At 34.4% G+C, this 57,671-nt stretch carries 46 protein-coding genes (2 of these 46 running past the window's edge); 23 read left to right on the forward strand and 23 right to left on the reverse strand.

What is annotated here, in order from left to right:
- From ABTV69_RS19585 to ABTV69_RS19610, 6 genes are all read right to left on the reverse strand, one after another.
- Positions 1 to 444 carry the start of a glycoside hydrolase family 88/105 protein gene (locus ABTV69_RS19585; protein ID WP_433831802.1) on the reverse strand. Its footprint begins 762 nt before the window's first position, so the window shows 444 of its 1,206 coding nt (coding positions 1–444); its start codon is at positions 442 to 444; its stop codon lies off the left edge, out of view.
- Positions 445 to 478: 34 nt separating this feature from the next.
- On the reverse strand, positions 479 to 1,444 hold the full coding sequence (locus ABTV69_RS19590; protein ID WP_433831804.1) for a DUF4861 family protein: 966 nt from the start codon (positions 1,442 to 1,444) through the stop codon (positions 479 to 481).
- A gap of 12 nt (positions 1,445 to 1,456) precedes the next feature.
- On the reverse strand, positions 1,457 to 2,395 hold the full coding sequence (locus ABTV69_RS19595) for an alpha/beta hydrolase fold domain-containing protein (protein WP_433831806.1): 939 nt from the start codon (positions 2,393 to 2,395) through the stop codon (positions 1,457 to 1,459).
- A gap of 101 nt (positions 2,396 to 2,496) precedes the next feature.
- Positions 2,497 to 4,170, reverse strand: coding sequence for a RagB/SusD family nutrient uptake outer membrane protein (locus ABTV69_RS19600; protein ID WP_433831808.1), 1,674 nt, complete (start codon positions 4,168 to 4,170; stop codon positions 2,497 to 2,499).
- 12 nt (positions 4,171 to 4,182) lie between these two features.
- Positions 4,183 to 7,311 carry a SusC/RagA family TonB-linked outer membrane protein gene (locus tag ABTV69_RS19605; RefSeq protein WP_433831810.1) on the reverse strand — a complete coding sequence of 1,043 codons (3,129 nt, stop codon included), beginning with the start codon at positions 7,309 to 7,311 and terminating at the stop codon, positions 4,183 to 4,185.
- A 30-nt stretch (positions 7,312 to 7,341) separates the two neighbouring features.
- Positions 7,342 to 8,781: a glycoside hydrolase family 28 protein gene (locus tag ABTV69_RS19610; RefSeq protein WP_433831812.1), complete on the reverse strand. Its 1,440-nt coding sequence runs from the start codon at positions 8,779 to 8,781 to the stop codon at positions 7,342 to 7,344.
- Between the two features lie 287 nt (positions 8,782 to 9,068).
- On the opposite strand from ABTV69_RS19610, the gene ABTV69_RS19615 reads away from it, so the two are divergent.
- Positions 9,069 to 10,097, forward strand: coding sequence for a LacI family DNA-binding transcriptional regulator (locus tag ABTV69_RS19615; RefSeq protein WP_433831814.1), 1,029 nt, complete (start codon positions 9,069 to 9,071; stop codon positions 10,095 to 10,097).
- A gap of 269 nt (positions 10,098 to 10,366) precedes the next feature.
- On the opposite strand, the gene ABTV69_RS19620 is transcribed toward ABTV69_RS19615, so the two are convergent.
- The 8 genes from ABTV69_RS19620 to ABTV69_RS19655 form a co-directional block, all read right to left on the reverse strand.
- Complete coding sequence (locus ABTV69_RS19620) at positions 10,367 to 11,989, reverse strand: UxaA family hydrolase (RefSeq protein WP_331136914.1); 1,623 nt, start codon at positions 11,987 to 11,989, stop codon at positions 10,367 to 10,369.
- A 203-nt stretch (positions 11,990 to 12,192) separates the two neighbouring features.
- Positions 12,193 to 13,638 carry a tagaturonate reductase gene (locus tag ABTV69_RS19625; RefSeq protein WP_433831816.1) on the reverse strand — a complete coding sequence of 482 codons (1,446 nt, stop codon included), beginning with the start codon at positions 13,636 to 13,638 and terminating at the stop codon, positions 12,193 to 12,195.
- Positions 13,639 to 13,857: 219 nt separating this feature from the next.
- Positions 13,858 to 14,526: a bifunctional 4-hydroxy-2-oxoglutarate aldolase/2-dehydro-3-deoxy-phosphogluconate aldolase gene (locus ABTV69_RS19630; protein WP_433831818.1), complete on the reverse strand. Its 669-nt coding sequence runs from the start codon at positions 14,524 to 14,526 to the stop codon at positions 13,858 to 13,860.
- 11 nt (positions 14,527 to 14,537) lie between these two features.
- Complete coding sequence (locus ABTV69_RS19635; RefSeq protein WP_379701070.1) at positions 14,538 to 15,560, reverse strand: PfkB family carbohydrate kinase; 1,023 nt, start codon at positions 15,558 to 15,560, stop codon at positions 14,538 to 14,540.
- Positions 15,561 to 15,737: 177 nt separating this feature from the next.
- Positions 15,738 to 17,138: a glucuronate isomerase gene (uxaC, locus tag ABTV69_RS19640; RefSeq protein WP_433831821.1), complete on the reverse strand. Its 1,401-nt coding sequence runs from the start codon at positions 17,136 to 17,138 to the stop codon at positions 15,738 to 15,740.
- Positions 17,139 to 17,162: 24 nt separating this feature from the next.
- Positions 17,163 to 17,954 (reverse strand): gluconate 5-dehydrogenase, encoded by a 792-nt coding sequence (locus tag ABTV69_RS19645; RefSeq protein WP_433831823.1) that lies wholly within the window; start codon positions 17,952 to 17,954, stop codon positions 17,163 to 17,165.
- A gap of 1 nt (position 17,955) precedes the next feature.
- On the reverse strand, positions 17,956 to 18,795 hold the full coding sequence (gene kduI / locus ABTV69_RS19650) for a 5-dehydro-4-deoxy-D-glucuronate isomerase (protein WP_433831825.1): 840 nt from the start codon (positions 18,793 to 18,795) through the stop codon (positions 17,956 to 17,958).
- A gap of 99 nt (positions 18,796 to 18,894) precedes the next feature.
- Entirely contained in the window at positions 18,895 to 20,361 is a 1,467-nt protein-coding gene (locus ABTV69_RS19655) for an MFS transporter (protein ID WP_433831827.1), read from the reverse strand.
- A gap of 406 nt (positions 20,362 to 20,767) precedes the next feature.
- Here ABTV69_RS19655 and ABTV69_RS19660 point away from each other — a divergent pair, with 406 nt between their 5' ends.
- Complete coding sequence (locus tag ABTV69_RS19660; RefSeq protein WP_433831829.1) at positions 20,768 to 21,706, forward strand: alpha/beta hydrolase; 939 nt, start codon at positions 20,768 to 20,770, stop codon at positions 21,704 to 21,706.
- A 98-nt stretch (positions 21,707 to 21,804) separates the two neighbouring features.
- On the opposite strand, the gene ABTV69_RS19665 is transcribed toward ABTV69_RS19660, so the two are convergent.
- From ABTV69_RS19665 to ABTV69_RS19675, 3 genes are all read right to left on the reverse strand, one after another.
- Positions 21,805 to 23,244 (reverse strand): PepSY-associated TM helix domain-containing protein, encoded by a 1,440-nt coding sequence (locus ABTV69_RS19665; RefSeq protein WP_433831831.1) that lies wholly within the window; start codon positions 23,242 to 23,244, stop codon positions 21,805 to 21,807.
- A gap of 72 nt (positions 23,245 to 23,316) precedes the next feature.
- Complete coding sequence (locus tag ABTV69_RS19670) at positions 23,317 to 24,549, reverse strand: DUF4374 domain-containing protein (RefSeq protein WP_433831833.1); 1,233 nt, start codon at positions 24,547 to 24,549, stop codon at positions 23,317 to 23,319.
- Between the two features lie 26 nt (positions 24,550 to 24,575).
- A complete protein-coding gene (locus ABTV69_RS19675; RefSeq protein ID WP_433831835.1) occupies positions 24,576 to 26,969 on the reverse strand; it encodes a TonB-dependent receptor in 2,394 nt (797 codons plus the stop codon).
- A 107-nt stretch (positions 26,970 to 27,076) separates the two neighbouring features.
- Between ABTV69_RS19675 and ABTV69_RS19680 the strand changes: the two genes are divergently transcribed.
- The 6 genes from ABTV69_RS19680 (at position 27,077) to ABTV69_RS19705 (ending at position 32,777) form a co-directional block, all read left to right on the forward strand.
- Positions 27,077 to 28,108 (forward strand): helix-turn-helix domain-containing protein, encoded by a 1,032-nt coding sequence (locus tag ABTV69_RS19680; RefSeq protein ID WP_433831837.1) that lies wholly within the window; start codon positions 27,077 to 27,079, stop codon positions 28,106 to 28,108.
- Positions 28,109 to 28,683: 575 nt separating this feature from the next.
- Positions 28,684 to 28,998 (forward strand): hypothetical protein, encoded by a 315-nt coding sequence (locus ABTV69_RS19685; RefSeq protein WP_433831839.1) that lies wholly within the window; start codon positions 28,684 to 28,686, stop codon positions 28,996 to 28,998.
- A 23-nt stretch (positions 28,999 to 29,021) separates the two neighbouring features.
- Positions 29,022 to 29,588: a 2'-5' RNA ligase family protein gene (locus ABTV69_RS19690; RefSeq protein WP_433831841.1), complete on the forward strand. Its 567-nt coding sequence runs from the start codon at positions 29,022 to 29,024 to the stop codon at positions 29,586 to 29,588.
- Positions 29,589 to 29,849: 261 nt separating this feature from the next.
- A complete protein-coding gene (locus tag ABTV69_RS19695; protein WP_433831843.1) occupies positions 29,850 to 30,773 on the forward strand; it encodes a helix-turn-helix domain-containing protein in 924 nt (307 codons plus the stop codon).
- 377 nt (positions 30,774 to 31,150) lie between these two features.
- On the forward strand, positions 31,151 to 31,873 hold the full coding sequence (locus tag ABTV69_RS19700; protein ID WP_433831845.1) for an SDR family oxidoreductase: 723 nt from the start codon (positions 31,151 to 31,153) through the stop codon (positions 31,871 to 31,873).
- Positions 31,874 to 32,012: 139 nt separating this feature from the next.
- Positions 32,013 to 32,777: an SDR family NAD(P)-dependent oxidoreductase gene (locus ABTV69_RS19705; protein WP_433831847.1), complete on the forward strand. Its 765-nt coding sequence runs from the start codon at positions 32,013 to 32,015 to the stop codon at positions 32,775 to 32,777.
- A gap of 291 nt (positions 32,778 to 33,068) precedes the next feature.
- Here ABTV69_RS19705 and ABTV69_RS19710 read toward each other — a convergent pair whose 3' ends face one another.
- The 3 genes from ABTV69_RS19710 to ABTV69_RS19720 form a co-directional block, all read right to left on the reverse strand.
- A complete protein-coding gene (locus ABTV69_RS19710) occupies positions 33,069 to 33,542 on the reverse strand; it encodes a hypothetical protein (RefSeq protein ID WP_433831849.1) in 474 nt (157 codons plus the stop codon).
- Between the two features lie 132 nt (positions 33,543 to 33,674).
- A complete protein-coding gene (locus ABTV69_RS19715) occupies positions 33,675 to 34,379 on the reverse strand; it encodes a LytR/AlgR family response regulator transcription factor (RefSeq protein ID WP_433831851.1) in 705 nt (234 codons plus the stop codon).
- The gene (locus ABTV69_RS19720) at positions 34,376 to 35,413 is read right to left on the reverse strand and encodes a sensor histidine kinase (protein WP_433831853.1); all 1,038 of its coding nucleotides are present in this window, start codon (positions 35,411 to 35,413) and stop codon (positions 34,376 to 34,378) included. Before ABTV69_RS19720 ends, ABTV69_RS19715 begins: the two co-directional genes overlap by 4 nt.
- A gap of 176 nt (positions 35,414 to 35,589) precedes the next feature.
- Here ABTV69_RS19720 and ABTV69_RS19725 point away from each other — a divergent pair, with 176 nt between their 5' ends.
- From ABTV69_RS19725 to ABTV69_RS19745, 5 genes are all read left to right on the forward strand, one after another.
- Entirely contained in the window at positions 35,590 to 36,975 is a 1,386-nt protein-coding gene (locus tag ABTV69_RS19725) for a TolC family protein (RefSeq protein ID WP_433831855.1), read from the forward strand.
- A 12-nt stretch (positions 36,976 to 36,987) separates the two neighbouring features.
- Complete coding sequence (locus tag ABTV69_RS19730) at positions 36,988 to 40,278, forward strand: efflux RND transporter permease subunit (RefSeq protein WP_433831857.1); 3,291 nt, start codon at positions 36,988 to 36,990, stop codon at positions 40,276 to 40,278.
- Between the two features lie 167 nt (positions 40,279 to 40,445).
- A complete protein-coding gene (locus ABTV69_RS19735) occupies positions 40,446 to 41,534 on the forward strand; it encodes an efflux RND transporter periplasmic adaptor subunit (RefSeq protein ID WP_433831859.1) in 1,089 nt (362 codons plus the stop codon).
- 283 nt (positions 41,535 to 41,817) lie between these two features.
- Positions 41,818 to 42,480, forward strand: a complete 663-nt coding sequence (locus ABTV69_RS19740; RefSeq protein ID WP_433831861.1) for a DUF4240 domain-containing protein — start codon at positions 41,818 to 41,820, stop codon at positions 42,478 to 42,480.
- Positions 42,481 to 42,609: 129 nt separating this feature from the next.
- Complete coding sequence (locus tag ABTV69_RS19745; protein WP_433831863.1) at positions 42,610 to 43,218, forward strand: hypothetical protein; 609 nt, start codon at positions 42,610 to 42,612, stop codon at positions 43,216 to 43,218.
- An 81-nt stretch (positions 43,219 to 43,299) separates the two neighbouring features.
- Here the strand turns inward: ABTV69_RS19745 and ABTV69_RS19750 are convergent, their stop codons facing one another.
- The 3 genes from ABTV69_RS19750 to ABTV69_RS19760 form a co-directional block, all read right to left on the reverse strand.
- On the reverse strand, positions 43,300 to 43,533 hold the full coding sequence (locus ABTV69_RS19750) for a hypothetical protein (RefSeq protein ID WP_433831865.1): 234 nt from the start codon (positions 43,531 to 43,533) through the stop codon (positions 43,300 to 43,302).
- Between the two features lie 804 nt (positions 43,534 to 44,337).
- On the reverse strand, positions 44,338 to 44,886 hold the full coding sequence (locus tag ABTV69_RS19755; RefSeq protein ID WP_433831867.1) for a type 1 glutamine amidotransferase domain-containing protein: 549 nt from the start codon (positions 44,884 to 44,886) through the stop codon (positions 44,338 to 44,340).
- 481 nt (positions 44,887 to 45,367) lie between these two features.
- Positions 45,368 to 45,805: a cupin domain-containing protein gene (locus ABTV69_RS19760; RefSeq protein ID WP_433831869.1), complete on the reverse strand. Its 438-nt coding sequence runs from the start codon at positions 45,803 to 45,805 to the stop codon at positions 45,368 to 45,370.
- Between the two features lie 829 nt (positions 45,806 to 46,634).
- Here ABTV69_RS19760 and ABTV69_RS19765 point away from each other — a divergent pair.
- From ABTV69_RS19765 to ABTV69_RS19810, 10 genes are all read left to right on the forward strand, one after another.
- On the forward strand, positions 46,635 to 47,228 hold the full coding sequence (locus tag ABTV69_RS19765; protein WP_223704702.1) for a TetR/AcrR family transcriptional regulator: 594 nt from the start codon (positions 46,635 to 46,637) through the stop codon (positions 47,226 to 47,228).
- A 247-nt stretch (positions 47,229 to 47,475) separates the two neighbouring features.
- A complete protein-coding gene (locus ABTV69_RS19770) occupies positions 47,476 to 48,693 on the forward strand; it encodes an efflux RND transporter periplasmic adaptor subunit (RefSeq protein ID WP_433831871.1) in 1,218 nt (405 codons plus the stop codon).
- 12 nt (positions 48,694 to 48,705) lie between these two features.
- Complete coding sequence (locus tag ABTV69_RS19775; protein ID WP_433831873.1) at positions 48,706 to 51,870, forward strand: efflux RND transporter permease subunit; 3,165 nt, start codon at positions 48,706 to 48,708, stop codon at positions 51,868 to 51,870.
- Positions 51,871 to 51,997: 127 nt separating this feature from the next.
- Complete coding sequence (locus ABTV69_RS19780; RefSeq protein WP_433831875.1) at positions 51,998 to 53,416, forward strand: TolC family protein; 1,419 nt, start codon at positions 51,998 to 52,000, stop codon at positions 53,414 to 53,416.
- A gap of 259 nt (positions 53,417 to 53,675) precedes the next feature.
- On the forward strand, positions 53,676 to 54,503 hold the full coding sequence (locus tag ABTV69_RS19785; protein WP_433831877.1) for a hypothetical protein: 828 nt from the start codon (positions 53,676 to 53,678) through the stop codon (positions 54,501 to 54,503).
- A 161-nt stretch (positions 54,504 to 54,664) separates the two neighbouring features.
- On the forward strand, positions 54,665 to 55,126 hold the full coding sequence (locus ABTV69_RS19790) for a hypothetical protein (protein ID WP_433831879.1): 462 nt from the start codon (positions 54,665 to 54,667) through the stop codon (positions 55,124 to 55,126).
- Positions 55,127 to 55,361: 235 nt separating this feature from the next.
- Positions 55,362 to 55,967 (forward strand): Crp/Fnr family transcriptional regulator, encoded by a 606-nt coding sequence (locus ABTV69_RS19795; RefSeq protein ID WP_433831881.1) that lies wholly within the window; start codon positions 55,362 to 55,364, stop codon positions 55,965 to 55,967.
- 72 nt (positions 55,968 to 56,039) lie between these two features.
- Complete coding sequence (locus ABTV69_RS19800; protein WP_433831883.1) at positions 56,040 to 56,780, forward strand: GNAT family N-acetyltransferase; 741 nt, start codon at positions 56,040 to 56,042, stop codon at positions 56,778 to 56,780.
- A gap of 401 nt (positions 56,781 to 57,181) precedes the next feature.
- Positions 57,182 to 57,562, forward strand: coding sequence for a DoxX family protein (locus tag ABTV69_RS19805; RefSeq protein WP_433831885.1), 381 nt, complete (start codon positions 57,182 to 57,184; stop codon positions 57,560 to 57,562).
- 13 nt (positions 57,563 to 57,575) lie between these two features.
- Positions 57,576 to 57,671 carry the start of a hypothetical protein gene (locus ABTV69_RS19810; protein ID WP_433831887.1) on the forward strand. Its footprint extends 114 nt past the window's final position, so only the first 96 of its 210 coding nucleotides appear in the window; the start codon lies at positions 57,576 to 57,578; its stop codon lies off the right edge, out of view.

A 57,671-nucleotide genomic window follows, 5' to 3' on the forward strand; every position in this document is an offset into this window, starting at 1 on the left:
TAATTGTTTTCTTAGAACCTGCATGGCTTTAAGATAACGCTCTTCGTTTGTTTGCTTATAAACCTGAAAAAGTCCTTTCCCTGCATTGATGTAATCAATATTATAATCTTCTAATTTATAATTTAGAATATCTCCAGAGCTATTTATAACTGTTTCGTAATACTCTTTAACGTAATTGAAATAAATCGGATTATGTGTTTTACTGTACAGGTTTTCAAAAGCAGTCATTATAAGACCTAACTTATAGTCCCATTTTGGTTTTTCATTATTATCAATCTGCCAAGCTTTTGGATCGCGCTTCATAATAGAAAGAGCCATTCTTTCAGACCACTTCAAATCTTTAGAAATAGTAATTGTCTTTTCCTGAGCTGTTGCATTCAAAAACGAAAATAGCAGACAAACCATTACAATCAGTGAACCAAAATATTTTTTCTTTCTATCCATTATAAACGCTTATTTATTCCGATTGACCTAAAAATTACATTTTACCTTTTTTATTCAGCACTTCTAACTGTTTATCTAAATATTTAGCAAATTCTTCTTTAGTTTTAATTCCGTTTATTTCTTGTTCCCAAGCTCCTAAAAGGTAAAAAGTTACTGCCTTTGTTGTTGGTTTAAAAACTAAAAGATAATCTAAATCTGTATCTTCGATATTTTCGATCGTACTAACTTCATAAAAAAGTGCCATTCCTAATTTATCTGGAACCAAAGATTGTTCTCCGTAAGTTGCCAAATAAGCCCATTTTTTATTTTTACTTTCTTTTTTAAGCAATTCACCCGCTTTTGTTTTTACAATTCCTGTACAAATTCCTTTTATCGCTTGCGAAGCTTTAATGGTATGTTGCGTATAAAGCTGATCTGGTTTAATCGTCAATTCTGAAATAAAATCAATTTTATCAGAAGCTGTTTTCCATCCATAATAATTCACTTTTACTGTAGATTCGTTCGATTTGTTTGCTACAGTAGCAATTGTTGAATCTACTTCACGGAAGTGTAATTTTTCGTTGTTTAAATAACGGTCGATAGAACCAATACCGATTCCTTTACCAGCTTTTAAAATATCAGCTCCCCAATCGCTCATGTTGTGGTATGAATCAAATCCGTCTTGTCCTACAAGCGGAAGAATATTTTCTGATGTCTTTTTTCCGAAGATGTCAATGGCATTTCTCCAGTCTAAATACAAACGGTATCCAATTCTGTTGTTTTCCCACCCAGGTCCTTCATAACGAATGTCAAAAGAGTGATCTGTATGTTCTGGAGCCAGTTTTAATCGGTCCACATTTTTGAAAACAGTACCGCCTTTATACTTTCTTCCTTCCCATTTTCCGTCTGTTTTTGCAGATATTTCGGCGTACGTTTTATTGGTTTTAATGTCATATTTCTGCGCATTTACGGCAGTTAAACCCGCGAAAAATAAAATTGCTGTGGTGATTTTTGCTTTCATTTGTATTCTAAATTATTTAAAAATTTTATCTAAAAATCGTACGCTGTACGAGATTGTCTGTGTAAACCAAGGATCGTAAAACCAAAATGAGTGAGGCGAATCTGGAATTGTCTCCACTTCATTGTAGATTTTGTATTTATTCAAAATTGCAATCATATCATCTCTTCCAGCGTGAAATCTTGGAATACTGCTGCAGATATATAATACAGGTGGCGTATTTTTGTCTGTATGACTCAACGCCGAAGCATTTTTCCAATTTTCAGGGGTTTCATTCGATTTTCCTCCCAACCAAAATGCTGCTACATCCCCTTCTGTCGATTCTGGATGTTTGAATGCCAAAACTCCATCAACATCAATTATAGCATGAACTTCTGCTGAAGAACGGCTTTTAAAATTTTTATCTTCAAAAAGCGGACTATTATTTGTTGTACCAATCAAAGCTGCCATTTGGCCTCCCGCAGAACAGCCTAAAACCGCAATTTTGTTTGGATCTACATTAAACTTTGCCGCGTTATCTTTAATAAATTTTATAGCGTTCTTAACATCAATAACTCCTTCTGGATATTTTGCTTCTAATGACAATCTGTATTCTATAGCAAAGCAAGAATAACCTTTTGCAGCAATTTCTTTTCCAATAAATTGCATCTGATCTTTATTTCCTGATCGCCAACCTCCACCGTGAATCAGAATCACTGCCGGATTTTTTTTCTTTTTGGTATTGACAAAAGCATCAAAATGCAAAACATGATCCTGCTTTTGATTGTAAGCTATATCAAATGTTTCTTTAACATCTGGATTTGCCTTTACTTCTGGAATTGTAATAAACGGATGTTTCTTAATTAATTTAGCATAAGTGCTTTTAATAGTATACGATGTATCTACCTGGTATTGCTGACTTTGCATCACAATGGCATAAAAAAACAACACTAAGATTAATTTAAATTTTCCCATTTTCAATCTTTACTTTTTTAGTTAAGAAAGGAGTTCGACATATAGTCAAACTCCTTTTTAACTACTTCAAAAAACATAGTTCTCAAAAAACTAACAAATTACTAATAACCAGGATTTTGAGGAAAATCTTTATTCTGATTCAAATCTAAAGCTAATTGTGGAATTGGTCTTAAAATTTTAAGTTTACCATCTACACCAACAAAATTTGCTTCTTTAATTTTATAATTATAAGCTGAAGCTCTAGCTACCAATGTTCCTGTACGCTTTAAGTCGAACCAGCGTTTGTATTCGCCTAATAGCTCTCTTCCTCTTTCGTCTAGGATATAATCGATATTAAATTGAGCTGCAGTTGCGTTTGCCACACCCGCTCTTTTTCTTACTTCATTTAAACGAGCTAAACCTGTTCCTGGATTTCCTGCTTTTAAATAAGCTTCAGCAGCTACTAAATAAGTTTCTCCTAATCTTGCAACAATGATATCTCTTGTACTTACAGGTCCTGTACTTGATGGCGTAGTTGGATCTGGATCATCAAATTTCTTAACTGGAATAGTATAACAATCTAAGTTTTTGATTAACGTATGAGCAGCAGAATATTCTCCCCAAGGATGGTACACAAATGTTGAAGCCAATCTAGAAGCATTCGTTGTCATATAAGCCGTTTTATCTGCAGGCGTAAACCATTTTGGTTCATAAAAATGTCTCACTTTTAACGAAGCTGGATTTGAACTTCTGTAATATGGATAATATAAAACCGTTTTTGTAACTCCGTTTGTAGTTTCAGGCCCTTCTAAAATTTCTGTCATAAAAGTAGCATTCCATCTTGCATCTCCTTTTTCGTATAAACCTAGAGCATAGTCTGTAGGACATAAATTGTAACTTCTCAATGGAGCGCCTGTTTCTGCACCTCCTAAATAAGAACTGAAATAATAAAACTGATTGTTACCCAATTTTGTCGGATCTGTACTTGTTGAAGCTTTGTCGTACTGTACAGAGAAAATAGTTTCTGCATTTAAATCGTTTCCAGGTTTAAACAACTGATCGAATGCAATAGCCAGAGTTTGTCCTGCAATTGCAGCATCTGCGTAAGCTGCTGCTTTTGAGAAATCATCTGGTTTTGCAAAACTTTCGTATCCTCTTGTTAAATATACCTTTGCCAACAAATCGTTTACCGCTCTTTTATTTACTTTACCCGTTGTAGCATATGCTCCTGTACCTACATTCGCTAAGGCAAAATCTAAATCTGCTATGATTTGTGTGTACACCTCTTCTGCACTGTTTCTTGTAAAAGATAAAACTGGAGTTGTAATATTATCTAATACAATCGGAACACCGCCATAAGTTTGCACTAATAAGAAATAAGCATTTGCTCTTAAATAAAGCGCTTCACCAACAAGCGTATTAATATTTGGTGTCTGCTCTGTAATTGTAGAATAATATACAGTCTTATTTACCGCTTGAATCTGCTGATAACAAGAATTGTAAAGATCCTCGACATTTGTTGAAGATGGAATTAAAAGCGTATATTGGCTTAATCCTGCTGGTTCTGGAGTTCTTCCTTCAGCATACATATCTGTTCCTGCTTCAAAAAGCCACGGATTTCCTCCGTAAATTCCTTTCAGCCAAGCGTAATTTGTATTTACTAATAACTGGAAACCTGTTGCTGTTTTGTATGTTGCATCTGCCGGCACAAATGAACGGCTATCTTCCTCAATATATTCACTGCAAGAACTTACAGATGCAGCGATTATTCCTAACATTACTATTATTTTTTTCATTTGAATATCTTATTAAAATTTAACACTTAATCCCAATTGTGTAGTTACTGCTGCTGGACGGTTTACTCCAAAAGCAGAACCTGCCCATTCTGGATCGTAACCATCAAAATCTGTAAACACAAATGGATCTAGAACATTTACATAAATTCTGAAATTCGAAATTTTTAGTTTTTTCAATAAATCAGAATTTAAAGTGTAACCTAAAGATATATTTTTGATTTTCACATATGAAACATCTCTGTAGTACCCAAATAAAGAAGTCCAATAAGCACCCGCACCTGTCGCAACTGGTCCTGGTCTTGGGTTTGTAGTATTAGCGTTAGCCTCTATTCCTGCACCGTTGGTTGGAATAAAATAATCCATTGCTAATTTTTGACGTCCACGGTCACTTACATCAGCAAAGTTCTGGTGGAAGGTACTTAATACCGTTTGCCCTTGGCTTGTTAAAACTGAGAAATTAAAATCAAATTGTCCAACAGTTAGCTTTGAGTACAAACTACCTTGCCATTCTGGGTTTGGATTTCCGATAACTGTTCTATCATCTTGATTGAATTTACCGTCACCATTTAAATCTTTTGGTCTTGCTTGTCCTGGAGCCATTCCGTAAGATGCTGCCTGAGCCGCTTCACTTTCTTGCCAAACTCCATCATAAACATAATTGTAATTCGGGTTTAATGGCGCCCCAAGAATTAATTTATTACCAATATCACTTACTTTATCTTGATTGTAAATTGACTCTAATTTATTTACGTTTTTAGTAAAAGTAAAAGTAGTTTCCCAAGTCACCTTTCCAGATTTAATATTTTTCGTAGTCAATAAAGCTTCAATACCTTTATTACTTACAGAACCAACGTTTGCAAATGTATTTTTCCATCCTGATTCTGCTGGTAACTGTTGCTTGTAAATCAAATTATCTGATAATCTGTCATACACATCTACAGTACCGGTAATTCTATTGTTTAAGAATCCGAAGTCAACACCAATATTGTATTCTCTTGTTTTCTCCCACGTTAAATTTGGATTAGCCAGATTCTCTGACTGCCATCCTGGAAGAACATTTGCCCCTTGCGCATAAAATGTCTGTTGGTTTAATAATGCCTGAGAAGTGTAAGGCGCTACGTTATCGTTACCTGTATAACCAATACTAGCACGTAATTTTAAATCTGAAACCACTTTACTGTCTGATAGAAATGATTCTTTACTCAATTTCCATCCCAAAGCTAACGATGGAAAACTCTCCCATTTATTTCCTTCAGATAAAACAGATGAACCATCCCATCTTGTAGAGGCTGTAACCAAATATTTGTCTTTAAACGCATAGTTTAAACGTACAGCATAAGAATTTAATGTGTTTTTTGAAAAAGCAGATTTAACTACATAACTTGTTTGAGCTCCAGACCCCATGTTGTCTGTTCCAACATCAAAAGGTTGATTATTAGAATATAAGTATGAACTTTCATCTGTATTTGAATACAAACTTTGCAATAACAATACGCTTACATCATGAACTTCATTGAAAGTATGTTTCAAATCAATTTGATTATCCCAAGTATAGTTGAAGTTGTTTATATTTTCTAAAGTAGCAGAATTTTTTCCGTTTAATGTTACCCCAGCATTTGTTTGTGCTGTATAAGCTTTAGAATTTTGCGTATCCATAATTCCTGCCGCAAAAGTCGTTTTAAACGAAAGCCATTTTAGAGGCTGATATTGGAAATAAGCGTTACCAACTGTTTGCCATGTTTTTTCTGTTTGAGAAGAATTAGCAATTTCCATTAAAGGATTCACAGTAGACGTTTTATTGATCGCCCAAGAACCATCAGGATAAGTCAATTTCCCTGGCAAGAAAAACAAAGTTCCCACTTTCTCATTTCCTTGTGCATCAACCGCCCATGGAGACATAAGCGGACTTAATCTAAAAGCATCTTGCATAGCCAAATCACTTCCTAATTGATTGTCTAATCTTGCGATTGTAACATTAACTCCGGTAGAAAATTTATCGTTTATTTTATGATTCAATCCTAATTTGAAAGAATATTTATCTGTTGCATCATTTTCAATAAGTCCGCGATCGCTCTGGATTCCAAATCCTAAGTTATAGCTTAAGCCAGAATCCGCACGTCCAGAAATATTTAAATAATTATTTTCAGTCATTCCCGATTGAAGTACAGCATCATACCAGTCAAAATTGTAACCGCTGTTAGCACGAGAAACCAATAATGGACTCTGATTTCCTGCCAAAGCTGCCAATTGCGCTGGTGTTTGCGTAAGAGGCGTTGCGCTCATATAAGCCACTTGATGAAATTTCCACCACTCTTCTCCAGTCATCATTTTTGGCAATCTAGTTGCTATTTTATTTCCGTATGACGTATCAAAAGTTACGCTGATACCTGCCTTTGCGCTAGTACCACTTTTTGTTGTAACGATAATAACCCCGTTTGATCCTCTAGAACCATAAATAGCAGCAGATGAGGCATCTTTTAAAACGTCCATTCTAGCAATATCCTGCGGATTTAAGAAATCGATTCCATCCATAGGAACACCGTCTACAACATATAATGGTGAAGAACCTACCACACTTGGATTACTTGAATCTGCAATTAAAGAGTTGTTTCCTCTAATTACCACTTTGAAACCGTCTCCCGCACGTCCTGATGAAGACGAAATCTGAACCCCTGGCGTACTACCTTGAATCGCTTCTAAAGGATTGATTGTATTTCTTTCTGTGATTGTTGCTGCACTAATTGTACTAACAGATCCTGTAAGATCGGTCTTTTTTACAGAACCATATCCTACTACTACAACTTCTGTTAATGCATTTGATTGCTCTGCTAAACTAACATTGATTTTTGTTTTTCCAGCAACACTTACTTCTTGTGTCTGGAATCCTAGATAGCTAATTATTAAAGTAGCTTTACTGTTTGTTACATTAATTTTAAAACTTCCTTCAAAATCTGTCGAAGTTCCGTTTTTAGTTCCCTTTTCATTAATGTTTACCCCTGGTAGTGACATACCAGTCGCGTCGGTAATCTTCCCTTCAATTGTGGTTGACTGTGCATTTATAGAACTGCACAGTAGAAAATTTAGGAAAAAGAAAAATACAAAGTACTTATCTCTTTTCTTAGATAATTGTTTAATACTCATGTGGTTTAAAGTTTGGTTAATTGATAGTGTTTAATTTTTAATTGATTCTACTTTTTTCTCATTGATATAGGTATTTATAAAATTTATGTTTTTTACGTTTTTTAATTTATAGATAGAATCTACTTTCTCGATTTTAACATTTTTCAATGTAATATTCTCTACTGGAGATTCCGCATAACCTTCTGCCCAAACGCTGTATTTTCCACCGTTTTTGACAGTTACATTCTCTAAACTTACATTTCTGATAACTGGAATAAAGTTTCCCGTCTGAGAACCGTATACATTGTAAAACATGTTCAGTTTTAAAACACATTCTTTCACCGTTCCCACTTCTAGATTGCGCACATAGATATCTTCAATGATTCCACCTCTTTTAGAATTGGTTTTAATACGAATGGCACGATCTAAGTGCGGACTATCCATGACACAATTTTCAACAAAAACATTATTTACTCCTGCCGAAATTTCACTTCCGATAACAACGCCACCATGACCATCAATCATTTTGCAGTTTTGCACGATGATGTTTTTACTTGGCATTGCCACTCTTCTTCCGTCACCATCACGACCCGCTTTAATCGCAATGCAATCGTCGCCTGTATTGAAAGTGCAGTTTTTAATTAAAATATTTTGAGAATATTCAGGATCACAACCATCATTATTCGGGCCATGGCTGTTAACCGTTACACCATCAATAATCATGTTATTTGTTTTTATAGGATGCAAAATCCAAAAAGGAGAATTAATGATTGTTACATCTTTTACCAAAGCCGTATTACATCCAAAAAATTCAATAAAGTTGGGTCTTAGATAACGTCCTTCTCCAAAAACTCTTTCAGAAACTGGAATTCCTTTCTCGGCCATATCAACCAAAACTTCACGATTGGTTGGGTCATTTTGAGACGGAATTCCTTTTTTCCAGCCATAGCCTTTTCCGCCCGACCAAATCCACCAATTAGTACTATCTGCTTGACCGTTTAAAGTTCCTTTTCCTGTAATAGCGATATTCGTTTTATCTTTCGCGTAAATAAGTGGAGAAAAATTCATCACTTCTGTTCCTTCCCAAGAAGTATGAACAATAGGATAATCTTTCGCATTTATACTGAAAAGAATCTCTGCCTTATCTTCTAAATGCAGATTGACATTGCTTTCTAAATGAATTGCTCCTGTCAAGTATTTTCCGTTTGGCACCAAAACTCGTCCTCCGCCATTTTTTGCACATTCTTGTATTGCTTTTTGGAAAGCCAAAGTATTTAAGGTCTTACCGTCTGCAACAGCACCAAAATCATTTATGTTGTATATTTTATCTGCGAAATGCGTTTGCGGAATGTTTTTCACAACCAAATCCATCCTCTGCCAAGGATTATTTGAAGAAACAGACGAAGAATGTCTTGCGCACGCTGCGATTAACAGCCCTAAAATGGCAAAAAAAAGAACCTTTTTAAATGTGATCATCTTATTTGTAATCATTTGCACAGATTTTTCTTGTTTCAGTGTTAAAAACGCCACGATTTATGTAATCGATTACACGAAAGTAGAAAAATTGTTCTAAGAGACCAAATTAATTTAGAAAAAAATTATATATTTAATTTTTATTAGAAAATTTAATTACATTTAATGCAAAAAATTTGATAATTTATTATCATTGTATAATCTAAAACGTTTGAGTTTTCAGATATGGTAATCGATAACAATTTCCATTATATAATGAAAAAAAATGTACTTTTGTCTAAAATAATCCGAAAAACTTTTTTTGAATGAGTGAAAAAGTAACTATTTACGATATTGCCGAAAAATTAAACATCACAGCCGCAACTGTTTCCAGAGCGTTAAACAACAATCCTAAAATAAAGGAAGCTACTCGTGAGTTGGTTATCAAAACAGCTGCTGCGATGAACTACAAGCAAAATAAATTGGCGCTTGCATTAAAAAGCGGTCGAAGCAATAATATCGGAGTTATTGTTCCGCGTATCGACAGCAACTTTTTTGCCTCTGTTATTCGAGGAATCGAAGAAGAGCTATATCCTCACGGCTATCAAGTGATTATTTGTCAAACGCATGAAAGCATTAAAAGGGAAAATGAAAATCTCCATACATTAGTAGACGCACAAGTAGACGGCATTATGATGTCGGTTACAGGCATTTCAGATGAGAATGATAGTGCTTTCAGAAATGTATTAGAAAAAAATGTACCGCTAATCTTTTTTGATAGAAGCAAACATATAGATGGTGTAAGTTCTGTTACCATTAATGACTTTAAAGGAGGCTATTTAGCAACTAAACATTTAATTGATGAAGGCTGCCGACACATCGCACATCTTTCTGGAGATCAGTCGTTAGATATTTTTAAAAACAGGTTTCTAGGCTACAAACAAGCGTTACTAGATAACGGACTTCCATTTAACGAAGAATATGTTATTTATGTAAAAAGTAGCGTTGAAGCAGGTAAAGATGCCGCAAATACATTACTAGCTTTAGAAACCCCACCAGATGCCATATTTTCTTCAAGTGATTTCGCCGCTCTTGGCGCAATTCAAGAACTTCAAAATAGAAATATCAGCATTCCAAATGAGTTTTGCGTAGCAGGATTTAGTAATGAGCCTTTTACCAAATTCATGGAATTATCGATCACTTCTGTAGATCAGTCGCCATTAGAAATGGGTAAAATGTCTGCTCGCGTTTTCTTAGAACAAGTGGACAAAACAGACACTATTAAAATCGAGAAAAAGGTTGTTCTTGCACCAGAATTACATATTCGTAAATCTTCTACTAGAACCAATTTCTAGCAAATAAAAAATATTTTTTTAACCATATAAGTTATATAAGCTCATTTAATCGTGAGCTTATTTTTTTTGACCAAAACACAAATATTTCGCTCCTACGGAGCTTTTACCTTGATACAATCTCTTTTCTACCGATATTAAGCTCCCCTGGAGCTTTTATCCTAAATGATAGATTTATAGATTCAAAAAAAAAAAAAAGACGCACTATATATTGTGCGTCTTCTATATAAACCTTTGTCACTTTGTACCTCTGTTCCTTTGCACCTAAAAAATTACAAAGAAACTCCTCTTTTCCAAGGAATAAAATCATTTTGATTTAATATCGCTGCTTTAGTTTTTACCGTACCGCTAGCAATATCGATAATTGTTTCAAGCATTTCATCAGCCATCTCTTCGATAGATTTTTCACCTTTAATGATTCCTCCAGTATCAATATCGATAATATCAGACATTTTTGCTGCCAATTCTGAGTTAGAAGATATTTTTACAACTGGTGCAATTGGATTTCCTGTTGGAGTTCCTAAACCTGTTGTAAACAATACCATATTTGCTCCTGAACCTACCATTGCGGTTGTACACTCAACGTCATTTCCTGGCGTACAAAGTAATGTCAATCCTGGCTCGTTAATATACTCACCGTAATCGTAAACGCCCGCAATTGGAGATGTTCCTCCTTTTTTCGCTGCACCTGCAGATTTCATAGCATCAGTGATCAAACCGTCTTTGATGTTACCTGGAGAAGGATTCATGTCAAATCCTGAACCTGCATCAACAACTGTTTTTTCGTACCATTTCATCAAATCTAAGAAACGTTTTCCATCTTCGTCATCAACGCAACGGTTTACTAATTCTTGCTCTACTCCACATAACTCAGGGAACTCAGAAAGGATTGTTGTTCCTCCTAATGCTGCCAATTTATCAGACAACACCCCTAAAGTTGGATTTGCGGAAATTCCAGAGAATCCGTCAGATCCACCGCACTCTAAACCAATTCTTAATTTAGATAATGGAGCTGGTTCTCTCTTAATTTCGTTTGCTTTTTTAATTGCTTCAAAAGTATCTTTTACAACACTGCTCAACATCGTTTCAATTGTTCCGATAGATTGCTGATCGTAAATCAAAACAGGTTTTTTACTGTTTGGATTAATAGCATCTAAAGCATCTTTGAAAATTGAAATTTGAAGATTTTGACATCCTAAACTCAATACCGTTGCTCCAGCAACGTTTGGATTGTTTACATAACCCGCCAAAAGCTTTGCCAAACTGTGCGAATCTTGACGAATTCCACCGCAACCACCTTGGTGAGTAATGAATTTAACCTCAATATTATTGAATAAGTTAGCATCATTTGAAGCTTCTTGATTTCCTGCTCCACCAGTTTCTGATTTCACTAAAGAACGTAATAACAATTGATAGTCATTTTCTTTAGGTTTCATCAATTCTTTTTCGAAAATATCTTTTAAGATTTCGATGTTTCTGTTTTCACAAAAAACTAATGGAAAAAACAACCATACATTTTCAGTTCCAACTTGCCCATCTTCTCTATGATAGCCCTGCCACGTTCTGTCTTTCCATTTATCAACATTTGGAGCATCCCAGCCAATAGTTTCAGTTTTACCTGTAACTTTATCACTCTCGTGTTTTACATTTTCAGTAGAAAGCAATCCTCCTTTTTCGATTCTTGCGCTCGCTTTTCCAACCAAAACACCATACATAATGATTCTGTCTCCTACATTAAAAGGAACCATTGCAATCTTATGTTTCATTTTCACATCAGACTCAACAGCAATTGATTGTCCTTCAAAATCAATCACTTCGCCAGCTGACAGATTTACTAAAGCTACCGCTACGTTATCAGTAGGATGAACTTTTATTAATTTTTTCTGCGTTGCCATAATTAACCTTTGTTCTTTTTGTTTTTTTTTATTTTAAACAGTTGAGTAAAATTGTATTTTCTCAATTTCACCCAACCTTTAGATTTAAATCTGTGTAAATCTGCGTGAAAAAATCTATGCGCAAAAAATATTTCACACAGACTTCAAAAGATTTTAGCAGATCAAATTAGATTTTAATTGTTGATTCTAATTGCTCAACCTTTTTATTTTATTCTCTCTTGAAACTTAGCAAAACCAGCTTCAATTCCGTTTGAATCTATTTCTTCTAAAGCAATTGTAATTGCTCTTGTTAATCCTGGAATTTCTGTTAAATCTTGATCCCAGAATGTTTTGTTTTGTAATGTCAAACGAGCGATTTTCTCGTAATCATCAGATTTCCAAAGTCCGTTGAAGAATGTTGTAATATCTTCACCATCTTTAACCGGTAAACTTTGACCATTCCAAGCTCCTTTATAAAAACGAATTAAACTTGCAAATGAAAAAGTCAAATTAACAGGCAGTTTTTTATTAGCATTATAATAGCCTAATAAACTAGGTAAAACTCTTACTTTGAATTTCGATACAGAATTTAATGCAATATCTGCAAGTGCATGTTTGATAAATGGATTTTTAAATCGGTCCATTACTTCCTCAGAATAGGCTGTAATTTCATTTTTATCCATATCAAGAGTTTCACTAATTTCACTGATAACACTATTTACAAATTTCCCTGTAAAATCTCCGTTAACAGTTTCCATTACTAGCTTATTGCCATGCAAAAGTGAAAAAGGAACCATTGCTGTATGAGCACCGTTTAAAATACGAACTTTAATCATTTTAAAAGGACGTATATCATCAACGATTTTTACATTCAAATCTGTTTTATGGAAAGGCAATTTTGCTTTTAAATCATCTCCACCTTCAATAGCCCAAAGGAAAAAAGGTTCAGCCGCAACAATTAAATTGTCTTCATAATCTAATTTACTATTGTATTCTTCAATTTCAGCTCTTGGATATCCAGGAACAATTCTGTCAACCAAAGTACTATGATAGGTACAAGCATCTGATACCCAAGTTTTAAATGCATCTTCTAATTTCCATAAATCAACATATTGCAAAATATATTTCTTAAGCGTCTCAGAGTTATAATCAATTAATTCACAAGGAATTATTGTAACTCCCTTAGAAGCATCTCCATTAAAATGTTTAAATCTTTCATATAATAAAACCGTCAATTTTGCAGGAAATGACACTGGTGGCTGCATCTCTGGAGTATCACTTTCAATAAATTCAATTCCAGCTTCTGTAGTATTAGAAACAATAAACTGAAGTTCTTCTTCTTTAGCTAAAGCCAAATAATTTGCAAATTCAGTATATGGGTTTACAGTTTTTACGATATTATCAATTAGCTCAATATCTTGTATCTTTTCACCTTTTTTAATTCCGTTCATAAACAAGGTATAAAGACCGTCCTGATCATTAATCATATTTACCATACCGTCTTTCAAAGGCTGAACTATTGCAATACCGGCATTAAAATCAACTTCTTTATTTAGTCTGTAAAAAGCATAATCAACAAAGGCTCTTAAAAAGTTACCTTCTCCAAACTGAACTACCTTAATTGGCTGTAACTTTTCTAATCCTGTATTTATTCTATTTAATTTTTTCATTTTAAATTTTCTTTAATGCGTTATAAATAACCATTTATAAACCTTATTCTTTTTTCTGCCCTTAAAATTGTAAAAGAAACATCACACTCGATTGGGTAAAATAAAATCTGCTGTGAGGAATGGCAGACCAAATTTTTCAAGCGTAATGTTCAATTACAATCTCTAAAAATCTAAAAAAAACTTATAAAATAAGGAGTTGGCATGATTACTCTCCTTAATCTATTTTCTAATATCTTTTATAATGTCAAGAACCTGTTTCACTTTTGCCGTTAAGCCATCGTAATCTTTATTGTCTAATATATCCTTTGAGATTAATTGCGAACCTAAGCCAACACAAGTTGCTCCAGCATTCAGCCATGAACTCAAACTTTCAACCGTTGGATAAACTCCTCCAGTAGGCATAACGTTTGTCCACGGACACGGACCTTTTATTGCTTTGATAAATTCTGGTCCGTACGTATCAGCTGGAAATAATTTTACAATTTCGCAACCTAATTCTTCTGCTCTTGCAATTTCTGTCAAAGTACCGCAACCAGGTGACCAAAGCACTTTTCTGCGGTTGCAAGCGATAGCGATATCTTCTCTAAAAACGGGTGTTACAATAAAATTTGCCCCTAAACTCATATACACTGAAGCCGAAGCTGCATCCGTAATTGAGCCAACTCCTAGAATCATTCCTGGAAGTTCTGCTAAAGCATATTTGTTTAAAGCTCCAAAAACTTCGTGAGCAAAATCGCCTCTACTTGTAAATTCCATTAATCTGGAACCTCCGTCGTAACACGCTTTTAAAACTTTTTTACTTAACTCAATATCCGAATGAAAAAACAAAGGAACCATTCCGTTATCTTTCATTGTTTGAGCTACTTCAATTCTTGAATATTTTGCCATTTTTATTTTTATTATCTTGATACTAATGCAGAACCATCACCATCAATCATATTCTCAACTTCTTTTAAAGTAACTAAGTTGTAATCTCCAGCAATCGTATGTTTTAAACAACAAGCCGCAACTGCGAAATCTAATGCTCTTTGGTTGTTATTTTGATATTCCAATAAACCATAAATTAATCCGCCCATGAAGGCGTCACCACTTCCTACACGGTCTACAACAGGAGTAACTTCTTTAACAGCTGCACTGTGAATTGCTTTTCCGTCGTATAAAATTCCGCCAATTCTTTGGTGTGAAGCACTAACAGAATAACGAAGTGTTGTTGCTGCAATTTTTAAGTTTGGAATCAATTCAAACAATTTATCGTAAACTGCTGGAAGCGATTTTTCATCCTGATAATTCGGATTTACTTTAGGAATTCCCAACATGAAATAAGCCGTATCGATATCTCCTAAAATCACATTGCTGTATTTAAGCATTTCTGGCATTACTTCGCTTGGCGTTTTTCCGTATTGCCAAAGTTTTGATCTATAGTTTAAATCGCATGAGATTTTAACTCCTAATTTATGAGCGACTTTAATTGCTTCTAAACAAGCTTCTGCTGCACTTTCAGAAATGGCTGGTGTAATTCCGCTCCAGTGAAACCATTCAGCTCCCGCTAAAACTTTCTCCCAATCCACCATTCCTTTTTGGATTGTTGACATGGCACTGTGCGCACGATCGTAAACTACGTTACTTCCGCGAGTTCCTGCACCCGTTTCCAAGAAATAGATTCCTAAACGTTCTCCTCCGTAAACCATGTTTTTAGATTCAACATTCATTTTTCGCATTTCTTTTAACGCAGAAAAACCAATTTCGTTTTCAGGTAATCTGCTTACAAATTCAGCATTGATACCATAATTTGCCAAAGAAACGCACACATTAAATTCTCCACCTCCGTATGTAGCACCAAATGCTGTAGATTGTGAAAAACGTAAGTGTCTCTCCGTCGAAAGACGAAGCATGATTTCTCCAAATGCAACTACTCTACTCATTTCTTTTATTTTTAATTTCACCATTAAGGGCATTAAGAAAATTAAGCTTTACTTTATGTTCTCTTTGCGATTAAAGGTTATGTTTATTAAGCCTGCTTGCTTAATTATCTTTTTATTATTAAGTAACTATTTAAAACCAAAACTTAATTTTCTTAATGCCTTAATGGTTTAAAAAAATTAGAATTTGAAATATTCTTTTGCGTTGTTGTATGAAATATCAGAAACTAATTTTCCAATCCATTCCATATCGTTTGGAAGCTCTCCTCTTTTGATTTCGTCTCCAAGAAGATTACATAAAATACGTCTGAAATATTCGTGTCTTGGGAATGATAAGAAACTTCTTGAATCTGTCAACATTCCAACAAAACAGCTAATTAAGCCCATGTTTGAAAGTGCATTCAATTGTTTTGTCATTCCATCTTTTTGATCTAAAAACCACCATCCTGAACCAAATTGTACTTTTCCGCGAACGCTTCCGTCGTTGAAATTTCCAATCATTGTTGCCATAACTTCGTTATCAGCAGGATTCAAGTTGTAGATAATCGTTTTAGTCAATTTATCTTTACTGTCTAGAGCATTTAAGAAAGCTGATAATTTTTGTGCTTGAGGATAATCTCCAATAGAATCCCATCCTGTATCTGGACCTAAGATTCTGTGCATACGAGCATTGTTATTTCTTAATGCACCTAAGTGAAATTGCTGTACCCATCCAAACTCATGATACGTTTCTGATAAGAAAACTAAAATCGCACTATGGAATTTTAAAACCTCTTCTGGAGACAATTCTCCATTTTCTCTTTTCTTTTTGAAAATAGCATTTACTTCACTTTCTGTAAAATTCTCAAAATCGATTTGATTCAATCCGTGATCACTTAATTTACATCCGTTTGAATTGAAGAATTCAATTCTTTTTCTTAAAGCAGACTTTAAATCAGCATAAGTGTTAATTGCAATACCGGACACATCCCCTAATGTGTCCAGATATGCATTATAACCATCATTAGCAATTAAGATGGCTTTATCAGGTCTGAAAGCCGTACTCATCTTGATTCCAGTTGAATTGTTTGCGAATTTTTGGTGAAATTCTAACGTATCAATTGGATCTTCTGTAGTACAAACCAATTCAGCATTTACTTTTTTAAGAAGATTTTGCGTGCTATACGCTTGAGAATTGATTTTCTCAGATGTTTCTAGATAAATTTTCTCAGCCGATTTTTCATTCAATAAATCATAAATATCGAAATAGCGAGCCAATTCTAAATGCGTCCAGTGGTACAAAGGATTACGCATTGTGTACGGAACTGTTTTTCCCCAGTTTAAGAACTTATCTTTATCAGATCCGTTTCCTGTTACAAACTGCTCGTTGATTCCCAAAGTACGCATTGCACGCCATTTGTAATGATCTCCATTAATCCAAACTTGAGTAATATTTTCAAAGATTTTATCTTCAGCAATAAACTGTGGGTTTAAGTGATTGTGGTAATCTATGATAGGCTGATTTTTAGAGTAATTATGATATAACTCTTCAGCATATTTATTTTCTAATAAAAAATTATCGTTTATGAATGTCTGGCTCATGTCTTTTAAAATATAATTTGAAAATTATTCTTCGTTTGAAGGTTTTCCTATTGTTGCAAGTATTCCACCGTCAACATATAAAATGTGACCGTTTACAAAATCACTTGCTTTTGATGATAAAAATATCGCTGCTCCAGCTAAATCGCTTGGATCTCCCCATTTAGCCGCTGGTGTTCTACTAATGATAAAATCATTAAACGGATGTCCGTCAACTCTAATAGGTTTTGTCTGTTCTGTAGCAAAATATCCTGGACCGATTCCGTTAATCTGAACGTTGTATTTTGCCCATTCTGTTGCCATGTTTTTAGTAAGCATTTTTAAACCGCCTTTTGCAGCAGCATAAGCAGAAACAGTACTTCTACCCAACTCGCTCATCATAGAACAGATATTGATGATTTTACCTTGTCTTCTTTCGATCATTCCATTTGCAACATGCTTAGAAACGATAAACGGACTTACTAAATCAATATCAACTACTTCTCTGAAATCTGAAACTTCCATATCTAACAACGGAATTCTTTTGATGATTCCAGCGTTGTTAATCAAGATATCAATTGGACCAACTTCACTTTCAATTTTCTGAACAGCCGTTTTTACCTCTTGCTCTTCCGTCACATTAAATTTGTAACCTACCGCATTAATGCCTTCACTTTTTAATTCTGCTACAGCATGATCAATTTTTTCTTGAGAAGAATTTCCATTAACCACAATTGTCGCACCCGCCTGACCTAATCCTTTTGCCATTGCCATTCCCAGTCCGTGTGTACTTCCTGTGATAAGGGCAACTTTTCCTTTTATATCAAATAAATTTGTCATCTTATCTTAAATCAGTGATTTTACAAACATCCATATCTCCGTAATCTAAGTTTTCACCTGCCATTCCCCAGATAAAAGTATAATTGCTAGTTCCTGAACCTGAGTGAATTGACCAAGGCGGAGAAATTACTGCCTGATGGTTGTTCATCCAGATATGTCTTGTTTCTTGCGGTTGTCCCATAAAGTGGCAAACTGCTTGATCTTGCGGAATGTCTAAATAGAAATAAACTTCCATTCTACGATCGTGAACGTGAGCCGGCATTGTATTCCAAACACTTCCTGGTTTTAATTCCGTCATTCCCATTTGCAATTGGCAAGTCGTAACCACGCTTCCAATAATCATTTGGTTTACAGTTCTGTGGTTAGCTGTTTCCATTGTTCCCAACTGTAATTTATTAGCCTCAGCTAAACTTACTTTCTTAGTTGGGTAAGTCGTGTGCGCTGGTGCAGAATTTAAATAGAATTTTGCAGGATTGTTACTGTCATCACTTTTAAAAACCACTTCTTTATTTCCAGCTCCGATATACAAAGCATCTTTAAAACCTAACGTATAAGTTGTTCCTTCTACCACAACAGAACCACTTCCTCCAACATTGATAATCCCTAACTCTCTACGCTCTAAAAAATACGGCGCTTTAAGCGGATCTATAGTTTCTAAAGCCAAATCGCCTTTTACAGGAACTGCAGAACCTGCAATATATCTGTCGTAGTGAGAATAAACCAACACTACTTCATCTTCCTGCATTAGATCATCAATTAAGAATTCTTCTCTCAATTGCTGTGTGTCATACTTTTTAACAGCTTCAGGGCTTGACGCGTATCTTGAACTATATTTTGTCATAATTTTAAATTAATGTAATCGATTGCACAAAATTATATTTTTATATTTAAATAGCATAATTGAAATGAAAAAATATTTCAATTAAGATCATTTTTCTTTTTATAGATTTGTGATTGGAGCATATTTTGGAACCAATGTTTTCATTACAATCCAACCTGTTAAATAACAAACTGCACAAATAGAAAATATGATAAAATATCCAGCCTCGATTCCTTTGAATCCCATAAAGGCCATATTGGTGTCTTTTGCATAATCAAACAATACTCCAGATCCTTTATTAATTAATGTTGAACCAATTCCACCTGCTAAACCTCCAATTCCTGTAATAGTTGCAATTGCTTTTTTAGGAAACATATCTCCTACTGTTGTAAAAATATTTGCCGACCAAGATTGGTGCGCTGCTCCTGCAATTCCAATAATAATTACTGGAACCCAGTAACTGATATATCCTAATGGTTGCGCGATCAAAGCTAATAATGGAAAAAATGCAAAAATCAACATCGCTCTCATTCTTCCTTCATATGGATTCATTCCTTTTTTCTCTACGAAATACGTGGGAAGCCATCCTCCAATAATTGACAATAATGTAATCATATATAGCACAAATAAAGGAAGTGCTGCTTCTGTAGAATCCATTCCGTAAACAGAGCTTAAATAAGCCGGTGTCCAGAATAAGAAAAACCACCAAACACCATCTGTCATGAATTTACCGAAAGCAAAAGCCCAAGTTTGTTTGTACTTAAAACAATCTACCAAAGAAACTTTTCCTTTAGCTTCTGGTTTGAAACCAATTTTGCTGTCTGTAATATCATCTTGCTGAATATAAGCTAATTCTTCTGCTGAAACTCTCGAATGTTTTTCTGGCTTATCGTACATAAACATCCAGAATCCCATCCAAACAAATCCTAAAGCTCCAATGATAATAAATGACATTTCCCATCCGAAAGATTTTGCAATGAACGGAATTGTAATTGGCGCCGCTAAAGCTCCAACTGTTGCTCCTGCGTTAAAAATACTAGTTGCAAAAGCTCTGTCTTTTTTCGGAAAATATTCTGCTGTTGTTTTAATTGCTGCAGGGAAGTTTCCTGCTTCTCCAACTGCCAGAACGAAACGAGCAAAAATAAATAAAGCAACACTTACATTGATTACCAACGCTGTATCGCTTACTGTACTGATTATTTCTTTTGAACCATGAAAACCTACGAACCAATTGCCTGTAATAATTCCTGAAGTAGCAATACCGCAGAATGCATGAAGACAAGCTCCTACAGACCAAATTCCGATTGCCCAAAGAAAACCTTTTTTAGTGTCCAGCCAATCTACAAATCTTCCTGCGAACAATAATGACACTGCGTAAAAGATTGAAAATAAAGCGGTAATGTTGCCGTAATCGTTGTTAGTCCAATGAAATTCTGGCGCGATAAAATCACTCCATGTTAGTGAAAGTACTTGTCGGTCAAGGTAATTGATTGTAGTTGCAAAAAATAATAATGCGCAAATACTCCAACGGTATTTTCCAGTAGTTGTAATGCTTTGATTTGCTGCAACGGTTTCAGTTTGATTCATAGTAAGAGGATATTATAGTTTTGTAATTTTCGATTATCTTAAAAGATTATATTTACTGCTTTCTAAAAATATTAAAATCAATAAATTAAAGCCTTAAAACATAAATAATGTAATCGATTGCACAAATATAGTTTTTAATCTGTACAATCCAAATAATATTGTGTAAAAAATTATTTTAACTCCTTAAATAAACATAATGCATAAAAAAAAGAATACAAAATTACACATTAAACAATATATTTGTTAAAAGCTAAAGGTGAAATTCATCCTTTTTTTGGGGTAAAATCGTCCTCGAATTGATGCTTTAATAGTTCACATCAATCTATTTCTACCTTTTAAATTCAGTTACTGAATTCACTTTAGTAAAATCAAATAAACAATTGTAAAACAATTAATTAAAATCAAATTGAAAACTAGAAAAACACAATCATTAAGAAGAATTGCACTTGGTTTTCTTCTTTTTTTAGGAATATTTAATGTAAGCGCACAAAATCAAGTGATTCCGCTTTGGAATAAAATTCCTGACGAAATAAAGCCAAACGATTACAAAGAAAAAGAAGTCATGAAAGACGGGAAAATGCAAAGTACCAGCCAGGTTTCTGTCCCTACTTTAAGCATTTTTATCCCGAAAGAAACAAAACCAAATCTGGCTGCAGTAGTTATTTGTCCTGGAGGCGGTTACACACATTTGGCTTTTGATAAAGAAGGAACAAAAGTTGCGGAATGGTTTAATAGTATAGGAATTGCGGCATTTGTTCTAAAATACCGAATGCCAACCGATTTAACTATGAAAAACAAAAATGTTGGACCGTTGCAAGATGCTCAGGAAGCGATTCGCTATGTACGACAAAATGCTGCAAAATGGAATTTAGATCCTAATAAAGTGGGAATTTTAGGTTTTTCTGCTGGCGGACATTTGGCTTCTACTGCATCTACGCATTATGATGATAAGGTTTATGAATCTTCTTATAAAGTAAGTGCGCGTCCTGATTTTTCGATGTTGATTTACCCTGTAATTTCGATGGAAAATGAAATTACACACAAAGGTTCGCAAACTAATTTGCTGGGAAACAATCCTTCAAAAGAATTAATAGATTTTTATTCTAACGAAAAGAAAGTAACTGCTAAAACGCCTCCTACTTTCTTAATTCATGCTACTGATGATACTGTTGTATTACCAGAAAACAGCATTAATTATTATTTGGCTTTAAAAAAAAATGGCGTATCTGCAGAGATGCATATCTATGAAAAAGGCGGTCACGGATTTGGATTAGGAGTAAGTGACACTAATAAATTCTGGACGAGGGATTGCGCCGAATGGTTAAAAGTAAACGGTTATAATTAAAAATAAGAAAGGCAAAACTTTTACGAGTTTTGCCTTTTATCAAAAAAAAAAAAAAAAAAAAAAAAACAGAAAGGAATTATGAAAAATCTTTAATATCTCTAAGCAGTAACTTCTTGTTCTGCTGTATTTTTCAATTTAGGAACGGGAATTGCTTTACTTGCCACTTTTGGTTTTGAAGCAGGTTTCTTTTTACCAAATTTCTGTTTTCCCCACCAGATAATAAATCCTGTAATTGGTAGGCTGGCAGAAATTAAACTGGCTAAAAAGGCAATAATTTTACCCGTAAGTCCGAGAACACTTCCAACATGAATATCATAATTCATACGTCTGATTTTGTCTGGAATATTGGCTTCGATATACTTTCCTGAGAAAGGCGTTTTAATCGAGATTTCTTTTAAACTCTGCTGGTCAAAACTATATCTGTCCATATTATAAAAAGTGTGTTTTTGCTTGTATACAAAAGCACCGATCGGATCTGCAGGCTTTCCTGGAATACTAATCATAATTCCGGCTGCCTGAGGATTTTCTTTTCTTAAAGACAATAAAACTTTATCGGCTGTTGTGATATTGAATGCTTTTATGTTGGTCGTATCCGATTTTGGAGATTCGCGGTTTTCTGTCAGCGGTTTTCCTCCAGAAGTTACCCAATACAACGATTTGCTCCACCACCCAAAACTCCATACTAAACCTGTAACTGCTATGAAAAACAGAAAAATACAACTGTAAAAACCAAATACATTATGCATGTCATAATTAACACGTTTAAAGCTGGCATCCCATTTTATTTTAAAACTTTTATCAATAATCGACTTAATCCATTTAGTTGGCCACCATAAAACGATGCCCGAAATTAATAGTACGACAAAAATTAAAACAGCAACACCAACTATTGGTCTTCCAATATCATAAGGAAGCCATAAAGCACGATGCCCATTTAAAATCCATCTAAAAAAATCTGGCGACTCTCCTCTAGAAAAAGTCTTTACATTTAAAACTTCACCCGTATACGGATTCATATAAACACTTATAAAAGTTCCAGACCTTCTTCCGCCCTTACCCTTTTTTTCTTTTCCTTTACCCTTTTCGCTAGGTTTCCCTTGAGGTTTCAGTTCTGATTTTGCCTTTTCTTGATTTTGAGCTAAATCTTTTTTTCTTTCTCCTCTTTTATGTTCCCTTTTTTCACCGCGACTGCCTCTTTCGCCATCTTCTTTTTTCTCCACAAAATAACCCACAATTGCCGCTTCATCTTTTGCACCAAAAGTCACGCTTGTAGCTTTCTTGTCTTTCATTTTTTTATCGGCAATCGAAACCAATTGCGATGGTAGTAAAAATGCTTCTTTTTGAGGTTTAACAAAACGCCAATCTTCAATAAAATCTTTAATTTCATTTTCGAAAACATAAATACAGCCAGTAAGACTGACAATTACTACAATAATTCCAGAGGCTAAACCAAGCCACAAATGCAGCCAAGCCATGATACGCTTAAAAAGCGACTTTTTACTTTTTTTCTTATTATTTGGTTTTGAAGAAGAAAACATAATTGGATAGATAAATAGGATAAATAAAAAAACCGCAAGCCCTCAGAGAAAAGGACTTACGGCAAAAAAATATTAGTATTTTAATTTTTGGATTGCAGTAATTTGTCCGCCTTCAACTTTCATACCTTTTGTAGCAACAGCAGTTGTACCATTAATAGAATAAATCCAGTTTCCGTCAGGAGTATTAATACCCACAATTGCAGAGCTTCCATCTTCTGAAGTAATATTATAACGGCTAGTTACAGAAGTTAATGTTTCTGGAGCATTGGTTACCCACGTAAATGTTTGGTTGTAAACATCAGCGATAGCCATTTTAACTGCACCATTGTTTTTTCCAACATTTCCGTACATTAACAATAAGAATTTACCTTTTGAAATGTAGCTTGTAGACGAAATTTTATATCCGCCAGATTTTTCTTGAACGTTAAAGAAATAAGACTGATCAAACTCTGTAGTTCCTTTTTTGATTTTAACAACCGCAGAAGGTTTTGTAGAAGTCATTACAGCATTGCTAGTAGCTATTGCACCAGAGAAACCGTAAGCATCTCCATTCTCATCTTGAAATAATCCGTTTGTGAAATAAGCTCCTAAATAACTTGTTCTATTATCTTTGATTACTTTTTCTAATTTTAATTCTGGGTAGTTGTAAACCGCAACCCAAGTACTATCTGGATTTGCAGTACCGAAGTTATCTACACCGTCTCCTTTAATACTCATGTACGGCATGTAGACTTTTTCTCCAACTTGAGTTGCCCAAGTAAAGAAAGCTCTTTCTCCATTTTTAGCCAATACTTTAGTGTCTTGTTGCGCTTCACCAGTAATAAGAGATTTTGTTGCATCGATTTTGTACATAGAAGCGATAGAAGCACCACTTCTAGGCACTTTAATTGTTAAAATATCTTGGTTTACAGCAGCAAATACGTGGACCGTTTCTGCTTGAAAATCTGATTTCTTAACTAATTTTCCTTCTGCATTTAAGTTGTAAGTTGTTACAGCTCCTGGATTTCCTTGTCCGTACAATAAACTAAAGAAATTGTTTTGGGCTGTAATATAATAACGGTATGTTCCGTCTTGCTCCAATCCGTTTCCTGTAGTTGTAATTACTCCTGTTGACACATCGTCTGCAGTTAATAAGTAATCAGCAATTCCTGCTGCTCCAGTTGTAGCAGTAATGATATATTTGGTTTTTCCTGTATCGTTTCCTCCGCCAGTTTCTTCTCCTGGTTTATCAGAATCACTGCTGCATGAAAAAGCTGTAAAAGCTAAAACAGCTGATAATAAAGCTAATGTTGTACTTTTTTTCATTGTATTATAGTGTTTGTATTAAAAATTTAATTATTTGATTTACTGAAGTAATATCTAAACTTGATGTAAAATGCTCTACTTGGTTTTTGTAATGAGAAATTATCGTAAAGCTTGTTATCTAAAAGGTTTTTACATTCTAAAGCAATATTGTATTTTCCATTTGCCATAGTATAAACAGCGTTCAAATCATGGCTAAACTGCTGCGGAATTTCCAATTTACTATCTTTGCTTCCCATACTTGGCCAAGACAAATAGTAGGTATGAACATAAAGTAAGTTGTAACCAACTGAAAGATTGTTTCCTTTTTTCCAAACATCATTAAAGAACATTGTCGCATCTGCATTACCAAATAAATAAGGCATATTTGGAATTCTATCATTATAAAAAGGAGACACATAATTCTGATTTGGCTCATACATTGTTTTGTTTCTAATATTCTGATATGTTGCGTTGAAACCAGCTGTAAAACGATTCCCGTAAGAATATCTAATTTCACCATCAATACCATAATTAGTCACTTTTCCCTGATTCACATTTGTAGTCATTGTTTGATTGTTATTCAAAGTTGGACGAATAAAATCCACAGCATTTCTATGCAAAAGATTGACATCAAATGATAAAGCATTTTTAGTATTAAAACTCGTTTGATAGCTTGCTCCAATATTATAATTGTTACTGTTTTCAGGTTTCAAAGCAAGATTACCTTCTAAATTATCGTTTACATTACCAAAAATCTCTTCTGGAGTTGGAAGTCGGTATGTCTTTTCATAAGAAGCTTTCACTTGAAAATTTGGGCGTAAATAATAGCTCGTAGCACCTCCATATCCTGTTACGGAAGTTCTATCTACATATAACTGATAGGCAATATCTCCAGCATTTCCGGATGGATTATAACTTCTGGTATAAGTAGTTTTTAATGAATAATCTTTCAAGAAAACAGAAGTGCTCCATTTTGAAGTCAAGTCTAATTTATAACCTAAACCTAAAACGTTCTTCTGCGTCTTTTTAGGCTGTTTGTAAACCAATGATTCTGGAACTAATTCGTCACTTTCTTTTCTATCGAACGTATTGAAAGTATTATTCAGCATGAAAGAGTGCTTTTCTCCCAACGAATAAGTTGCGTTTGCAGTTGCAATTCCGTTATTGTTGTAAAATTTACGCAGTGTACGGCTTCTTTCAGCACCCGCACCTTCATACTGTTTATAATCGCCAAACCAATTGTATCTTCTAAAAACAGTATCAATATTCTGTTCGTAACCAAAATTGTAATTTCCTGTCACGTTTACGTTAAGTCCTTTTGTAAACAGATCTTTTACCTGATATTTCAAAGTAGGCATTACGATGCTTCCTTTTCTATAAATCTTTCCAAAAACACTTACCATTCTTGCACCAGTTTGAATATCAGCTTCATTTTGTCCACCCGTAAAACCAATCATCAATTTATCGGCATATTTTTTTCCCGTTATACCAACATTAAAAATCACGGTTTCATTACGGTATTTATCATGAAAACGTCGCACTCTTTGATTAGGAAAATAAGCTCCTGTATTTAAATCAGCAACATCGACGTTTACCCAATAGTTATTATCTGAATAGTTCTGAAAAGCGTTAATTTCTGTTGTGAATCCGCTTTTTGCCGTATAACCTGCATTTAGGCTTGAACGATGCGTATTAAAAGACCCGAACGAATACGATGCATCTACAAAAGTTCTCGGTTTGCTGTTGGTCACAATATTTATTGCCCCTCCTAAAGCATCACCACCAAGCCAAATTGGCACCACGCCTTTGTAAACTTCTACACGATCGGCAAGATTGATTGGTATATTATTCATTTGAAAAGAAGAACCGAAATTATCCATTGGAACTCCGTCGATAAAAACTTTAATCTGATTTCCTGAGAATCCGTTAATCGAAAGTTCTGATCTTGAACCTACTCCGCCCGCTTCACGGTTACGAACACCAGAAACACGGTCCAAAGCATGCGATAAATCTAAAGTGGAGTTGTGCAGTTTTTTAGCATCAATTGCTGTGACGCTATAGGCTTGTTTGTTTACTTTATCTGTTTGCGATCTTCCTAATACCGTAACACTTTCTAATTCCTGCAACTCGCTTTCCATTTTTATAGCAACATCCAAATTACTTCCTAAAACTTCGATCTGTTTTTTCTGAACTGCAAATCCCAAGGCTGAGATTTTTAATGTATGTTTTCCTGATGGAACATTTTTTAAAATATAATTTCCGTTTTCATCTGAAATAACACTTAAACCTGTTTTTTCGACAACAACTGTTGCAAATGGAATTGTTTCTCCAGAATTTTCAACAACTTTCCCAGATACTGTGACACCTTGATTTTGCTGGGAAAATGATAAGAACGTGGTTATAAAAAATAAACTGGCAAATAAAAATTTTTGAGTTGACATATCTTTAATTAGACTAATTATAAATAACTTTGCTGCAAAAGTACCATCAACGTCCTCAAAAAAGATAGGGAAAAACGGATTATTATTTTGTAAAAACGGATTATATTTTGAAAATCAAAGCCACACTTCTAAACTCTGAAACGCCTATAATTAAAATTCAAATTGGAGATAAATATTATCCCAAAAGTATTTTAACCGAAGAAAATGTCAATATCCAAAACGAAGATTCGGGAAGAATAATCAGCCGGCATCTTATCACTGAAGGCCTCGTCTTGCTTGAAACTCAATTTTACTTTTCAAGTTCAAAAACGGTTATTTTCGAAATTGATGAAGAGTCTATTGTCATGAACTTCATTTACAGCAGCAATGTAGAAACCCATATTGATCAATTGGAAAGCGAAAAATATTCTAAAGAAAATACACATAATATCTTCTACACCAATAATTTTAAGGGTTCATTTAAAATTCCGGCTCATAAAGAGGTCAATTACCTTTCTGTTATTCTTTCTAAAGAGTTTTATTATAATATCATTAATGAAGATTGGCAACTGCATGAGAAATTTTCAAAAAAGATTCTTCAGCAACAATCTTGCTATTTAACTTCCAAATATCTTCCGCTTACACCCTCTATCCAGTGGGTCACATCAGAGATAAAAAATTGCACTAGAGAGGGTGTATTAAAGAGAATTTACATCGAAAGTAAAATTAAAGAATTACTAATCCATCAGCTTGAAACATTAATTCCAAAACCTTTACCATCAAACGAAATCAACGAAGAAGATCACGACAAACTTTTAAAAGCAAAAAAAATATTAGAAAACGATTATCGAAACACACCTACTCTACCTGAACTTTCCAGACTTATTTCGCTAAACGAATTCAAATTAAAAAAGGGATTTAAAGCTTGTTTTGGAACAACTGTCAAAAGTTACATCATCAAACTTCGCATGGAGCACGCGAAAGAACTGTTTCAAGGCAAAAGCACAACAGTTAGTGAAGCTGCGTATAAATGTGGGTACAAAGACGTTTCTCATTTCTCGGCTGCTTTTAAAAATTATTATGGATTTTCACCTCAAAAGTTCAAGATCAATATTGATAGCATTCCGTTCTGGCTGCTTGCTCTTTCCTTCATCGCATAAAAAAAGGGTTTTAAAATTTAGTCCGTCGACTTTATTTTAAAACCCTAAAAATTAGACATTAATGTATAAATGCAAACTTCTTATACAATTACCCACGATCAAATGAATCTGTCAATTTAATTCAAAAAAAATGTTTCTCCAAAAAACATGAACTGTCGAAATTTAAATCATGCTATTTTAAAAAAGGTACTAAATAACACTATTCTTAAATTTCAACAGCCCAAAATTACAGGCATAAAAAGAGATAACCTTACGGTTTTCCACATTGTGTGAAAAATTTAACACTATTAACACAAGCTTAAAACGTTAAGTAATTGCAAGGCAAAATATTGCTTAAATCTGTTTTAACGAAAATTTGTAAAAGGAAATACTAGATTTAGACCGAACACCGCAGTAAAAAAAGCAAAAAAATATTCTTTTCTTGTCCTAGATTAAGTCGCTTTTTCTAAAACCCTATCTAAATTTGCAAATGAAGCTGATTAGATAATGAGGGAATTTGATAATTAGATAATTCAAAACCCAAAACTTATCATCTTAGTATCTTAGCATCGCAGAACCTTAGTACCTTAAAGAAAATGAAAACACTACAATTTTTATTACTCGGAAAAAATGAAGCTATTTTAGCCATTTTACTTCGTCTTGTCAATGCAGATGAAAACTGGAATGCTGTGGCTTTTAATAACGAAAAAGAAGCACAAGAATACTTTCAAAATAACAAAATCGACATTGTTCTTTTAAGTTCTGCTATTGAAGATCATGTCGAAAAAGAATTTACTTCGTTCTGCCTAAAAAATCAGCCTGACGTTGAAGTAATTGAACATTTTGGCGGCGGAAGCGGTTTATTGAAATCTGAAATTCTTCATCGATTGCATTTGAAAGGAAAGCTTTAAATTTGTGTTTTAAAGCCTAAAAAATGGAAAAAACGTATTCTGTAGTATTCTACTCAAAACCAGTTGTTGATACGGTCAAAGAAATGAAAGATCTTTTGAAAAGTAAAGTTCATAAGAATTGGTACAATAGCTGTAATTCTGAAGCGCATATTACGATTTGTGAATTCCAAATGGATGAATCTCAACTCGATTCCATTAAGAAAAAGCTAATTAAAATCTGCGATACTTTTCCACCTTCTCAAGTATATTTAGATCATTTTGGTTCTTATGACAATGCTGGAGCTTTTTTTATTGCTCCAAACGAAGAATCCAAAAACAATCTAAAACCCATCATGAAAAAGATTCACGATACGTTGAAATCTTTAAAACTCAAAAAAAGTGACGATCCACACCTGTCTATTGGACGACGCTTAACTCCAGAAAATCTCAAAATAGCATCTCAACTTTTCACTACTGTAAATATTGATTTTCTATGCAACGAAATTGTTTTAAGAGAATTTGATCCAATAAAAAAACAGTTTTATGTAATTGATTCTATTGAATTTGGAAACAATCCGGAACCTGAATTTGTGCAGGGAAGTTTGTTTTGATTTTTTCTTAACCGCAAAGACGCAAATGATTACGCAAAGTTCGCAAAGTTTTTATTAATAATGGTAACCACACAGTTTGTCATTTCGAGTAAAAAACTTCGCGACTTAGCGCCTTTGCGAGCCAATTCATCTCGCTAAAAAAGATTGCGATCTTTGCGTAATTCTTAGCGCTCTTTGCGGTTAAACAAACATGAAACCTGAAACAAACAAAAACCTTTCTTCATTTTTTTCGTATATTTGAATTTTACAATTCACTGCAATATGAAATCCCTAGATACATTTTATAAAGAGATTACAGAAGGATCAACTGTTGACCCAAATTCCTTGCTTCCAAATGACATTCAGAAAGAAATTGGACATTTTAATGTTTTTGATATAAAAGAGCTTTTGGAACGCATGAAAGGAAAACCTGGAATGCCTTATGATCGAAGAGCTTACTACAAAATAAGTTTGATCCGAGGTCACAATAAAGCAGAATATGCCGACAAAATAATCGAAATCGAAAAGCAGGGATTGTTATTTGCAACACCAAAAATTCCGTACAACTATCTACCTCAAGATACCAATCAAGGCGGGCAGTTTTGCGTATTTACAAGTGAATTTTTATCTAAAAACAAAAGCGGAATAGATCTAGACGAACTTCCTATTTTTGCTTCAGATGGTTATCCCATTTTTCAGCTTTCTGATGAGGAAGTTGAAGAAGTCAGTTTGATTTTCAACAAAATACAGAAAGAAATAAATTCTGACTATATTTATAAGTACGATTTGATTCGAAATTATGTTGCGGAATTAATTCACTTTGGACAAAAATTACAACCCATTACAGCATTATATTCCAAACACAATTCGGCAGCAAGGGTTTCGTCTTTATTTGCGGAATTGTTGGAAAGACAATTTCCTATCGAATCGCCAAATCAACGATTGGAATTACGAACAGCAAAAGATTTTGCAGCGCGTTTATCTGTGCATGTCAATCATTTAAATAAAGTTTTAAAAGAAAACACTGGAAAAACCACAACAGAATTAATTAGCAATCGTCTAACAAACGAAGCCAAAATATTATTGAAGCAGACAGACTGGAATATTTCTGAAATTGCCTACTCTCTTGGTTTTGAAGAACTAGCGCATTTTTCTAATTTCTTTAAAAAACAAACTACTTATACGCCACTCGCTTTCCGATCTTAATTTTAGATTGCAGATTTTAGATTTTAGATTTTAGATTTTAGATTTTAGATTTTCCTCAAAGAACTCACACAAAGCGTGTCTTCCTGAGCGAAGTCAAAGGATCTCATGCTAAGTCCATACTGTGCGCGTCCTTCGACTTCGCTCAGGAAGACATAAAATGCGAAATTGAAATTTAGAATTTTATAGTGTGGTTGCTTCGTTCCTCGCAATGACATAAAATGAGAATTGGAATTTGGAATTTAATTTTGGAATTTGGGATTTAAAAAATTGGAATTTCACAACGTGATTTGAATTTCGCAAACATCGGTTTGATATTTACAATTCTCCAACACTGCTTCGTTTCTAACTTTGTCTTATCAAATTAAAAGATCGAAAAAATGAATTTATCAAACAACAAAATCTTAATAACTGGCGGTGCAAGCGGTATCGGACTTGGACTTGCGGAACGATTCATTCAAGAAAACAATACTGTAATTATCTGCGGAAGAAGAGCTGCTCTTTTAGAAGAAGTGAAAGCAAAGTTTCCAGCTGTTATTACCAAAGTATGCGATTTGTCTTTAGAAGAAGATCGTTTTGCTCTTTATGAATGGATCAAGGAAAATCATCCTGATTTAAGTGTTTTAGTAAACAACGCTGGAATCCAAAACTGGATGACGATAACGGATGCTGATTTCTATGAAAACATGAAAAATGAGCTTACAACCAATATCGAAGCTCCTTTGCATTTAACTTCCTTGTTTATTCAATTGCCGAATCTTAAGACGGTAATGAATACTACTTCTGGATTAGCGTTTTCTCCTTTTGCCAAAGTTCCGGTTTATTCGGCTACTAAAGCGTTCTTCCGTTCGTTTACGCTTTCGCTTCGTCATTTATTAAAAGAGAAAAACATTGAAGTTATCGAAATTATCCCACCAGCTTTAAACACCGATTTAGGCGGAATCGGACTTCACGACGCACATCCAAGCGTAAGCAGTTTTATCGAAGCTATTTTCGAGCAACTAAAAGATGGAAAACAAGAATTGACTTTCGGAACAAGCGAAACCAGATTACACGCAAGCGCAGAAGATTTAAGAAATCATTTTAATGCAATGCATCCGTAGTTGTGAGATGTAAAATGTGAGATGTGAAATGACTACGTTCTCAATTTTCACATTTCACACTTCACGTCTCACATTTTACATTTTACATCTCACATTTAACATCTCACAAATAACATTTTACAAATAAACAACTAAAAACATGGCAGTAAATACAAAAATAGCTCTTGTTACTGGCGGTAGCAGAGGTTTAGGAAAAAATATGGCAATTGCAATTGCAAAAAAAGGTTTGGATGTAATTATTACGTACAACAGCAAAAAAGAAGAAGCTGACGCTGTGGTTTCAGAAATTGAAAGCTTGGGCCAGAAAGCGGCTTCATTACAATTGAACGTTGCAGAATCTAGTACTTTTGATGCTTTCTTCGAACAGATAAAAACAGTTTTGAAAGCCACTTTTAAAACAGACAAATTTGACTTTTTAGTAAACAATGCGGGAATCGGAATTCACAATTCTTTCATTGGAACAACTGAAGCAGAATTTGATCAATTGACTAACATTCAATTTAAAGGGCCATTTTTCTTAACTCAAAAAGGATTGAATGTAATGAACGATGGCGGCGGAATTGTAAATATCTCAACTGGTTTGGCAAGATTTTCATTCCCAGGATATGCAGCTTACGCTTCTATGAAAGGTGCCATGGAAACTTTGACAAAATATCAGGCAAAAGAATTAGGAGCTAGAAAGATTAGAGTAAATATTGTAGCTCCAGGCGCCATAGAAACTGATTTTGGAGGCGGTGTAGTTCGCGACAACGAACAAATGAATCAGCAAATTGCTTCTGTCACAGCCTTAGGAAGAGTTGGTCTTCCTGACGATATCGGCGGTGTAGTTGCCTTTTTATGTACAGAAGATGCACGTTGGATAAACGCACAAAGAATTGAAGTTTCTGGAGGAATGATGCTTTAAAGGGTTTCAAGTTTCAAGTTTCAAGTTTGAAGTTTAACCGCAGAGAACGCTAAGGTTTACGCAAGGTTCGCAAAGTTTTTTACATAAAGCTTTGCGAACTTTGCATTTCTATATGCATAGTTAAAAAAACTTGCGTTCTTTGCGGTTAAAAACACACAAAGAATATCAACTTGAAACCTGAAACTTGAAACCTGAAACCTGAAACAAAAAAAAATAAAAAACAAAACCCGATAAGCTTTTAAACACTTATCGGGTTTGTCATTTCAAATAATATTTGAATTAGTAATGCTTTTAATTTTTTTCGATAGAGACATCAAAATCTCCATCTTTATCAAAGACAACATCATAAAATTTAGAGTCTTTTGTTACGCCAACCTCGTAGGTTGTTTTATTTTTATCGTCTACTACTTTTGCGATTTCTAGAATTGCTTTCGCTTTGTAATTCTTTTTCAGGTAAGACTGCGCTTTGATTGGAAGATCCCTAAATGCAATCTGCAGTTCAAAAGCTTTCATGTTTCCTAAATTATCATAAATCGCAACTGCTTTTGTCGTATCATTTACATTGTATCGCGCTTCAAATCTAATTTCATCTGCATCGTCTCCCACATATTCTTCAGACCAAACCGGCACTTTTCCCGCGTATTCCTTTTCAAAAGCTAATCTAACCTTTTCTGGAGGAGTGATTACTTTCTTCATATTGGTTCCCTCTTGTGCAACTAAAAAACCACTGCATAAAAAAGTAAAAAACAAAAGCACGTTTTTCATAGTTTCATTTTTTTAATTAAACCTCAAATAACGTATTAAAATTAACACTTTTTTTATTACAATAACAAGAAGAAAAAATGATTTTTCAAAAAATAAAATCCCTTTAAAATTAAGCTTTAGACCAAGTTGATTTTACAATTCTAGCTTTTTTAGTCGATCTGTGAGTTCTCTTTTATACGTAATTCCGATGGGAATTCTTTCGTTTTTAATCACCACAAAATCTTTTTCGGTAGCATCAATTTTGTCTAAAGCAACAATGTACGATTTATGAATTCGCATAAAACTCTTTTCAGGTAGGCATTTTTCAAATTCTGTTGTGGTAATAGAAGCCAAATACGTTCTCTTAATCGTATGAAGCTTTACATAATTTCCGAAACTTTGAGCAAATAAAAGCTGATCTAGTTCGATATCCATTAAATAACCATCGACTTTTACACTTACCGAATTGACGGTTTCTTCTGTTTTTTGCTTCACACTTTCTGTGGCAAAAAAACGATCGATTGCTTTTAAAAATCGCGGAAAATAAATCGGCTTTAAGAGATAATCAATTACACCATAGTCATAACTTTCTAAAGCAAATTCAGAATACGCTGTCGTTAAAATGGTTTTTGGATGCGTTGGAAGAATTTTAAGCAATTCCATTCCAGAAATCTCAGGCATATTGATATCCAAAAACATCAAATCGACAGTATTTTCTCTGAGATAATTCATTGCTTCGATGCCGTTATAACCTTGAAAAACCAATTCTAACTGCGGATTCTGTTTGATGTAATTCGCCAAAACATAATGCGCAGCAGGTTCATCATCTACAATAATGCATTTCTTTGTTTCTCTCATCCTACAAACTTTTTAAGCTGTATTTCTAAATCAACAATATAAACCTGTTTGTCGTCTTGAACATCTAATTTATAATCTTTTCCATAAATTAAATTCAAACGTTCGATCGTATTCTTTAAACCGATTTTGGTAGAAATCACATCATTTTTCTTCGGAATTGAATTGGCAACATGAAGATGCAACAATCCGTTTTCGACTGTAATCGTGATTTTTACAAAGCAATTTTCGATAGCGCAAGTTCCGTGTTTAAAGGCATTTTCGATAAATGCAATTAACAGCATCGGAGAAATTTTATAAGTGTATTCAACATCTACTTTACTTTCAAAATCAATCTCACATCTGTAACCAACGCGCTCTTTTTCCAGCTGAACATAACTGTTTATGAACTCTAATTCGTCTTCTAAAGAAACACATTGTTTGCTGTTACTTTCTAATTGGTAGCGCATGAGCTGCGAAACTTTCATAATCAAATCGGGGGTTCTGTCTGGAAATTGAAGACTTATTCCGTAAAGCGTATTAAATGTATTGAACAAAAAATGCGGATTTAATTGTCCTTTCAATGAATTTAATTGCATTTGATTGAACAATAAAGCCGCATCGGTTTGTTTTCTGTGTATACGATAAAACTTAAAAACAATAATCGGACTCAGAATGCAGACCAAAGTTCCTAAAACGCTTGCCAGTTGATACGCATAACTCCTTTGATGTGAATTTTGGTACAAATGGCATTTGTTAAACATATCCATCATTGTGATTTCGTACAAAACAACCGAAAAGACAAAAACTCCGAAAAGCGTCAGAATAATATAGGTAAAAGGCTTATTGGCTTTAAATAAAATGGGAAGCAAAAAAAAGCGGTTAAACTGCGCATGCATATATAAAATGCAATAGAAAAATATCCCCATCATGATAGAAATGAAAGAGCTAAAGAGCATCCAGTCATTTTTTAGGGTGTAGATTGTAAATGAAAAAAGGACAACAGCAACTTCCTGCCACCATTTGTTATCCAGTATGTTATCAATTCTTTTGTTCATTCTTAATTGTGAAATAGTTTACAAAGTACGAACAATTATTTAATTATTTTTTTCAAAAAATGACCAATTCAATTCGTCATTTACTAGTGCAGTACATCACTTAACCTGACTTTTATCAGTACAAGAGAAATAAATTTGTTGCATCAAAAAACATATTTATATCACACCTTGAGTTTATGTATTTCAAAAAAATTACCTTTTTATTTTTATTGATTTTTGCCTCAATCGGTTATGCTCAAACCCTGTCTTTAAAAGAAGCAGTTAAGATAGGTCTTGAAAACTACGGTTCTATCCGAGCAAAAAACAATTACACCAATGCATCAAAAGAGACGCTGAAACAATCTCGCCGTGATTACCTGCCAAATCTAAATTTATCGGCTCAACAGGATTACGGAACAGTAAACGGACAGAACGGACCGCTTTACGGATTTGGAGGTTTAGGAGTTGCTTCATCAGGTTTGCCTCTTCCGGAGCAAAACTGGAATTCGGCGTTTGGAGCACTTTATTTAGTCAACATGAATTGGGATTTTTTCACTTTCGGAAAAGCGAAAGAAAAAATCAATCTATCCAAAATGGATGTTCAGGCTAAAGAAAAGGATTTGCAGCAGGAGAAATTTCAGCAGGAAATCAAAATTTCGGCTGCTTATTTGAATTTATTGGCAAGTCAGCGATTAGTAATTTCGCAGCAAAAAAACTTAGACCGCGCAGAAGTTTTTAAAAAGACTGCTGCAGCAAGAGTTAAAAACGGATTATTAGCTGGAGTCGATTCGACATTGGCTACAGCGGAAGTTTCTAAAGCTAAAATCGCTTTAAACTTGGCTAGAAATTTCGTTAAAGAACAAAACAACAAATTAGTCGATTTAATGGGCGTTGCGCCTCAGGATTTCGTTACAGATACTTTGTTTGTAACGCAGATTCCGAAAGAATTAGTAACGAAAGAAGCTGCAGCAGACAGTCTTCACCCTTTATTACAATTCTATAAAACGAAAATCGATTACAGCAATCAACAAGTTAAATTGTATAAAAGATTTTATTATCCAACCATGAGCGCTTTTGGTGTTTTACAAACCAGAGCTTCGGGATTTGATAATACCTATGCAACCAATCAGAATGCTTTTACAAGAAACTATTGGGATGGCGTAAATCCAGATCGCACCAACTATTTAGTTGGAGTTGGAATTACGTGGAATTTAACCACTCCATTCCGTTCAAGCAAACAAGTAAGCGCTCAGAAATTTGTTTCTCAAGCCATGCAGGAAGAATACAATCAAGCCGATCGCGAATTAAAATCGCAGTTGAATTTTGCTGAAGATAAAATCCGAATCACTTTGGAGAATTATGCAGAAGCGCCAATTCAGGTTGATGCCGCAAAAAGAGCTTATGTTCAAAAATCGACTTTATACAAAAACGGTTTAACTGATTTGACAGATTTAACACAAACGATGTATGTTTTAAATCGTGCTGAAATCGATCGAGATATTGTCAATAACAATGTGTGGCAGTCGTACTTATTGAAAGTCGCTGCAACAGGAAATTTTGACTTATTTATAAATGAATTTTAATTATAAATCCTAATGAATTTAATACGTTTTGCACTCCGCAAACCCATTTCCATTTTAGTATTGGTTGCGGGTCTATTTTTCTTCGGAATTGGTGCCATCAAAGACATTAAGGTAGATATTTTACCAAAAATGAATTTGCCGGTTATCTATATCGCGCACCCGTTTGGAGGTTATACGCCAGACCAGATGGAAGCTTATTTTGCCAAAAACTACGTAAACGTTTTACCTTTCTCGAACGGTATCAAGTCGGTAGAAACTAAAAATATTCAGGGGTTAATGATTATGAAATTAACCTATTACGAAGGAACAAACATGGCTCAGGCAGCTGCCGAGTTGAGTGCGCTTTCGAACAGAATCCAGGCGGCTTTCCCTCCAGGAACACAGCCTCCATTTATCATTCGTTTTGATGCTTCTTCTCTTCCAATCGGACAATTGGTTTTGAGTTCTAAAATTAGATCCAACAACGAATTACAGGATTTAGCCAACGTTTATGTTCGTGCTTCGTTTACTGCAATTCCTGGTTTATTATCTCCAGCACCATTTGGGGGAAGTCCAAGAACAATTGAGGTTAACGTAGATCCCGATTTATTGCGTTCGCATAATATGACGCCAGACCAAATCGTAGATGCAATTCGTTTGAACAACCAAACGGCTCCATCTGGAAACGTGCGTATGGGCGACAAAAACTATATTACACCAACCAATAATACCATTAAAGAAGTTAAAGATTTTGAACAGATTCCGTTATTCAAAGGCGGTGTTCAAAACTTAAAATTGGGTGATGTTGCCTCTGTAAAAGATGGTGCCGACATTACTGCTGGTTATGCTTTAGTAAATGGGAAACGTTCGGTTTACATTAGTATCGCAAAAGCGGGAGATGCTTCGACTTGGGATGTGGTTCAGAAATTGAAAAAAGAATTGCCTAAAATTCAAAGTACACTTCCTGAAGATGTAAATATTACATACGAATTTGACCAGTCAGTTTATGTAATCAACTCGGTAAAAAGTTTGATTACTGAAGGTATTATTGGGGCGGTTTTAACGGGATTAATGGTATTGTTATTCTTGGGTGACCGTCGTGCAGCATTAATCGTAATTATGACGATTCCGATTTCGATTATTTCTGGGGTTTTATTCCTGAAATTATTCGGGCAAACGATCAACTTAATGTCTTTATCAGGACTAGCTCTTGCAATTGGTATTTTGGTGGATGAAAGTACCGTAACTATCGAAAACATTCACCAGCATCTCGACATGGGAAAACCAAAAGCACTCGCTATTTGGGATGCCTGTCAGGAAATTGCTTTGCCTAAATTATTGATCTTACTTTGTATTCTAGCCGTATTTGCACCAGCATTTACCATGGTTGGTATTCCGGGAGCGTTGTTCTTGCCTTTGGCTTTAGCAATTGGTTTCTCAATGGTTATTTCGTTCTTATTATCACAGACTTTTGTGCCCGTAATGGCCAACTGGATGATGAAAGGACACGAAAAACACGAACACGAACCAAACATAACAGACGACGAAGCAGAATTTAATGCCTGCGGATTAACACCTGAATCGGAACAAAATTTAATTGGTCAGAAAAAAGATTTGGTTGAAAGAGAAGATTTCAACAATGACGGAAAAGTTTCTGGTTTCGAAAAATTCAGAAATCGTTTCATGCGACTTTTAGATCGTTTGTTTGTTCACAAAAAAGCAACAACTATTATTTATTTAACAGGTTCTATTCTTCTGGCTGTGTTGTTTATTAATTTCATCGGAAAAGATGTTTTCCCAAGAACCAATTCAAGTCAGTTTCAGTTGAGAATGCGTGCGGTCGACGGAACGCGTTTGGAAAGAACGGAAGAACAAGCGAGAATTGTTTTGAAAGAATTAGAAAAAATGGTTGGAAAAGAGCATATCGGAATTTCATCTGTTTATGTCGGGCAACACCCTTCTCTATTCTCAATCAACCCAATTTATTTGTTCATGGCAGGTTCTCACGAAGCGGTTTTCCAAGTGAGTTTGAAAGACTATGAAGCAGATATGGATGACTTTAAAGATGAATTTAGAGCAAGATTGAAAAAAGTATTGCCTGACACTAAACTTTCTTTTGAGCCAATCGAATTGACGGATAAAGTTTTAAGCCAAGGTTCTCCTACTCCAATTGAGATTCGAGTTGCCGGAAAAGACAAAAAGAAAAACGAATTGTACGCGACTCAAATTGTAGACAAATTAAAAGCGATTTCGTATTTCAGAGACGTTCAAATTGGTCAGCCAATTCATTATCCAGCAATGAATATTGATATTGACAGAACTCGTGCTGCCGAATTGGGAGTGGACATGAATGATATTTCTCGTTCGCTTGTAGCTTCTACCTCATCTTCTCGTTATACCGAAAAAAATAACTGGGTTGATGAAAGAGCAGGATTATCGTATTCTGTTCAGGTTCAAGTGCCTTTAAACAAAATGAAAAGCAAAACCGATATTGGAGAAATTCCAGTATTGAAAAACTCGCTTCGTCCAGTTTTAAGTGACGTTGCTAAAATTACACCAGGCTTTGTGAGTGGTGAAAATGATAACTTGGGGGCTATGCCATACATTACCGTTACAGCCAACATCTACCAGACCGATTTGGGGACCGCGTCTAAAGATGTGAGCAAAACAATTAGTTCTTTGGGCGAATTACCTCGTGGTTTATTTATCACGCCAATTGGACTAAGTACTGTATTGACTGAAACATTAAGCAGTTTACAAACAGGATTATTGGTTGCCGTATTCGTAATCTTCTTAATGTTGGCCGCTAATTTCCAATCGTTCAAAGTTTCATTAGTAATCTTAACAACGGTTCCTGCGGTAGTTTTAGGATCTTTATTAATGCTTACGCTTACAGGTTCTACATTGAACTTACAATCATACATGGGAATCATCATGTCGGTTGGGGTTTCTATTGCCAACGCCGTACTTTTGGTGACCAATGCCGAACAATTGCGTAAAATAAATGGAAACGCCTTAGAATCGGCTCGTGAAGCGGCTGCGTTGCGTCTTCGTCCAATTATCATGACTTCGGTTGCGATGATTATGGGGATGCTGCCAATGGCAATCGGACACGGCGAAGGAGGCGATCAAGTTTCTCCGTTAGGAAGAGCGGTTATCGGTGGACTATTATTTTCTACTTTTGCCGTATTATTGATCCTGCCGCAAATATTTGCATGGGCACAAGAAAAAACATCGACACAATCTGTTTCTTTAGATCCTGAGGACGAAGAAAGCATCCATTATATCTCATCGATTAGTAAGTCGAAAGTTGGAAAGTCGTAAAGTCATAAAGTTGGAAAGTCGAAAGTGGAAAGTCGAAAGTGGAAAGTCGAAAGTGGAAAGTCGAAAGTGGAAAATCGAAAGTCGAAAGTCACAATCGTCGCGAAAATACTTCGATAAACTTTATCCTTTGTGTATACTTATAAAACATATTTATATAAAACCAAAAAATGAAAAGTAACATTATAAAATCATCTGCATTATTATTTACGGCATTAGTTGTATTAAGCGGTTGCGAAAAGAAAAAAGAAGAAACTGCGAAAGCAGAAATCGAACCTAAAGTTGAAACTTTCCTTTTATCGAAAGAAAAACTAACAACTGAATTGCGTTTGCCAGCTGAATTAACCGGTTTTCAACAAGTTGATTTGTATGCAAAAGTGAGCAGTTTCGTAAAAACTTTAAAAGTTGATATTGGATCTAAAGTAAAAAAAGGACAGCTTTTAATTGTTTTAGAAGCACCTGAAATCAGTTCACAATTAGCAGCTGCCGAATCTAGATTGAAATCTATGGAAGCGATTTACGCAACCAGCAAAAGCACGTACAACCGTTTGTACGAAACAAGCAAAGTGGAAGGAACTATTTCTAAAAACGATTTAGAAATGGCAAACGGAAAGAAAAATTCTGATTACGCACAATACCAAGCTGCAATTGCTGCTCACAAAGAAATCTCGATTATGAGAGGATATCTTGAAATCCGTGCTCCATTTGATGGCGTTGTAGCAGCTAGAAATGTGAATTTAGGAACATTTGTTGGTCCAGCAGGAAAAGGTTCAGATTTGCCCTTATTAACGATTCAAGAGCAGTCTAAATTACGTTTGGCGGTTTCTGTTCCAGAATTGTACACAGGATATTTACATGCAGGAGACGAAATGAGTTTTAATGTAAAATCGTTACCGGATACTTTCTCAGCTAAAATTACAAGAATGTCTGGTGCTTTAGATTTAAAACTTCGTTCTGAAAGAGTTGAAATGGATGTTCACAACACCAAAGGAAATTTATTGCCTGGAATGGTTGCCGAAGTTCTTTTACCGCTTAACGCGAAAGACAGCACGTATGTAGTTCCGAAATCGGCTGTAGTAAGCTCTGCAGAAGGAATTTATGTGGTAAAAGTAGTAAACCGCAAAGCAACAAGAGTTGACATTAAAAAAGGAAGAGAAATCGAAGATAAAATCGAAATTTTCGGTGACTTAAACCCGCAAGATAAACTGGTAAAAATCGCCAGCGAAGAAACTAAAGAAGGCGATATCATAAACGAGTAACCTGCGTTTAGTCTTCTTTTTAGTAGATTACCAATTACTGTACGCATTCTTCGGAGTGCAAATCTAAAATTTGCCTTAGGACAGTTCCTCTTTTTTGGAGGGACTGTTTTTTTTTGTTTTTTATCAGGTAAAAGTACTTGAATCTTTGAATTTCTAAATTGATATTTTTGAAAAAAAATAATACGAAACAAACATTCGTTAAAACAACCAAATTTGAATAAATTGTCGCTACTTTGTCATGAATATATAAAAGTTAGCAGTAATATTACAGAAGAAAAACAGAATGAAAAACACTTTACTTTTTGCATTTCTTATATTAACACTTATTTCGTGTGAAAAAATGGGAAAAAACAATTCTCAAAAAAAAGGCAAATCTGAATTAAAAGAATTTATAAAAAATGACAAAATGGATAAAACCGAGTTTTGGAAAATAATAGAATATTCAATAGCTAAATCTAATAATGATAGATCACAACAAGAAAAGGTTATTATTGAAAAATTAGCGACATACAATCCTGAACAAATTATTGAATTTGAAGTAATCTTTAGACAATTAATTATTGAAGCTGATGATTTTAAAATAATGGCAGTCCAAAAAATCATTGAGGGCTACGTTTCTGATGACAGCTTTCTATATTTTCGTTGTTGGCTAATTGGCAAAGGAGAAAAGATTTACACTGAAACTCTGAAAAACCCTGAGTTCCTTGCAGGAAATATATATGAAGATGAGGATGAGCTACACTATTTTGAAGAATTAATGTACGTTGCTACTGATGCATATAAAATAAAAACAGGAAAAAAAGAAGAAGACGAAACTTTCCCTAGAGATATTGCAATCGGAAAAGGTTTGGATTATGATTTTGGTCCTTATCAGACAAAAGGCGTAGATTGGAAAGAAGAAGAATTACCAAAAACTTATCCAAAACTATGGGAGAAATTTAACTAAATAATAAAACCTCGACTCTAAAAAAAATCGAGGCTTTCCCCATAACGCGGATTTGCAATCCGTGCCCACAAAGTAATGAACATACTATGTCCCTAATGAAACTCCCGCACAAGCCAAGTAAAGAAATTTATGACTGAAACCGTTAGTACCTGGGAAGAAAAACAAAAAAATTATTTAGCTGTATCTATAGTTTGTTTCCTTATTGGAACTTACTTTTTTATGAATGTCATCAATGGGAGCTATATCATAAAGCAATCAGATCTTCAAGTTTATGAAAATCTAATAATTTCAACTTCTCCAAAATTTAAAGAAAGAAAAGGAAAACATGGCAGAAAATGGATAGAGTTTAATTGCGTAAATAATCAAAGTACTTTTGAAATTGCCAGTTATGACTACAGTTGTGTAAATAATGATGAAGTTATAAATGAAATAAAAGAAGGAGATACAATCTCACTTTCGATTCTAAAAAATGAAATAGGATATTTTGACACAAAAGGTTCTTGTGAAATTCATTCGCTAATAAAAAATGATAAAGAATATCTAAATCTTGACTGTAGAAATAAAGTAGATAATAATGGTGGAAAAAGAGGCTTTTTGATATTATTCGCGATATCTATCTTGACTGCGATAGTATATTCTTTGTCCAAAAAGCCAAAATTTTTTGATGAAGTCAATCCAGAATTTTTAATTACTATAATAGTAGCAATACTTTTTTTTATTCTTGTCTCCATTTTCTAATTATTACCTTAATAAAACAATTATCTAAAAATTAAAAAAACCTCGATTCATAAAAAAATCGAGGTTTTTCATTTCTAACTTCTATTCCTCACTTAAATAAGGATTCAAAATCTCCGCCAATTCATTGAGCCAATAATAATTGTCTTCAAAATTTGTTAGTCCGGTTTGGAGGGTTTCGTGTTGTCGCATTACGCCGAGAGCTAAAATGCAATTTACTTGTCTTAATATTTTAGCCATATCTTCGGGATCGATAATATGGTTAAAAAAAACAATCAGCCTTGTTTCGGCTTCTTTGGAAAGGGTGTTTGTACTCATAATGTCGTAGTATTAGGAATATAAAAACCCTTGTATCTAAGTGTTCCTAACGCCTACGACAGCGCTTTACGGTCGTTTCCGATACCGCACACATCATACAAGGGCAAATTTCTTTAGTCGTAAAGTCGTAATTATAGGAATTACAAATATAGGAAAATTCTTTATTTTATATTCTTTTTCTTACAACTACTTTATGTTCTTTAACAAATATACTAAATCTATATTTTGAGATGTATTTATCGCATTTTTGTCATTTCGACGTAAGGAGAAATCACACTAGAAGCTCCACACGGAATGTCGCCAATCTTTGTCGATCAACGAGTGTGATTTCTCGTTCCTCGAAATGACAAGTTTGCGGGAATAGCCGTGACAAATTGATAAAGATTGGCAATTTAAATTGTCGAGCTACTTACGGAGATTTGCTACGCCTATTCGCTATCGCTCGGGTCTCCTCCGTCGAAATGACAAGATTGTGGGAATAGTTGAGATAAATTGATAAAAATTCACTATTTGATAAGTCCCAGCGGGACGAAATATTTATAGAAAACAATTTTTCCCGCTTCAAAAGAGCCCCAGCGGGGTGAAATCTTATTTACAATATGTCGCTCCGCTGGAGCTTTTGGTACGTCACGTTTTATAAATCTATAAATATTTCATTCCTCCGGAATTTTATTTTGCAGATTTAAAAATTATCTAACGTCTAAGAGAAATAATCGTTTAAACCATCATTTATAAAACAAAAAAAATGCAAGACCAAAATTGATCTTGCATTTTTATAATTTGATAAATCTAAAAAATATCTTCTTAGACTCTCTGACGCTCATGTATTCCTTCTTTAATTTCTTCCACCATTTTTTTATTAAAAGAGGGCAAATCATTCGGGTTTCGGCTGGTTACTAATCCGTGGTCTACGACAACTTCTGAGTCTTCCCATTGTGCTCCCGCATTTATCAAATCGTTTTTAACAGAGAAAAACGAAGTTACTTTTCGACCGTCTAAAACATCAGCATCTACCAGAATTTGAGGTCCGTGACAAATGGCAGCTACTGGTTTTTTACTTTCAAAAAACGAACGTACAAAATCTACTGCCGCTTCTTCTCTTCTTAATAAATCTGGATTTATAACGCCTCCTGGCAGAACCAAAGCATCGTAATCGGCTTCATTTGCCTGATCTAATACTACGTCAACATTATAATCGTTGCTCCAATTTCCGTCTTTCCAAGATTTGATTGTTCCAGATTTCAAACTTACGATATCGGCGTTCCAACCTTGCTCTTCCAGATAGGCTTTTGGAGATGCTAATTCTGATTCTTCAAAACCGTTTGTTGCTAATATGGCTATATTCTTTTTCATAATTCTAAATATTTAAAACGTTATTAATTTTGATTTACCTAAAATTACTTATTTCAAATAGCCAGAGAAAACAGACGATGTTAAAGGTTTCTTTAATAAAAGTTAATTAATTGAGTAACAGTTTTTTTATTAAAAATTAAACGAAAATTATATAAGATTGGGGTTAATTGGGATTATTATTTTATAGCAACAAAACCTAAAGTTTCTGCCTTTATGACTTTCCGAGATTAACAATTTAAAAATTTGGCTAAAGCCTTTTTCTTATATCATCTCAAAATTCCCCTAGTTGAAACTAGGGGGCAACTGAAAAAAATCAATTGCCTCCATCTTTAGATGGAGGTTGAAAATTAAGGATAGAAATGGCTTTAGCATAAATCGCGCATTTGTTTAAGCCTTACTTTTACATGCCATGTAATTCCTCCAGCGAAAGTTTGCAGGAAATTCAAATAATTATATTTTTTAAAAGCTTCTATACTATTATTTACCTCAAATCCTTTTTAATAACCAAATATTTCAAGTTGGTAGTTCCGGCATTACTGATTCCGTGTTCGGCATTTGGCGGGCAGTACAAACTCGTATTTGGACCAACAACAACCGTTTTTCCGTCTAAGAAAAAAGAAGCTGAGCCTTCTAAAATATAAAAGAATTCTTCTTCGGGATGATGATGCGGCGCGTGTGTCGATTTTCCTGGTTCGACAATGCTCATTTTTAAAGTGTTTTCTTGAGTAAAATCTTTATCGGCAAACCAATATTGATAGCCTACTTTGGTTTGTTTGGCTTTGTCCAATTCAAAATGATTGACGCAATTTTCGATTGTGTATTTTGGCGGTGCGGTTTCTTTTTTGTTTTCCTGAGCAAAGGCTATTTGTTGGAAAATTAAAAGAGCGAATGTGGTTTTTATGGTAGTTAGTGTGTTCATTTTTTTTTTATTGTAATGTTACGAAAAAATTGGATACAGATATTTGTATAGACCTTTTTTGTCAACCTCACGAAGATAGACTGGACTGAAGTCCAGCCCTACAATATGATACATTCCTTCGGAATTTTTCTTGTTAGCTAACATAAAAAAGGGCCATCAGCTCTACGAATATTGTAGAACTGGACTTCAGTCCGGTTGAGCATGTTAATAATGTTAGCCCTGATCGTTACGAAGAAGGACTGAAGTCCAGCCCTACAATATGATACATTCCTTCGGAATTTTTCTTGTTAGCTAACATAAAAAAGAGCCAGCGGCTCTACGAATATTGTAGAGCTGGACTTCAGTCCGGTTGAGCATGTTAATAATATTAGTCCCGATCGTTACGAAGAAGAACTGAAGTCCAGCCCTTCAATATGATACATTCCTTCGGAATTTTTCTTGTTAGCTAACATAAAAAAGAGCCAGCGGCTCTACAAATATTGTAGAGCTGGACTTCAGTCCGGTTGCGCATGTGAATGTAAATAAATTATAAAAACGATAATTTCTTGCTTAGCCCTCCCGATAGCTATCGGGAAAACGGCATCCTTTTATGGCGGGGTTCACCATAAAAGATATAATATAAAGCGGGACAAATGTTCTTAAAAACCGAAAAATTGCTGCTCCTCAAAAATATTTTAGAAATTAAAAAGTCAATAAAATCAAGGCTTTTGAAACATTTTTAAAAACGCTTATTGTACGATAAGAAAATATTATGATAAAAATATTTTGTAATTCAAAAAACCGCCATACATTTGCCTAACAGTGTTAAACGATTTAATACTCGAATACAATGGCTAGCAAAGATCGAATTTTAAGACAAAAAGAAGAGACAAGAAATAATATTCTTGGCGCTGCTTATGATATCGTAAAAGAAGAAGGCTGGAATGGTTTGAGTATGCGTAAAATTGCCGACAGAATTGAATATACTGCTCCTATTATTTATGAATATTTCTCAAATAAAGAAGCAATTTTAGAAGAACTGACTGGCAAAGGTTTTGTCAAACTGACTAAAGAATTGCAAACTGCAATAGATAAGTTTGAAAAACCCGAAGATCAATTGGAAGCCATGTGGATGACGTATTGGGACTTCGCTTTTACTAATACTGAAATGTATCAGCTGATGTTTGGTGTCCAAATGACGTGCTGTGCACAACGATGTTCGGCTCAAGAGGGACCTTACAAATTATTTACTCAAGTGATTGCTGAGGTAATGAAAGACAGCAATCCGAGTCAAGATATTATAAAACAAAAGTACTTCACTTTCTTTTCTGTTATTCATGGTTTAATCGCCATTAATATCATTAACAAAAGTGACATTTTAGAAACAATTAATGCCCAAATTTTGAAGGATGCCATTGGTGGTATCATCAAATCAATACAATAATATTTTTTTCAACTTTTACTTAACGGTGTAAAATGATTTAATCGGATAATATAAAATCCTTTTTTTTATAACCTTCATTTAACACTGTTAGAAAATTTAATCGAGGTAATAAAACTCTTTTTTTAGACTTTTACTTAACGACGTTAGATAATTTAATACCGATTTAAGGACACTGTTGAAAATGATTTAAGTATGGAAGTTTGTGCACTTTTACTTAACAACGTTAGATAATTTAATTCAATTAAATATGAATCCCGAGAATTCCAGAATTCCAGAATTTTTTACCCGAGAAAATGTTCAACCAATTAAAACCAAAATGAAAATGAAAAATGTAATTATAACCAGTTTTATTCTGGCATTAGTTTTAAGCAGTTGTGGAGATAAAAATCAGGCTCCTACTGCTCCACCGCCACCGGTTTTACCAGTATTAGCGATAACTAGTGCAAATACCATCACTGACTCTGAATATCCTGCTTCTATACAAGGAACTGTAGACGTTGAAATTCGTCCACAAGTAAGTGGAAACCTTGACAGAATTTTTGTTGACGAAGGTGCTTACGTAAATAAAGGTCAGACGTTATTTAAAATCAATGAGCGTCCGTTTCGCGAGCAATTAAACAATGCTTTAGCAAGTCTTCATGCGGCTGAAGCGGCTTTAATCAACGCTAACTTAGAAGTTGATAAATTGACTCCGTTAGTTCAGAACAAAGTAGTTTCTGATTATCAGTTAAAAACGGCTAAAGCAACTCAAAAAATTGCTGCTGCAAATATCGAGCAGGCAAAAGCAATGGTGGGTTCTGCTAAAATTAATTTAGGATATACAAATGTTACGGCTCCAGTAAGCGGTTACATTGGAAGATTGCCAAAAAAACAAGGAAGCTTAGTTTCTGCTACTGATGTTGAGGCTTTGACAACTTTATCTGATGTTCACGAAGTATTTGCTTATTTCTCTTTGGGTGAAACAGATTTCATCAACTTTAAAGAGCAATACGCTGGAAGTTCATTAGGCGATAAAATCAAAAAACTACCTCCTGTGACTTTGATTTTAGCTGATAACAGTGCTTACCCAAAAACAGGAAAAATCGATATGGTTGATGGTCAGTTTGATAAAACTACTGGAGCGATCACGATTAGAGCAACTTTTCCAAATGCTAACGGAATTTTACGTTCTGGAAACACAGGAAGAATTCGTTTAGGATTAAACCATGACGATGCAATTTTGGTTCCGCAAGCGGCTACTGTTGAAATGCAGGACAAAGTATTTGTTTTCACAGTTGGAAAAGACAACAAAGTAACCAAAATGCCAATTACTGTTGTAGGCAAAAGCGGTGCAAACTATTTAATTAAAGACGGCGTAAAATCTGGTGACCAAATCGTATTAAGCGGTATTGACAAATTGCAGGACGGACAAGCGATTCAACCTGAAAAATCAACTAAAGTTGCCGAAGTAACTAACAAAAAATAATTATAAAATCAAATGTTCAAAATATTTATACAAAGACCAGTACTAGCAACTGTAATCTCCATTTTATTGGTGATTCTGGGTGTACTTGGTTTGACTAAACTGCCCTTACAACAGTTTCCTGATATTGCGCCTCCATCGGTTTTGGTAACGGCGGTATATCCTGGAGCTAACGCAGAAACGGTTTTACGTTCTGTTGCGCCTTCTCTAGAAGAGTCTATAAATGGTGTAGAAAACATGACTTACATGAGTTCTACTGCCAGTAACGACGGTACTTTGGCTATTACTGTTTTCTTTAAATTAGGAACAAACGCCGATCAAGCTGCGGTAAACGTGCAAAACCGTGTGGCTCAAGCAACAAGCCAATTGCCAGCAGAGGTTGTTCAGCAAGGTATTATTACCGCTAAACAGCAAAACAGTTTCATCATGGCGATTGGTATGTATACCGAAGATGAAGCCAAATACGATCAGACTTTTATTGCCAACTACGCTCAGATTAATATTATTCCGGAATTGAAACGTATTCCCGGTGTTGGTTCTGCAAGTATTTTTGGTGGTGTAAAAGACTATTCTATGCGTGTTTGGTTGAATCCAACACAGATGTCTACTTACAAAGTGACGCCAAATGAAGTTATGGCAGCGATTCAGGACAAAAGTTTGGAAGCTGCGCCAGGTAAATTTGGTGAAAGAAGTACGGAAGTTTTCGAATACGTAATTAAATACAAAGGAAAACTTACTAAACCAGAAGATTACCAAAATATTGCGATTCGTTCTAATCCTGATGGTTCTGTTCTTCGTTTGAAAGATGTTGCCAGAGTAGAATTAGGTGCTTATTCTTATACTAGTTTAACTCGTTTAAATGGTAAAAAAGGAATTGTAATTGGGGTTATTCAGTTAGCGGGATCAAACTCTAATGATATTCAGATTGCGATCAATAAAATGATGGAAAAAGCTTCTAAAGATTTTCCAAAAGGCATTAAACACAATATTTTCTATAGTACAAAAGTATCTCTAGACCAATCAATCGAACAGGTTGAACATACCTTAGTTGAAGCTTTCATCTTAGTTTTCATCGTGGTATTTATCTTCCTGCAAGATTTCAGATCAACATTAATTCCGGCTATTGCTGTACCTGTAGCAATTTTAGGAACGTTCTTCTTCATGCAGTTATTCGGATTCTCGATCAATCTTCTAACACTCTTCGCATTAATTCTGGCGATTGGTATTGTGGTAGATGACGCGATTGTGGTAGTCGAGGCCGTCCATGCGAAAATGGAACACAAACGTTTGTCTCCAAAAATCGCAACCCATGAAGCAATGCACGAAATAACGGGTGCTATTATCTCGATTACGCTGGTAATGGCTGCTGTATTCCTGCCGGTTGGTTTTATGGAAGGCTCAACAGGAGTTTTCTATCGTCAGTTTGCCTTTACGATGGCGATTGCAATTGTAATTTCGGCTGTGAATGCCTTGACATTGAGTCCGGCTCTGGCTGCATTGTTCTTAAAAGACAATCACGGAGCTCACGATCACGATGCTCCGCATGAGAAAAAAGGATTTAAAGAAAAGTTCTTTACGGCTTTCAACACCAGTTTTGAATCGCTTACGAATCGTTACGTTGGCGGACTTAAATTCTTAATTAGAAGAAAATGGTTGAGTTTAGGAGGTTTGGCTTTAATCACATTAGCAACTGTGTTAATGGTTAAAACTACTCCATCTGGATTTATTCCAACAGAAGACCAAGGATTTATCGCAATCTCGGTAAATACACCTTCTGGAACCTCTCTTGACGGAACTCAAAAAGTAATGACTGAAGCTGAAAATACTTTAAGAGGTTTAGAATCTTCACGATTTGTAACAGCGGTTTCTGGTTTCAACTTATTAACGAATTCAACAAGTCCATCTGCGGCAGTAGTTTTCGTATTGCTGAAACCAAATGAAGAACGTGGTTCTCTTAAAAATATTGACGAAATCATGAATCAGGTTCGCGGTAAATTGGGCGAAATTTCTGGAGGAAGTTTCTTCGTATTCAGTTTCCCAACTGTTCCTGGATTTAGTAACGTTGAGGCTTTGGATTTAGTGCTTCAAGATAAAACTGGAGGAAAACTGGATAAATTCAGTGGTATTTCTCAAAATTTCATTGGCGAATTAATGAAACGTCCAGAAATTGCAGTTGCCTTTACCAGTTTTAAAGCTGATTATCCTCAATTGCAATTGGATATCAACGACGAAAAAGCGAATCAATTAGGTGTAAATGTAAAGGACATTTTACAGACTATGCAGGCATATTTTGGTAGTGCGCAGGCATCAGACTTTAACCGATTTGGTAAATATTACCGTGTGGTTGTTCAAGCTGATATTGCTGACAGAGCAGATCCAACAGCAATTGATCGTGTATTCGTAAAAAATAAAACCGGCGAAATGGTGCCAATAAATACTTTAGTGAAACTGACTCGTATTTATGGTTCTGAAACCGCTTCTCGATATAATTTGTTTAACTCAATTTCTATTAATGCCATTCCAAAACCTGGATTTAGTTCCGGAGATGCCATTAAAGCAATTGAAGAAGTAGCAAAACAACAATTGCCTGCAGGTTACGGGTTTGAATTCTCGGGCCAAACGCGTGAAGAGATTTCTTCAGGAGGTCAGTCGGCTACAATTTTCTTACTGTGTTTGATATTCATTTATTTCCTACTTGCTGCACAGTATGAGAGTTATATCCTTCCTCTAGCAGTTATTTTATCAATTCCTGCAGGTATTTTTGGAGTATTTGTGGCTATCGGTTTAACAGGAATCGAAAACAACATTTACGTACAGGTTGCTCTTGTCATGCTGATTGGATTGCTCGCTAAAAATGCCATTTTGATTGTGGAATTTGCGGCGCAGAGAAGAAGATCTGGACAAGGTTTAATCGCAGCTTCCATTAGTGCGGCAAAATTACGTTTGCGACCAATTATTATGACGTCTCTTGCCTTTGTGGTAGGTCTTGTTCCAATGATGAGCGCTAAAGGTCCATCGGCTCAAGGAAATCATTCGATCAGTATTGGAGCAGCGGGCGGAATGCTTTCTGGAGTAATTCTTGGATTGTTTATTATCCCAGTATTATTCATAGTGTTCCAACATTTACAAGAAAAATTCAGCGGCAAACCAATTGCTGTTGTTCACAACGAAGAAAAATAAAATATGGAAAACTATATAACGACTATCCTAGTTGCCATAATAGTTGGTATCGGATATATATCCTACAGAATCTCGAAAGATCTTGAAACTAGAAAAGATACTTGCACAGAAATCTAATAAAAAGACAATGAAAAATTATATAACCAAAATCGTGACCTTCGCCATTCTGATCACGACCATAATATCCTGTAAAGTCTCAAAGGATATTGAAACTCCTAAAGATGCATTTCCTGAAAATTTCAGGAATGCATCGGTTTCGAGTGATACAACCAGTATTGCCGATATCGAGTGGAAAAACTTCTTTACAGAAAAAGATATTGTTACGTTAATCGACAGCGCGGTTGCCAGAAATAACGATCTTCTTATTGCTCAAAAAAACATCGAAATTGCGCAATACAGATTTACACAATCGAAATGGGGAAATGTTCCTCAAGTTAATTTATTTGTAAATGCTAGTACAAGCAATCCTTCTGACAATAGTTTTACAGGAATGAACTTGAATCAAGCTTTAGGCGCTAAACATATTGATGATTATTCTGCTGGAGCTTCACTTTCTTGGGAGGCTGATATTTGGGGAAAGATCAGAAACCAAAAGAAAGGAGCTTACGCAGGATATCTTCAATCTGCTGAAGTAAAAAAAGCATTGCAGACCAATATCGTTGCTAATGTTTCTAGAGGCTATTACAATCTTTTGATGTTGGACGCTCAATTGAAAATCGCTCAGCAAAACCTAAGATTAAATGACAGCACCACCAACATTATCAAGTTAAAATACGATGCTGGTCAGGTAACAACTTTAGCCATTCAACAATCTGAAGCACAAAAATTAAACTCAGAGCAATTGATTCCGTTATTGGAACAAAACATTGCTATTCAAGAAAATGCTTTAAGTGTTTTGACAGGTTCATTCCCGAATTCAAAACAAAGAACCATTCTTTTAAATTCAATTGAAATTAAAAGCAATCCAGCTGTTGGAATTCCGTCTTCAGTAATAAGCAGAAGACCAGATGTAAAAAGCGCTGAATTGGCACTTAAAGTAGCAAACGCAAATGTCGGTATCACGAAAGCGGATTTATACCCAGCTCTTAGAATTACGGCTCAAGGCGGTTTGAACTCTTTCGAAACGAGCAGCTGGTTTACAATTCCAGCTTCTCTATTCGGAACTGTAGCAGGCGGTTTAACGCAACCCATCCTGAACAATAAAAGACTAAAAACGCAATACAATATTGCTCTTGCAGAAAGAGAAAAAGCGGTTTTAAGTTTTAGACAAGCTGTTTTAGTTGCCGTTAGTGAAGTTTCTGATGCTTTGGTAAAGGTGGAGAAATTACAGCAACAAGAAAATTTCTTGAAAGAAAAAGTAAAAACATTGCAGCAAGCAATTAAAAATTCGAACCTGTTATTCAAAAACGGATTAGCAGAATATCTGGAAGTTTTAACTGCTCAAGCAAATCTTTTACAAAGCGAATTAGAACTTGCAGATCTTAAAAGACAACAACTCACAGCCAATACAGATTTGTACCGCGCTCTAGGCGGAGGCTGGAAATAATACCCGTTACATTACCCGTTAATTATTTATTTTTTGAGATGAAAACGCTGTGGAACTTAGGTTTCATGGCGTTTTTTGTTTTTTACTTAACCGCAAAGAGCGCAAGGGTTTACGCAAAGAGCGCTAAGTTTTTTTTCCCTAGAAATGCTTTTTTGTTTCTCGCAGATCTAACAGATTAAGTAGATTTTTTCTCTCATTAATACCTTCCCGAAACATTTCTACAAATTCATATATTTACTTTGAGATTATTAATCATTCTATGAAAAAATACTACGCCATTCTTTTTATATTTTTCGTTTCAATAATTAGCTGTGAGAAAAATAAAACCGTAACTAATACATCAGAATTAGATACAACTAAAATTGTTAAACCTCTACCTCCATTTGATTGTAAAAAATATATAAACAATGTTCCTAAAACTGATAGTTTGTGTAATGGTGAAATTGAAAGAGCAAAAAATGATCTTTCAAAATTCGATGGAGTCTATGTTCAAACAATATGTTTTGGGTGTGATTTTAAACCTTATGAAGAAGAAATTAAAGAAGTTCTTAAAAAGAAGAAATTTAAACTTGGTATTCAGGATATTGGCTGTGTGAGATATGAGGGACAAACACAAGGCTGTTATAGCGCTTATATAGATTTGAAAATGGAAGAAAAATATGGCGAAAATTATAAATTGGAAATAGAAAATGAAGCCATAAAAATTCTAATTAAGAATATAAATACCAATGATAAAATTATTAGTATCTATGATTTAGAAAAAACCGAAAAACCACAATTATTAAATTATAATGTTGAAATTGAGAGTGATTATTATACAACTATAAAGACAGATTTGCCTATAAATAAAAATGGTACTCACTATCTTTTTGTTGATATAGATTTCATTGTAGAAAAAAATGGAACAATAAGTAATTTAAAAGAAAGTAATTGGGTGAATGAGAATGGTATTAATAAAAAATACGAAAAAGACTTAATTAATCTAGCCTTAAAAACCCTTAAAAAAGATTACAACAATTGGAAACCTGGAACCTATAAAGGAAACAAAGCCAGAGTACAAAATAGTTTAAGGATTAGTTTTCAATAAAATGCAAATTGCTTCCAATAATAACCAATTTTTGTAACTCAGATGTGCGATTTCTCCTTCGTCGAAATAACAAAATAAAACTTATTCTTCTTACTTTTGACAAAGAAAAACTTAGTGTTTTCGAACCTTTACGCCACAATAATTAATTAAATTTTAAACGAATGAAGAAAATAGCATTTTTAGCGCTTTTAGCTTTAGTATTTACAAACTGCAAACAAAACAATTCAGAGAAAGAACTAGAATCTACTAAAGTTGCAGTTGATACTGTTGCCGTAGCCAAAGAAGAAATAAAAGAAGAGAATCCAGAAGATGGAGATTGTAAGGATATAGAAGTGGAAATGGGATCTGGTAGAGAATGTATTCTAAAAGATACAGATATTAATCAGGTTTATCAAAATATCATTAAAAACAAAGAAGTAGATGAAGCTGAGTTTTATTTAACTACTCTTCCGACTGAAAAAAAATCTATCGAAGTAAATAAAGAGGGATTAATCTCTATTGATTATGAGGTTACTAAAGACAAAGTAGCCATTACGATGAATTATGAAGGCGGTGTTACTGAAGTAACGATTGAAAAAATAAACAATACCGTTAAAAGAAGTATTTATCATTATGCTGATTAATACAAATAATTAATATTCTTTTTATAAACCGCAATGAAACTTTTTGTTTTTTAGCGGTTTTTTATTTTCTGTAAAGTCACTAATAAATAAGAGGATTGGCTAAATTTCTCGCAAAGACGCAAAGTCACAAAGAAAAAACTTAATAAACTTTGCGTCTTTGCGAGCACTATTGTGCAGTTTGCATCAAACAAAAAACTTATCTAATTTAGTCTTTAGCAAAAACAAAGAACAAAAAATGACTTTCAATAAAGAAACTTACCTCAACAATCTAAAACTATATTTCGAAAGTTATGCTCCCATTTCTGAAAAGTCTTGGAAATTGATTGAAAACTTGACCGATTTTCAAACCATAAAAAAAGGGGAAATATTGTTGGAAAATGGGGAAATATGCAAAAATATGTATTTTATTGCAAAAGGAATTCTGCGCACTTTTATTACCGACGAGCAAGGAAATTTCTATAACAAAAACCTTTTTCTCGAAAATAAACTGGCATGCTCTAAAGTTTCATCAATACTCCAAACTCCTTCCAATTTTACGATCGAAGCTTTAGAAGATTGCATTTTAATCCAACTTGATTACCAAAAATATACAAAGCTGATTAACGAAAATGATGATCTTAAAAGCTTTTATATTGCCTATTTAGAAAAAAATTGGATTATCGAAAAAGAACAAAGAGAAGTTGCCCTTGTTATGCAGAACGCAACGGAAAGATATGTCAAATTTTTAGACAAACATCCTGATATTGCAGATCGCGTTCCGTTATTGCATATTGCGTCACATTTAGGTATTACTCCAACACAGTTAAGCCGAATCAGAAAAAATCTGGAAAAAGATTTGTAAATCAACATATGTAAAGGTTTTTCAGGAAAGCTAATTTTATCTTTGTTCTAGATTTAAATTCGATACCAAAAAATGAAAAATATAAACCTTGCAAAAGATAATATCGACAACCTTACAGCGCTTTGGCAAACGGTTGCCACTCCTCTCCTTTCTTACCATAAAAATGATCCATTTCAATTTAGCCAAATAAAAAACTCAGGCTGGCCCAACCGATTGTGGTTCCGAGAAGATATTACAGAAGCAAATTTGCCGCAGATTCTTGAACTTATAGATCAAAATCCAGGTTTGATTATTCCGTATTGGGATATTTTCGGGAGCGATTCAAAAGAAATTTTCGAGAAAAACGAATTCAAAATACGAATTCAGCTGATGGCAATGGCTTTAAAACTAGGCGAAAAATTTCCAGTTGAAAACAATCTTACTTTCAAAAGGGTTTTAAACGAAGAAGATGCCAAAACCTGGTCAGACATTTATCCGCTATCTTTTAGTTATATAATTAGCAAAGAAACATTGATTTATAATTATGAAAATGTCAGGTTTTATCTGGTTCATTTAGAGGATAAGCCAATAGGAACTCTTACTCTTTTTCAAACCGGCAACGTTATGGGAATTCATGGTGTGGGCGTCATTCCTGAAATGAGAAAAAGAGGTTTTGCAGAAGAAATCATGAAATTTGCCATCAACGAAGCAATTGATGCTGGCACTGAATATGCACATTTGCAAGCTTCACCTTTAGGAAAAGGCATTTATACCAGATTAGGTTTTGAGGATTTGTTTTTAATCACCAATTATTTTTTAAATTCCAATATTTAAAAATTCCAAATTCCAATACTACTTATCGTATGTCATCCTGAGCGAAGTCGAAGGACACATGCTAAATCTATAAAGCATGTCCTCACTTTAGGAATTCTTCGACTCCACTCAGGAAGACAAAACTCTTGTGGCTTACTTTGTGAAAAATATTCTCTCGCAGATTGTGCAGATTGTGCAGATTTGTTTCTCGCAAAGACACAGAGGCACAAAGAAAAATTTTAAAACTTTGCGACTCTGCGTCTTTACGAGAAATTCACCAATCTAAAATCATCAATCTAAAATCTAAAATTTTAATTCTGTCCAAAATGCCCCTAAAATAGTCGCAAATGCGTATTTCTTTAAAAAGAAAACATTATTAGATTTGTAATACATTAACTGATAACCTTTTAAACAAATACCCAATGAAGACTACAAAAATTATTTTTTGGACTACCACTATTCTTATTTTTTTATTTGAAGGCGTTATGCCGGCTTTAACATCTCAAACTGAATTGGCAAAAGAAGGAATCAAACACTTGGGTTATCCAGAGTATTTTGGAAATGCTTTAGTTGTGTTTAAAATCCTCGGAGTTTTAGCATTAATTATTCCGCAAGTGCCAGGACGCATTAAAGAATGGGCATACGCAGGATTTGCTTTCGATTTTATATTTGCATCAATAAGTCACTTTGCAGTAGATGGAATGGATTTTCAAGGTTTCTTTCCTCTAATCGTTTTTGCAATTTTAATTGTATCGTATGTAACATATCACAGAATACAGCGTTATAAAAACATAGCCCTTTAAAAATCAAAACTTTATGATTGAAGTTTTTAAAACAAATGTTCAAGAAGAATCTCAGTGTTCAATCATCATTGAGAGGCTTCTTGAGCATTATCCAAATAGCTCGATCAAC

The organism is Flavobacterium anhuiense, from assembly GCF_050990855.1.
GTDB classification, from domain to species: Bacteria; Bacteroidota; Bacteroidia; order Flavobacteriales; family Flavobacteriaceae; genus Flavobacterium; species Flavobacterium anhuiense_C.

What these genes read in the sequence shown, in the direction of transcription:
- ABTV69_RS19590 (WP_433831804.1), bottom strand. Translation starts at nt 1,444, where the DNA reads ATGAAAGCAAAAATCACCACAGCAATTTTATTTTTCGCGGGTTTAACT.
- ABTV69_RS19595 (WP_433831806.1), bottom strand. Translation starts at nt 2,395, where the DNA reads ATGGGAAAATTTAAATTAATCTTAGTGTTGTTTTTTTATGCCATTGTG.
- ABTV69_RS19600 (WP_433831808.1), bottom strand. Translation starts at nt 4,170, where the DNA reads ATGAAAAAAATAATAGTAATGTTAGGAATAATCGCTGCATCTGTAAGT.
- ABTV69_RS19605 (WP_433831810.1), bottom strand. Translation starts at nt 7,311, where the DNA reads ATGAGTATTAAACAATTATCTAAGAAAAGAGATAAGTACTTTGTATTT.
- ABTV69_RS19610 (WP_433831812.1), bottom strand. Translation starts at nt 8,781, where the DNA reads ATGATTACAAATAAGATGATCACATTTAAAAAGGTTCTTTTTTTTGCC.
- ABTV69_RS19615 (WP_433831814.1), top strand. Translation starts at nt 9,069, where the DNA reads ATGAGTGAAAAAGTAACTATTTACGATATTGCCGAAAAATTAAACATC.
- ABTV69_RS19620 (WP_331136914.1), bottom strand. Translation starts at nt 11,989, where the DNA reads ATGGCAACGCAGAAAAAATTAATAAAAGTTCATCCTACTGATAACGTA.
- ABTV69_RS19625 (WP_433831816.1), bottom strand. Translation starts at nt 13,638, where the DNA reads ATGAAAAAATTAAATAGAATAAATACAGGATTAGAAAAGTTACAGCCA.
- ABTV69_RS19630 (WP_433831818.1), bottom strand. Translation starts at nt 14,526, where the DNA reads ATGGCAAAATATTCAAGAATTGAAGTAGCTCAAACAATGAAAGATAAC.
- ABTV69_RS19635 (WP_379701070.1), bottom strand. Translation starts at nt 15,560, where the DNA reads ATGAGTAGAGTAGTTGCATTTGGAGAAATCATGCTTCGTCTTTCGACG.
- uxaC (WP_433831821.1), bottom strand. Translation starts at nt 17,138, where the DNA reads ATGAGCCAGACATTCATAAACGATAATTTTTTATTAGAAAATAAATAT.
- ABTV69_RS19645 (WP_433831823.1), bottom strand. Translation starts at nt 17,954, where the DNA reads ATGACAAATTTATTTGATATAAAAGGAAAAGTTGCCCTTATCACAGGA.
- kduI (WP_433831825.1), bottom strand. Translation starts at nt 18,795, where the DNA reads ATGACAAAATATAGTTCAAGATACGCGTCAAGCCCTGAAGCTGTTAAA.
- ABTV69_RS19655 (WP_433831827.1), bottom strand. Translation starts at nt 20,361, where the DNA reads ATGAATCAAACTGAAACCGTTGCAGCAAATCAAAGCATTACAACTACT.
- ABTV69_RS19665 (WP_433831831.1), bottom strand. Translation starts at nt 23,244, where the DNA reads ATGTTTTCTTCTTCAAAACCAAATAATAAGAAAAAAAGTAAAAAGTCG.
- ABTV69_RS19670 (WP_433831833.1), bottom strand. Translation starts at nt 24,549, where the DNA reads ATGAAAAAAAGTACAACATTAGCTTTATTATCAGCTGTTTTAGCTTTT.
- ABTV69_RS19675 (WP_433831835.1), bottom strand. Translation starts at nt 26,969, where the DNA reads ATGTCAACTCAAAAATTTTTATTTGCCAGTTTATTTTTTATAACCACG.
- ABTV69_RS19685 (WP_433831839.1), top strand. Translation starts at nt 28,684, where the DNA reads ATGAAAACACTACAATTTTTATTACTCGGAAAAAATGAAGCTATTTTA.
- ABTV69_RS19690 (WP_433831841.1), top strand. Translation starts at nt 29,022, where the DNA reads ATGGAAAAAACGTATTCTGTAGTATTCTACTCAAAACCAGTTGTTGAT.
- ABTV69_RS19695 (WP_433831843.1), top strand. Translation starts at nt 29,850, where the DNA reads ATGAAATCCCTAGATACATTTTATAAAGAGATTACAGAAGGATCAACT.
- ABTV69_RS19700 (WP_433831845.1), top strand. Translation starts at nt 31,151, where the DNA reads ATGAATTTATCAAACAACAAAATCTTAATAACTGGCGGTGCAAGCGGT.
- ABTV69_RS19705 (WP_433831847.1), top strand. Translation starts at nt 32,013, where the DNA reads ATGGCAGTAAATACAAAAATAGCTCTTGTTACTGGCGGTAGCAGAGGT.
- ABTV69_RS19710 (WP_433831849.1), bottom strand. Translation starts at nt 33,542, where the DNA reads ATGAAAAACGTGCTTTTGTTTTTTACTTTTTTATGCAGTGGTTTTTTA.
- ABTV69_RS19715 (WP_433831851.1), bottom strand. Translation starts at nt 34,379, where the DNA reads ATGAGAGAAACAAAGAAATGCATTATTGTAGATGATGAACCTGCTGCG.
- ABTV69_RS19720 (WP_433831853.1), bottom strand. Translation starts at nt 35,413, where the DNA reads ATGAACAAAAGAATTGATAACATACTGGATAACAAATGGTGGCAGGAA.
- ABTV69_RS19725 (WP_433831855.1), top strand. Translation starts at nt 35,590, where the DNA reads ATGTATTTCAAAAAAATTACCTTTTTATTTTTATTGATTTTTGCCTCA.
- ABTV69_RS19730 (WP_433831857.1), top strand. Translation starts at nt 36,988, where the DNA reads ATGAATTTAATACGTTTTGCACTCCGCAAACCCATTTCCATTTTAGTA.
- ABTV69_RS19735 (WP_433831859.1), top strand. Translation starts at nt 40,446, where the DNA reads ATGAAAAGTAACATTATAAAATCATCTGCATTATTATTTACGGCATTA.
- ABTV69_RS19740 (WP_433831861.1), top strand. Translation starts at nt 41,818, where the DNA reads ATGAAAAACACTTTACTTTTTGCATTTCTTATATTAACACTTATTTCG.
- ABTV69_RS19745 (WP_433831863.1), top strand. Translation starts at nt 42,610, where the DNA reads ATGACTGAAACCGTTAGTACCTGGGAAGAAAAACAAAAAAATTATTTA.
- ABTV69_RS19750 (WP_433831865.1), bottom strand. Translation starts at nt 43,533, where the DNA reads ATGAGTACAAACACCCTTTCCAAAGAAGCCGAAACAAGGCTGATTGTT.
- ABTV69_RS19755 (WP_433831867.1), bottom strand. Translation starts at nt 44,886, where the DNA reads ATGAAAAAGAATATAGCCATATTAGCAACAAACGGTTTTGAAGAATCA.
- ABTV69_RS19760 (WP_433831869.1), bottom strand. Translation starts at nt 45,805, where the DNA reads ATGAACACACTAACTACCATAAAAACCACATTCGCTCTTTTAATTTTC.
- ABTV69_RS19765 (WP_223704702.1), top strand. Translation starts at nt 46,635, where the DNA reads ATGGCTAGCAAAGATCGAATTTTAAGACAAAAAGAAGAGACAAGAAAT.
- ABTV69_RS19770 (WP_433831871.1), top strand. Translation starts at nt 47,476, where the DNA reads ATGAATCCCGAGAATTCCAGAATTCCAGAATTTTTTACCCGAGAAAAT.
- ABTV69_RS19775 (WP_433831873.1), top strand. Translation starts at nt 48,706, where the DNA reads ATGTTCAAAATATTTATACAAAGACCAGTACTAGCAACTGTAATCTCC.
- ABTV69_RS19780 (WP_433831875.1), top strand. Translation starts at nt 51,998, where the DNA reads ATGAAAAATTATATAACCAAAATCGTGACCTTCGCCATTCTGATCACG.
- ABTV69_RS19785 (WP_433831877.1), top strand. Translation starts at nt 53,676, where the DNA reads ATGAAAAAATACTACGCCATTCTTTTTATATTTTTCGTTTCAATAATT.
- ABTV69_RS19790 (WP_433831879.1), top strand. Translation starts at nt 54,665, where the DNA reads ATGAAGAAAATAGCATTTTTAGCGCTTTTAGCTTTAGTATTTACAAAC.
- ABTV69_RS19795 (WP_433831881.1), top strand. Translation starts at nt 55,362, where the DNA reads ATGACTTTCAATAAAGAAACTTACCTCAACAATCTAAAACTATATTTC.
- ABTV69_RS19800 (WP_433831883.1), top strand. Translation starts at nt 56,040, where the DNA reads ATGAAAAATATAAACCTTGCAAAAGATAATATCGACAACCTTACAGCG.
- ABTV69_RS19805 (WP_433831885.1), top strand. Translation starts at nt 57,182, where the DNA reads ATGAAGACTACAAAAATTATTTTTTGGACTACCACTATTCTTATTTTT.